The following is a 48,390-nucleotide window of genomic DNA, read 5'->3' on the forward strand; positions in this document are numbered from 1 at the left end:
GTTGACGGGCTGGCAATGGCAGAGGGAACTGCCGCTCTTTGCGGTGATCTTCGGCGGTGTGGCGCTGGGTCTGCTGGTGGGATTCGTGTGGGAATGGCTGCGCGAACATCGCCACCGCTCTGAAGCCGCCTCCAAAACCGCCGAAGCGCGCCGCCTGCAACGCGAACTGGCCCAGATGCAGGATGCCAAGGGCGTGGTGCAGGATGACGTTCTGGCCCTGCTGCAGAAGAAGCCCTGAGATGACCGATATCCGAGTGAAAATCTGCGGTCTGCGGACCGAAGCCGATGTCGCGGCGGTTGCGGCCGCTGGCGCCCATTATGCAGGCTTCGTCTTCTTCCCCAAAAGCCCGCGCCATGTGACGATCGCCGAGGCCCGCACCCTCGCCCTCGCCGCCCCGGTGGGGCTTGCCAAGGTGGCGCTGACCGTGGATGCCGATGATGCGCTGCTGGATGCCATCACCGAATCCGTGCCGCTGGACATGATGCAGCTTCACGGCTACGAAAGCCCCGACCGCGTGGCCGAAGTGCGCGCCCGCTACGGCTTGCCGGTAATGAAGGCGGTGGGCGTGGCCGATGAAGGCGATCTCGCCGCGATCTTCGATTATGCAACCGTCGCCGACCAGCTGCTGATCGATGCGAAACCCCCCCGTAATGCCGACCTGCCCGGCGGCAACGGCCTGTCCTTCGACTGGCGCCTCGTCGCCCAACGCCGCTGGCTGCGCCCCTGGATGCTCGCGGGTGGCCTGACACCGGACAACGTGGCCGAGGCCATCCGCCTGACCAATGCCCGCCAGGTCGATGTCTCCTCCGGCGTCGAATCTGCCCCTGGCCAGAAAGACCCGGCCCGTATCGCGGCCTTCACCCGCGCCGCACAACGCCCCTCCGGCTTCCGGATGCCCGGCTGACCCCTCACACAGAGGGGGCTGTCTGCCCCCTCTTGGGCCTGCGGCCCAATTCACCCCCGAGGATATTTTCAGACAGAAAATAGCAGGATGGGGGATATCATTTTCTGTCCTGCAAATATCCTCGGGGGGAATCGTGCAGAGCACGATGGGGGGCAGACAGCCCCCCTTTTCCCCGCGCGGCAAGAAGGCTACACCAAGGCAGCAAAGACAGGGGGATGCAATGGCCGAGGACGGGATCAACAGCTTCATGACGGGACCGGACGAACAGGGCCGGTTCGGCATTTTCGGAGGGCGCTTCGTATCCGAGACCCTCATGCCGCTTATCCTCGATCTCGAGGCGCAGTATGAGCATGCCAAGACCGACCCGACCTTCTGGGCCGAGATGGATGATCTGTGGAAGCATTATGTCGGCCGTCCGTCGCCGCTCTATTTTGCGCCGCGGCTGACCGAGGAGCTGGGCGGGGCAAAGATCTATCTCAAGCGGGATGAGCTGAACCATACGGGCGCTCACAAGATCAACAACGTGCTGGGGCAGATCATTCTGGCGCGGCGCATGGGCAAGACGCGCATCATCGCAGAAACCGGGGCGGGCCAGCATGGTGTGGCGACGGCGACAGTCTGTGCCAAGTTCGGGCTGAAATGCGTGGTCTACATGGGCGCGCATGATGTGGAGCGGCAGGCGCCGAACGTCTTCCGCATGCGGCTTTTGGGCGCTGAGGTGGTGCCGGTGACCAGCGGGCGCGGCACGCTCAAGGATGCGATGAACGATGCGCTGCGCGACTGGGTGACTAATGTGCGCGACACCTTCTATTGCATCGGCACCGTGGCGGGGCCGCATCCCTATCCGGCGATGGTGCGGGATTTTCAGTCGATCATCGGCAAGGAAGTGCGCTGGCAGTTGGCCGAGCAGGAAGGTGAGGGGCGTTTGCCCGACACCGTCGTGGCCGCAATCGGGGGGGGGTCAAACGCCATGGGCCTGTTCTATCCCTTCCTCGACGATCCCTCGGTGAACATCATCGGGGTTGAGGCTGGTGGCAAAGGTGTTGACGACCGGATGCAGCATTGCGCCAGCCTGACCGGCGGGCGCCCGGGGGTGCTGCACGGGAACCGCACCTATCTGCTGCAGGATGAGGACGGGCAGATCCTTGAGGGCTTCTCGATTTCCGCCGGGCTCGACTATCCCGGGATCGGGCCGGAACATGCCTGGCTGCATGACATTGGCCGCGCGCAATATGTGAGCATCACCGACGCCGAGGCGCTGGAGGCCTTCCAGCTGTGCTGCAAGCTGGAGGGGATCATCCCGGCGCTGGAGCCGAGCCATGCGCTGGCCCATGTGATCAAGATCGCGCCGACGCTGCCCAAGGACCATATCATCGTGATGAACATGTGTGGTCGCGGCGACAAGGACATCTTCACTGTGGCCAAGCACCTCAACTTCGACATGAAGATCTGATCTTTCGATCAGCGGACCATCCGGCCGGCGTGAAAAACGGCCCTAAACTCTTGTTTATGCCCCGGAAGCCGTCTTCCGGGGCATTGTTTTAAACGATCGCCACATGGACAGCGCCTGTCTTCGGGTGCTGACTTCGGCCTGCCGAGCGGGGGTTCCACCGGGACCCGAATCTCGGAGCAGATGAGTGAGCAGGTCATGCGTGACAGGAGCAAATAATGAAAATCGTGAATACGCGGAGTCTTTGGGTGGGGGTGGCGCTTTCGGCGCTTGTGGTCGGGCAGGCCGGGGCCTGGACGCATGTGGTTCCGACAGGGCAGGGAAGCGCCGCAGACGTGGTGCGGATTTCGGCCGAAGACGAGGCACAGGTCGATCTGACCGGCGGTGTCGAGGTTGATCCGGCGGAGCCGGAGGTGGTGATTGACGAGGTTCTGGTCGATCCCGCACCGGTGGATGATATTCCGGTCGATGAGGTCCTTGTGGACCCGGTGCCCGAGGATGACGATGGTGTGATGTGGATCGGCGGCTCGCCCGATTTCTGCGAAGCCTGCACCAGCACCGGCGTTGAGCCCGGGACCGAAGACGAGCCTGTGATGGCAGATGTGGTCGAGGGTGAAGGCATCGAGGTCGTGGTCGATGACCCGGTGATGATGGAAGATGGTGGCGCGTCGCCGGAAGAGATTCGGGATGTGATTTCGACGACCGGCATGCCGACCTCGGCCCCCGTCGCCGACGCGCAGCGCAGCACCAACGGGTCGTCCGGCCAGTGCGGTGGCGATCCGCGCAATATGTATTGCCCGGATTGACCGTGGTGTGCCCCGCTTGACCCGGTTCGGCGGGGCATGAGACGATGACGACAGGGCGCCATCCCCCGAAGCGGGGTGGCACCACCTGATCCCGATATGGGCCTGAAGGTCGGAGTGATGTGATGAGGACGTTTCTGCTTGCGGTGCTGCTGATCGCATCCGGTGCTTCTGTTTCGGCCGAGGATCTTGATGCTGCGCTGACGCGGCAACTCAAGGCGCAGGGCTATGGGGGGATCGAGGTTTCCTACACCCTGCTTGGCCGTTTGCGGATCGACGCCCACAAGGGCAGCACCCGGCGTGAGATCGTTCTGAACCCGGCGACAGGCGAAATCCTGCGGGATTATGTGACCCATGTGCCGCGCTATGCCTCGGACGGGCGGGAAAGCGAAGGCGACAGCGTGGCGTCAACCCCTGCCGCTGTGGGGGCGGTGGCAAATGGCGCGGCGCCCGAACTGATCGACCTTGGGGCGGCGGTCGAGGATGTGCGTCAGGATTCCGCCGAATGAGGTTGGCCTTCCGGGGAATGGCGGGGCGCATCCGACGTAGCCGCGGGGCCATCAGCATCGGTTTGCTGCTGACGGTGCAGCTGGTCTGCGCCGCCGTTTTCATCAGCGATATCCTGTCTTCGCTGATCGGGTTCCGGTCGATCCCGATCGCTTGGGAACTGCGCGAGGTGCTGGAGATTTGCGCGGCCTTCGGGCTGCTTCTTGGGCTGGGCCTTGGCGCCTTTGCGCTGTGGCGGGTGCTGCAGGAGCGCAATGACGCGCAAGAGCGTCTGCGCCGCGCCGCGGGCGCCTTTTCGGAACTGCTGGCGGAACGCTTTGCCGAATGGGGCCTGACCCCTGCCGAGCGGGATGTCGCGCTCTTTGCGATCAAGGGCCTGTCCACGGCTGAGATTGCCGCCTTGCGCGAAACCTCGGAGGGGACGGTGAAGGCGCAGACCAATGCGATCTATCGCAAGGCCGGTGTCAGCGGACGACCGCAGCTTCTGAGCCTGTTCATCGAGGAACTCATGCGCGACGATAGCCGCTTGCGCCCGGAAGGTGTGCCAAGCAAGGCCGAACGCAAGCTGGGTCAGGTGGCCTGAGGCGCATCATCCGCGTATTGGCGCAGGATCGACAGGGGCACCACGTCCAGCGTGCGGATATGGGTGGCGGCAAGGCGGATGCGGGGGGCCGCGCCCTCTTCATGCGCCTGCAGGAAGCGCGCGGCGCAGAGGCACCAGCTGTCCCCGGCCTTCAGCCCTGCAAAGCCGAATTCCGGACGGGGCGTTGACAGGTCATTGCCCAGATATTTCGACATCGCGAGGAATTCCTCGGTCATCACCGCGCAGACGGTGTGCCGCCCGACATCGGCGGGGCCGGTATCGCAACATCCGTTGCGCCAGAACCCGGTCATCGGCCGGGTCGAGCAGCTGTCAAGCGGCCCGCCCAAGACGTTCACGGATGCGTCCTTCTCAGCCATCCTGGGCCTCCAATGCGGCGGTAAGGGTGCGGAACATGCGGATATTCTGCGCCTCGACCCCCGGTTCGGTAAAGCCCCGGTCGGCAGAATTTACTGCAATCGTCACGCCTGCGCGGCGATTGACATAAAGGAACTGCCCGTAAACCCCTTGGGCCAGAAATTCGCCGGATTCGGCATTCTGCGGGATCCACCATTGATAGCCATAGCCCATCTTCCCGGGGGGCGTGTTGGCCTGCGGGCGGGTGGATTGGTCCACCCAATCGGCCGGCACGATCTGGCGGGTGCCGATGCGGCCATGCAGGCGGAACAGCTCTCCCAGCCGGGCATAATCGCGGGTTATCATGTTCAGCCCACCCAGCACGAAGGGTTCGCCCAGACCGTCGGTCAGGTAATAGGGTTCGCTTTCCAGACCCAGCGGCTGGACGATCCGTTCCGACATCAGGTCAACGATGCCGCGCCCGGTGGCCCCCCGGATCACCATGCCAAGGATATGGGTGTCGATGGACACATAGGTCCAGGTCGTGCCGGGGGCGGTGCTGCGGGCGGTCAGCCCGGCGGCAAAGTCATCCATTGATCCGCCAAGGGCCAGAACCCTGCCCATGCGGTTGATATCGCTTGAAAACTTGAGGTAATCCTCATCAAAGGCCACGCCCGAGGTCATATTGGCAACCTGCCGCACCGTGGCGCCTTCATAGGCCGATCCGCGCAGGGCAGGGACATAGGTTTCGACCGGCTGGTCCAGATCCAGTTGCCCATCGGCAATCAGGGTGCCCATCAGCGCGGACAGAAAGCTTTTCGCCACCGACCAGCTGATGCGCCGGTCCATCGGGCCCGTGCCAAGGCCATAGCTTTCGTGGCGGATTTCCCCGTTCCGAAGCACCACCAGCGCCCCGACGCTGCGCTGGCCGATCCAGTCCTGTGCCTCTGGCGGCAGGGTGAGGGGCTTTCCTGCGGGCAGGGGAAGCGCCGGCCCCTTGCCGCGCGGCACAGGGACCGAAAGGAAGGCCGCGTCCATATGGCTGAAGTTCTGCACGATGCGGTCCTGATCGAACAGCGTCAGCACGGCATGCAGCCGCAAGATATCCTCGCGCTTCCACAGCCCCAGCGCGAGGAGCAGGATCAGCACAACTCCGAGAGCTTTGAGCAGGCGGCGCATGGTCATCCTTCCGTCAGCGGAACTTGTCGGCGAGCTTTTGCAGCGCGCTGCGCGGGTCGGCGGGGGCATCGGCTTCGGGCTTGGCCGGGGCGGGTTTCGCCATGGGCTTTGCTTCGGGCGCCTTTGGGGCGGCCCCTTCCGGCCGCGCCGTCCCCGTCGAGGGGCGCGGGGGCGCGGTACGCAACGCCACGGCATTCAGAAAGCGCGCCGAATCGTCCGCCGCAAGATCGCCCGCCCCGTCCGAGATGCCGCGCAGCAGATCCTCCAGCCAGTCCTGATCGGCCTTGCCGAAATCATGCAGCACATAGGCCGCCACGGCATCCTTGTGGCCGGGGTGGCCGATGCCCAGACGCAGGCGGTGGTAAGCCTCGCCGATATGGGCGTGGATCGACCGCAGCCCGTTATGGCCCGCATGGCCGCCGCCTGTCTTGACCCGGATCTTGCCGGGGGCAAGGTCAAGCTCATCATGAAAAACGGTCACATCGGCGGGGGTCAGCTTGTGAAAGCGCAGCGCCTCGCCCACCGATTGCCCCGAGAGGTTCATGAAGGTTTCGGGCTTCAGCAGGATCACCTTTTCCGATCCGAAGCGGCCTTCCGACACCAGCCCCTGAAACCCCTTGCGCCAGGGGCCAAAGCCGTGGTCGGCAGCGATGCGGTCCAGCGCCATGAAGCCGATGTTGTGGCGGTTGCCGGCGTATTTTGGACCGGGGTTGCCCAGACCCACCCATAGTTTCATGCGGCACCTCTCTCGCGTCTTGACCTTGGTCCCTTCTGCCGCGATTTTGACCGCGATGCCAGACAGCACGCAAGCCTCCCGCGGACCATCCAGCCATCATCTCCCGGTTGACGGGGCGTCACACCCGGGACACTCTGGCCCGAAATCGCGGTTCTGGGGGGCAGGGTGCGCGCCACGGTTGTCTGTTCCATGCGTAACGAAGGCCCGTTCATCGTGGAATGGGTGGCATGGTATCGGATGCTGGGCTTCACCGATGTCCTCATCATCACCAATGATTGCACCGATCAGTCGCCGCAGCTTTTGGCTGCGCTGGCGGCGGCGGGCTGGGTCACGCATCTGGATTGCCCGGTTTTGCCGGGGGAAAAGGTGGTGGGGCCGAAGCTGCGGTTGGCGCGGGCGCATCCGCTGGTCAAACGCGCCGATTGGGTGCTGGTCTGTGATGTCGATGAATTTCTGGTGGTGCATCACGGGCAGGGGCGGCTGGCCGATCTGATCGCCGTGGCACCCGATGCGTTGGCGATTGCGGTGAACTGGCGGGTCTTCGGCACTTCCGGGCGGCAGCTGTGGGAGGACGGGCTGACCCATCGGCACTTCCTGCGGGCGGGGCCGACGCGGAACTGGATTTCGCGCTGGATCAAGGTGCTCCATCGCGCGCCCCGTGCCTTTCGTGCGCTGGGGGAACACGGGCCGCGGGGGCTTGACCCCGCAAAGGCCGCCCCGCCCCTGCATATGGTGAATGCCGATGGGGTGGTCGTGCCGGATTGGGGCGCCGATCAGCCCTATCTGCGGATGCTGCCGCCCGAGCTGGTCACCCATCAGGGCGCGCAGATGAACCATTACATGCTGCGGTCCGAGGAAAGCTGGGGCCTGAAACGCGGCACGCCTTCGGCCGTGCAGGGGGCGGATCGCTATAACGACAGTTATTACCGATCCACCAACCGCAATGAACAGCAGGACCTTTCGGCCCTTCGGCATGAGGCGGCGTTTGACGCCATCCATGCCCGCGCCATGGCCCTGCCGGGGGTGGCGCGTCTGCATCACCTGTGCTGTGCCGATTATGCGGCCCGTCTCGCCCAGGCTGCGGGGCGCACCGCGCAAGAAGATCCGCGCTGGCAGCATCATATGGCCCGTGCAGGCTAGGCCCATACGAAGGCAGATCCGCCCCCATCCGTTCAGGGCCTAACACCCCATCCCTGCCCGTCCGTTGGGACAGAGGCGCAGACCATGCCGTCGCAGCCTCAGGGACCCAGATGACCGATCACACCGACACCGCCCAAGCGGCTTCCGCCCGCACCGATGCCCAATCTCCGCCGCCGGGCGGCTTTGGCATCTCGCTCAAGACCAAGATCATCGGCGCGGCGATCCTTCTGAGTGTCATTCTCGTGGCCATGGGTCTGATCAGCTATGAACGTTTCGGGGAAATCCGCCAGAATACGCGCGCCATCGTTCAGCAGAACCTGCCCCGCATGGCCGAAGCCGCGCGCCTCGATCTGGCGCAGCAGGAAATCCAGACGCTGATCCGCGATTATGCACTGCGCCCCGACGCCACCACACGCAAGCCGGTGCAGAACCAGATCGATGACCTGCGCAAGGAACAGCAGATCCGCCTGACCCATGCGCGCGACGGCGCGACCGCCGCCTCGATGAAGCTGCTGGATGAATACGCGGCCAAGACGGCACAGATCAACGCGCTGATCGACGGGATCTTCGCCGCCGACAAGAACGCCACGGCAGCGGGCTCTGCCGCCACAGGCATCCTGCAAGAGGGCAAGCTGGCCGCGCTTGCGACCGAGATCAAGGACATTGCCACCCGTCTGGGCCAGGAAGAGCGTTTGCAGGCGCAGCGCATGGCCAAGGCATCGGAAACCATTTTCTGGCAGGTCATGGCACTGCTGCGCAATTTTGTCATCGCCGGTGTGGCAGGGGCCTTTGCGGCAGGGATCTGGATCATGGTCAGTCTGACGCGGGGTCTGCGCGCGACCGGGCAGCTCAGCGCCTCGGTCGCCGAGGGCAATCTGCTGGTGGCGCCCCGCCTGCGCGGGAATGATGAGATGACGGCATTGCTCGGCAACATGAACCGCATGGTCCTTGCGATGCGGAGCGTGGTGGCGGATGTGGCCCAGGGGGTCGGTTCGGTCACGGGCGGGGCCTCGGAAATGGCGCAGACCTCGACCGCGCTCAGCACGACCGCGCGGGTGCAGTCGGTGGCGATCGAGCGGGCCTCAAGCTCGATCGAGGAGATTGCGGCCAATATCTCTGAAACCGCGCGCAATGCCTCGGTCACGGAGGAAGCCGCCCATCGGGCTGTGGGCGTGGCGCAAGAGGCGGGCACCACCGTGGCCGCCGCCGCAACCGCCATGCAATCCATCGCCGAGAAGATCAGCTTCGTGCAGGAAATCGCGCGGCAGACCGACCTTCTGGCGCTGAATGCCGCGGTCGAGGCGGCACGCGCCGGGGAACATGGTCGGGGATTTGCCGTCGTCGCGGCCGAGGTGCGCAAGCTTTCCGAACGCAGCCAGGAGGCCGCCTCGGACATCGACCGGCTGTCGCGCGATACCGTCCGCACCGCGACCGGCGCGAATGACCTGCTGCGCCATGTCGTGACCGAAATCGAAACCACCGCCCGCCTTGTGGCCCAGATCACGCGCGCCAGTCACGAGATGGCGCAGGGCGTGGGCGAAATCACGCAGGTTGTGCATCAGATCGACCGCAGCGCGCAGGATAATTCGCGTGTCGCCCAACATCTGTCCGAAGCTGCGGCCCAGCTGGCCGACCAGGCCGGACGGTTGACGGGGGCGGTCAGCTTCTTCCGTCTGGAGGCCCAGCCCGAGCCCGCATCCGAAGCCGAGCTTGCGGGCGATGCCACACCTTCCATCGCGCAGGCGGCATGAGCCGCTGCCAATACAAAGAAAAACGCGGCGAGGTTGCCCCCGCCGCGTTTTCATCTGTCTGGTGACAGGATCACTCTTCCGCGACGATGCCCGACGGAGCCGTGATATTGGCGATCACGAAGTTCCGGTCGATGGTCGGCTTGGCGCCGTTCGGCAGGGTGACGTCATTGATGTGGATGACATCGCCGAAGGTCTTGCCGGTCAGGTCCACGACGATTTCGTTCGGGATGTCCGAAGCCAGCACTTCCAGTTCCACTTCCGGACGCACGACGGTCAGGGTGCCGCCACGCTTCAGGCCCGGAGCCGCATCATGGTTGATGAAGGTCACGTGGATGAACAGGTTGATGCGGCTGTCGTCATGCAGGCGCATGAAGTCGATGTGGGTCGGCAGGTCCTTGACCACATCGCGCTGAACGCCGCGGCACACGACGTGCACGTCCGGCTGGCCTTCAACCTTCAGGTTGAACAGGGTCGAGAGGAACCGGCCCTGACGCAGGCGCTTCAGCAGCGCGTTGTAGTTCATGTTGATGGCGACCGGCTCTTGCTTGTCCCCATAAACGATGCCCGGTACGTAGCCCGCACGGCGAGCTTGACGAGCGGCCCCCTTGCCCGTCCCCGTCCGCACCACGGCCTGAAGATCTTCGATCTCGCGTGCCATAGGTAATCTCCTTTTGTTGCACTGTCCGCCATCCTCCAAGGGTGCATGACGGATCGGGGGGCTATAGCGGGGATTCGGGGCCAGAGACAAGCAGAAACTGCCATAAAACACTGGAAAACCGGCCCGGTTTCGGGGCGGTTTCGGGGTGTCGGCCATGGCAAAGCCCGTGTCGGGGGCGGGCGGGCGCGGCAAGGCCGGGACGGCTAGCTATGCAGGGGATAAGGAGCCCCTCATGCTGTCGCCCCGTCTTGTCCTTCTGGCCCGTGCGCCCCTTGCCGCCTTTGCCGCAATGGGCATCTTGTGGGGAGGGTTTGCGGCCGTGCTGCCCGATCTGAAAGCGCAGCTGGGGGTGGCCGAGGCGCAGCTGGGCCTTCTGATGCTGATGACGCCGCTGGCCGCGGTCTTGGCCATGCTGGTGGCACCCGCGGTGGGGGCGGGGCTGGGGCGGCTGGCGCTGCCCGGTGCGGCCTTTGCCATGGCGCTGGCCTTTGCGGGGCCGGGGCAGGTGCACTGGCTCTGGCTCTTTCCGCCGATGATGATGCTCTGCGGGGCGGCGACGGGGCTGACCGATGTGCTGATGAATGCCCGCGTGGCGGCGCTGGAGGGGCGGCATGGCCTGCATCTGATGACGCTGTGCCACGCGGCCTATTCCTTCGGCTATGCGGCGGGCGCGCTTGGCACCGGGGCGATGCGCGATGCGGCCTGGCCCCCGGCGGCGGTGCTGGGGGGCGGGGCGCTGGTGGCCGGGGTGCTGGCAGCACTGACCTTTGAACGTGACGGCCGCATCGACGGCCTGGCCCGGCCTGAAAAGGGGGCGGGGGGCCTTGGTCTGGGGCCGGTGATTGGCGGGGCCATCATCCTTGTGGCCTTCCTGACTGAAAATGCCGCCGAAAACTGGTCGGCGCTGCATATCGAGAAGACGCTGGGCGGCAGCCCGGCCCAAGGTGCGGCAGGTCCGGCGGCGCTGGCGCTGACCATGGGGGTGGCGCGGCTGGTGGGGCAGGGGCTGGTGACCCGGCTTCGGCCCGCGCGGGTGCTGGCGGGCGGGGCGGTGCTTTCGGCCTGCGGGGCGCTGACCGCGGCGGCAGCAACCAGCCCCGGCATGGCGCAGATCGCCTTTGTGATCATGGGGTTGGGGTCATCGGTCATCGCCCCCACGGCTTTTTCGCTGGTGGGCGAACGCGCCGCGCCGGAGGCCCGCGCTCGCGCCGTGGCCCGTGCTACGCTTTACGGCTATTTCGGCTATTTCTTCGGCCCGCCCATGCTGGGCTTTCTTGCGGGGGCCTTCGGGCTCAGGGCGGCGTTCGTCTTTGCCGCCCTGCTGCTTGCGCTGGTGTCGGTGCTGGCGCCGCTGATGGTGCGGCGGCGCTGAAGGGTCAGGCCCACTCGCCTTCAAAATCTTTGGGCACCAAAAGGTTGTGCGCGCCAAGATTGGCAATGTCGCGTTCCCCGCACAGCGCCATGGTGATGTCGAGCTCTTTCTTCATCACCTCCAGCGCCTTGGTCACGCCCGCCTGTCCCATGGCGCCAAGCCCATAGATATAGGCCCGCCCGATCATCGCCGCGTCTGCCCCGAGCGCGAGCGCCTTGAGCACGTCCTGACCCGACCGGATGCCGCTGTCGATCCAGATTTCGGTCTGGCCCTTCACCGCCCGCACGATCGAGGGCAGGATGCGGATCGACGACAGCGCCCCATCCAGCTGCCGGCCCCCGTGGTTGCTGACCACGATCGCGTCGGCGCCGAAATCGGCGGCGCGGCGCGCATCTTCCGCATCCAGAATACCCTTCAGGATCAGCTTGCCGCCCCATTTCTCGCGGATGCGTTCGATCTTGGACCAGTCGAGCTTGGGGTCGAACTGTTCGTTGGTCCAGCTCGACAGGGATGACAGATCGCCCACGCCCTTGGCATGACCCACGATATTGCCAAAGGTATGGCGCTTGGTGCCCAGCATCCCGAGGCACCAGCGCGGCTTGGTCGCCATATTGACGATATTGGTCAGCGTCAGCCTGGGCGGTGCGGAAAGCCCGTTCTTCAGATCCTTGTGCCGCTGGCCAAGGATTTGCAGATCCAGCGTCAGCACCAGTGCCGAACAGCCTGCCCGCCGGGCGCGTTCGATGATGGCATCGACAAATTCCTCATCCTGCATGACGTAAAGCTGGAACCAGAAGGGCTTGGTCGTATGGGCGGCCACGTCCTCGATGGAACAGATCGACATGGTGGACAGGGTGAAGGGCACGCCGAAGGCCTCGGCCGCGCGGGCTGCCTTGATCTCGCCATCGGCGGATTGCATGCCGGTAAACCCCACGGGCGCCAGCGCGACCGGCATGGTCACGGGTTGCCCCAGCATCTTCCCCGCCACGACGCGATCCGACATATCGACCGCCACCTTTTGGCGAAGACGGATCTTGCTGAAATCGCTGACGTTTTCGCGGAAAGTCTGTTCGGTATAGCTGCCCGATTCCGCATAATCATAGAACATCCGCGGGACGCGGCGCGCGTGCAGCCGTTTCAGATCTTCAATGCAGGTGATGACGGTCATGGGCGGAAACCTCCAATTTGGTTTGAGTTTCTTACCAATATCGCGTGTTTTCTGCAATGCGGCCTTTCGCGTCCATGGAAAAAGCCCTCGCCGGGGGGGGCGGGGGCCTTGATCGGGGTCAGCCGGTGAAACGGGCCTTCATGGCCTGCCGTCGTTCCTGACTGGCTGGGGGCCAGAGGTCGCGCAGGCTGTAATAGCCCTCAAATTCTGGCACCCGCGGGTCGGGGGCGACCCAGGGCAGGCGGGTCGAGGTGAAGATATGCACATCCGGCGGGCAGGTTTCGGGATGGTCCAGGGTGCCCACCCGCACGAAAGCCGCAGCCCGCCCTGCGCCCGCGTAATGGCTGAAGACTGCCACTCGGCAAGTCGGGCAGCGCGCGATCTCTTGTCCCTGACCCGAGGCCGAGGGGAGGCGCACCATCTCGACCGGGCCGGTCACCTCCAGCCGGTCGCGTTCGATGATCGCATTCAGCGCGAAGGCCGATCCGGTTTCACGCTGGCACCAGCTGCAATGGCAGGCATGGACGAACATGGGCCGGTCCTGAAGGCGATAACGGATTGCGCCGCAGGTGCATCCTCCCTCCATGGTCATTCTCCTTTATCCGGGGCCGGGTCAGCCGATCAGGGCGCGGACCTTGGCGGTGAAATCCTCGCCGCGTTTCTCGAAATTGGGGTATTGGTCAAAGCTGGCGGCGGCCGGCGCCAGCAGCACGACCTCGCCCGGCTCGGCCTCGGCCGCGGCGCGGGCCACAGCGCGGTCCATCGTCTCACAGATCTCATGCGGGGTGTCGCCGATCTGAAGCGCGAAATCGCGGGCCGAAAAGCCGATGAGATAGGCCTTCACCACCGAACCGAGGAAGGGCTGCAGCGCTGCAATGCCGCCATCCTTGCCCATGCCGCCCACGATCCAGCGGATGCGGGGGAAAGCCTGCAGCGCCTTGGCGGCGCTGTCCACATTGGTGGCCTTGCTGTCATTGATGAACCGCACGCCGCCGCGTTCGCCGACAAGCTGGCTGCGGTGGGGCAGGCCCGCAAAGCTGAGCAGCGCGCTTTCGATCACGCGCGGCGCAATGCCAAGCGCCCGTGTCGCGGCATAGGCGGCGCAGGCATTCTGGTGGTTATGCGCGCCCGGCAGGCCGGGAATTTCACGCAGGTCGATGCTGGCCACCTGCTTGCCGCGTCGCCATTCGGCCAGGAACCCCTTGCGGGCAAAGACCGACCAGCCGAAATCATCCAGCTTCTGCCCCGAGGAGATGCGGATCACGCGATCATCCTCGCGTCCCTGTGCAAGCTGCCCGGCGAGGAACTGGCCCTCAAGCTCATCCACGCCGATGATGCAGCGATCGGGGCCGCCTTCGGCAAAGAGGCGGCGCTTGGCGGCGAAATAGCCGCCCATGCCCTGATGCCGGTCAAGGTGATCGGGTGAAAGGTTGGTGAAGACCGCGACATCCGGGGTGAGCGCGCGGGCCAGTTCGGTCTGGTAAGAGGAGAGTTCGAGGACCACCACCTCACCATCCTGCGGCGGGTCGATGTCCAGAACCCCGCGCCCGATGTTGCCCGCCATCTGCGTGGGCCGCCCCGCGACCGTGAGGATATGGTGGATCAGCGCGGTGGTGGTGGATTTGCCGTTCGACCCGGTCACGCAGACAACCTTGGGCGCGACCTCGAAATTGTCCCAGGCGGTGGTGGCGAAACTGCGGAAGAAAAGCCCGATGTCATTGTCCACCGGCACCCCGAGCGCGAGCGCGCGGGCGATGACCTTGTTGGGCTGGGGGTAGAGATGCGGGATCCCCGGCGAGGTGATGAGCGCGGCGACCCCGTCGAAGGCGCCGTTCCGCATGAGATCGGTGCAGGCGAAGCCCTCGGCCTCGGCCTTGGCGCGGGCCTCGGCGCTGTCGTCCCAGAGAAGCGGCTCTGCCCCCCCCGCCTTGAGCGCGCGTGCCGTGGCCAGGCCGGATCTGCCCAGCCCCAGCACCGCGATCTTTTGCCCCTGAACGCCCTGAACCGGAATCATGTCCGCACCCTTCCTGTCTGTTCCGGCGCAGAATGGGGAAGGGCGCTGCGGGGTGCAAGCCGATGCTCTGGCGGCGGGGGAGGCCGGGGGGCTGTCTGCCCCCCAACGGCCTGCGGCCGTGCCCCCCGAGGATATTTCAGGACAGAAAATGGCAGGCCGGCCGGTTCTTGCAAATGCGGGCGCGGCGGGGCTGACGGGGCCGTTTTCGCGCTGGCCTTGCGAATCGTTCGGCGCTAGTCTGCGGGCAAGAGGGCGGAGAATACCGTCCCCAGAGGCAAGCAGGCGAATTCAGGCGGTTCCCATGACAGAGATGGTCTATGGCTCCATGCCCGCACGGGTCACGGAGCCGGTTCTCCCCCGTTGGTGGCGCACCATCGACAAATGGTCGTTGACGGCGGTGGTGGTGCTGTTTGGCATCGGCATGTTGCTGGCGCTGGCGGCCTCGGTGCCGCTGGCCACGCGCAACGGGCTGGACCCCTACTACTATGTGCAGCGGCAGGCGTTTTTCGGGTCGCTGGCGCTGGTGGCGATGATCGGCACCTCGATGCTGCCGCCCGAGATGGTGCGGCGGCTGGGGATTCTTGGCTTTGCCTTTTCCTTTGTCGCGCTGATCCTGTTGCCGGTTTTCGGGACCGATTTCGGCAAGGGGGCGGTGCGGTGGTTTTCCTTCGGCTTTGCCTCGGTGCAGCCGTCAGAGTTTCTGAAACCCGGCTTCATCATCCTCTCGGCCTGGCTGATGGCGGCAGCGCAAGAGGTGGGCGGGCCGCCGGGGCGGCTGATTTCCTTCCTGATTGCGGTGGTGGTGGTCTTCTTCCTCGCGATCCAGCCGGATTTCGGGCAGTCGATGCTGGTCGTCTTTGGCTGGTGCGTGGTCTATTTCGTGGCGGGCGCCTCGATGGTGGTGATCCTGTCGATTGTCGGGGCCATCGGGGCGGTGGGCTTTGGGCTTTACGGCGTTTCCGAACACCTTGCGCGGCGGATTGACGGCTTTCTGGCGGCGGATGTCGATCCGCGGTCGCAGCTGGGCTATGCCACCAACGCGATTCAGGAGGGCGGGTTCTTTGGTGTGGGCGTGGGTGAGGGGCAGGTGAAATGGACGCTGCCCGATGCCCATACCGACTTCATCATCGCCGTGGCGGCCGAGGAATATGGCCTGATCCTGGTGCTGTGCATCCTTGCGCTATATGGCACGGTGGTGGTGCGGTCGATGTTTCGTCTGATGAAGGAGCGCGACCCGTTCGTGCGGCTGGCGGGGGCGGGGCTGGCCTGCATCTTCGGGGTGCAGGCGATGATCAACATGGGCGTTGCGGTGCGGCTCTTGCCCGCCAAGGGGATGACCCTTCCGTTTGTGAGCTATGGTGGATCTTCGGTGATTGCGGCGGGTCTGACGGTGGGCATGCTGCTGGCGCTGACGCGGTCGCGGCCGCAGGGCACGCTGGAAGACATTCTGTTCCGCCGGGGCCGCTGAGATGAGCGGGCCGCTGCTGCTGATCGCGGCCGGAGGGACGGGGGGGCATATGTTCCCGGCCCAGGCGCTGGCCGAGGCGATGATCGCGCGGGGATGGCGGGTGAAGCTGTCCACCGATGCGCGGGGTGCGCGTTATGCCGGGGGCTTTCCGGCCGAGGTGGTGATCGAGGAAATGGCCTCGGCCACCTTCGCGCGGGGGGGGCTGGCCGCAAAGGCGCTGGTGCCCTTCCGCATTGCCGGGGGGATCGGGGCGGCAGTGGCGGCGATGCTGCGCGACCGACCGGCGGCGGTGGTGGGGTTTGGCGGCTATCCGTCGATCCCGGCGCTGGCGGCGGCGACGCTGTTGCGGCTGCCGCGCATGATCCATGAACAGAATGGGGTGTTGGGCAAGGTCAACCAGATCTTCGCGCCGCGTGTCGGGCTGGTGGCCTGCGGGACCTGGCCCACGACCTTGCCGCAGGGCGTTGAGGGCACGCCGACCGGCAACCCCGTGCGGCAGGCGGTGCTGGAGCGTGCCGGGGCAGGCTACATTCCGCCGGGCGATTACCCGATGAGCCTTGTGGTCATCGGCGGCAGCCAGGGGGCGCGGATCCTGTCGGATGTGGTGCCCGCTGCCGTGGCCGCCCTGCCCGAAGCGATCCGCAAGAACCTTCGCGTGGCCCATCAGGCGCGGGCCGAAGATCTGGAGCGCGTGGTTGCGGCCTATGCCGGGGCGGGGATCGCGGCCGAGGTTGCACCCTTCTTCACCGATATTCCGCGCCGCCTCTCGGAGGCGCAGCTGGTTATCTCGCGCTCGGGCGCGTCGTCGATTGCCGATATCTCGATCATCGGGCGGCCGTCGATCCTGATCCCCTTTGCCGCGGCCACTGCGGACCACCAGACGGCCAATGCCCGCGGGCTGGTCGATGCTCAGGCGGCGGTGCTGATCCCGGAATCCGCCCTTGACCCCGCGACGCTCAGCGCCCAAATGGCCGCCGTGCTGTCGAACCCGCAGGCTGCGGCCCAGATGGCCGCGAATGCCCTTGCCCAGGGCCGCCCCGACGCGACCGCGCGTCTGGTCGAGCTGGTCCTGCGCCTTGCCGGAAAAGAGTGACCCATGAACGCTGCCGCCACCAAACTGCCCGGAGAACTGGGCCCCATCCATTTCGTCGGGATCGGCGGCATCGGCATGTCGGGCATTGCCGAGGTGCTGATCACGCTGGGCTATGTGGTGCAGGGGTCGGATGCGAAGGCCTCGAAGATCACGGACCGGCTGGTGCAGCTGGGGGCGACCTTCTTCGAGGGGCAACGTGCGGAAAACATCACGGAAGACGTGGGCGTGGTTGTGATTTCCTCGGCCATCAAGAAGGGCAACCCTGAACTGGAAGAGGCGCGGCGCCGCGGTCTGCCGGTGGTGCGCCGGGCCGAGATGCTGGCCGAGCTGATGCGCCTGCGGTCCAACATCGCCATTGCGGGCACGCATGGCAAGACCACGACCACCACCATGGTGGCGACGCTGCTGGACAAGGGCGGGTTCGACCCGACCGTGATCAACGGCGGCGTGATCCATGCCTATGGGTCGAACGCCCGCGCGGGCGCCGGGGAATGGATGGTGGTCGAGGCCGACGAATCCGACGGCAGCTTCAACCGCCTGCCCGCGACCATCGCCATCGTCACCAATATCGACCCCGAACATATGGAACACTGGGGCAGCTTTGATGCGCTGCGGAAGGGGTTCTATGATTTTGTGTCGAACATCCCCTTCTATGGCCTTGCCGTCTGCTGCACCGACCACCCCGAGGTTCAGGCCCTTGTCGGCCGCGTCACCGACCGGCGCATCGTCACTTTCGGTTTCAACGCCCAGGCCGATATCCGCGCCGTGAACCTGCGGTTTGAAGGCGGGATCGCGCATTTCGACATCCTGCTGCAGAATGAGGACGCCGGTTCGAAGATCGAGGGTTGCACCCTGCCGATGCCGGGGGACCACAATGTCTCGAACGCGCTGTCGGCCGTGGCGGTCGCGCGGCATCTGGGCATGAAGAAGGACGAAATCCGCGAGGCACTGGCCAATTTCGGCGGCGTGAACCGGCGCTTTACCAAAGTGGCCGAGGTTTCGGGCGTGACCATCATTGATGATTACGGCCACCACCCGGTTGAGATTGCCGCCGTGCTGAAGGCCGCGCGTCAGGCGATTGCCGGGCGCGACGGCGCGCGGGTGATCGCGATCCATCAGCCCCACCGCTATACCCGCCTGCACAGCCTGTTCGATGATTTCTGCACCTGCTTCAACGAGGCCGATGTCGTCGCCATCGCCGAGGTCTATGCCGCGGGCGAAGAGCCGATCGTGGGGGCAAGTCGGGATGATCTGGTGTCCGGCCTGATCGCCCATGGCCACCGCCATGCCCGCGCCATCATGGATGAGGCCGATCTGGCACGGCTCTTCCGCGAACAGGCGCGGCCGGGCGATATCTTCGTCTGCCTCGGCGCCGGGACGATCTCGGCCTGGGCCAACGGGCTTCCGGCAAAGCTGCAAGCCTCCGCCGCATGAGCGGGGCGCTGACGGCGGCCTGTCTCTGGGTGGTGGTGGCGGCCCTTGCGGCGATGATGCCGCGGCGCTTTCACTGGACAGCGGCGCATCTGCTGACAGTCAGCGGGATTGCGCTTCTGGGTTGGGTTACCTGGGCCGAGGGGCCGATCTGGGGCTTTGTCTGCCTTCTGGCGGGGGCAAGCGTGCTGCGCTGGCCCTTGCTGCGGCTTGCGCGACGGATCCGCGGCTAAGGTTCTGGCGACGCGCTGCTTGCGGATTTTCGATGGAAATCCGGGGCAGGGACGCTTGCGCCACGGGGCATCCTGCCGCACATAGGGGCATGACCCAAGCGATCCCTTCCCCCCTTCCGACGCCGCGTGGCACCCTGACCCCCCAGCGCCCTCTGGCCGATCTGACATGGCTGCGCGTGGGCGGGCCTGCGGACTGGTTGTTTCAGCCCGCGGATGAGGCCGATCTGGCCGATTTCCTGGCCCGGCTGGACCCGGATGTGGCGGTTTTTCCGATGGGCGTGGGGTCCAACCTCATCGTGCGCGATGGCGGGCTGCGCGCCGTGGTGATCCGGCTGGGGCGCGGTTTCAATGGGATCGAGGTCGACGGCGACCGTGTGACCGCCGGGGCCGCCGCGCTGGATGCCCATGTCGCGAAGAAGGCGGCCGAGGCGGGGCTGGATCTGACCTTCCTGCGCACCATCCCGGGATCAATCGGCGGTGCTGTGCGGATGAATGCAGGCTGCTATGGCCACTATGTTGCCGATTTTCTTGAGGAAATCCGGGTGATCCTGCGCGATGGTACGCTGCAGGTTCTGCCCGCCGCCGCGCTGAACCTGCGCTATCGCCAGTCGGACCTGCCGGAAGGCGCTGTGGTCGTCTCGGCCACCTTCCGCGCGCCGCAGGGCGATGCGGCGGCACTGGCCGCGCGGATGGAAGATCAGTTGGCCAAGCGGGACGCCAGCCAGCCCACCAAGGACCGCAGCGCCGGGTCGACCTTCCGCAATCCGTTGGGGCGCAGTTCCACCGGCCAGGCCGATGACAGCCATGAGCTGAAGGCCTGGAAGGTCATCGACGACGCAGGCATGCGCGGCGCCCGCATCGGAGGCGCACAGATGAGCGAGAAGCACTCCAACTTTCTGATCAATGCCGGGGGGGCCACGGCCGCCGATCTGGAAGAATTGGGCGAGGAAGTGCGAAAAAGGGTTTTCCAACACAGCGGGATCACGTTAGAGTGGGAAATCATGCGTGTCGGTGAACCGGCTGCAAAATAACAAGAATATCGGGGCATAGACCCTGAAGAGGCAGTAAATGGCGAGCAAGTCGGGCAAGACAGGCTCCCTGGTGGCGGTTTTGAAAGGTGGACTTTCCGCAGAGCGGGAGGTTTCTTTGGTATCCGGGCAGGAATGTGCCCGCGCCCTCAGGGATGCTGGATATGACGTGATCGAGGTCGATGCCGGCCCCGACCTGTCCGCGCGTCTTGTCGAAATCAAGCCTGATGTCGTCTTCAACGCCCTGCATGGCCGCTGGGGCGAAGATGGCTGCGTGCAGGGCCTGCTGGAATGGCTACGCATTCCTTATACCCATTCCGGGGTGCTGGCCTCGGCCCTTGCGATGGACAAGCAGCGCTCGAAAGAGGCCTATCGTGCGGCGGGGCTGCCAGTCGTGCAAAGCGTGATCGCCGCGCGTGATGAGGTGGGGCGTCGCCATGTCCTGCCGCCGCCCTATGTGGTGAAGCCCAATAACGAAGGCTCCTCCGTCGGGGTCTATATCGTGCAGGATGGCGCGAATACGCCGCCGCAACTGCCCGACACCATGCCCGCGCAGGTGATGGTCGAAACCTATGCCCCGGGGCGCGAACTGACGACTGCCGTCATGGGCGACCGGGCGCTGGGGGTGACGGATATCATCACCACCGGCTGGTATGATTATAACGCGAAATATTCGGTCGGCGGGTCGCGCCACGAAATTCCGGCCAATATCCCGGCGGATATTGCGGCCGCCTGCCATGATTACGCCCTGCGCGCGCATCGGGCGCTGGGGTGCCGTGGCCTGTCGCGCACTGATTTCCGCTGGGATGAAAGCCGCGGTCTGGCGGGGCTGATCCTGCTGGAAACCAATACCCAGCCGGGGATGACGCCCACCTCGCTTGCGCCCGAACAGGCCGCGCATTGCGGCATTTCCTTCCCCGAACTTTGCCGCTGGATCGTGGAGGATGCGTCATGCGACCGCTGATCGCGGACCGACGCTATCCCCCGGTGACGGCGCCGCAGCGCCCGCAGGCCGCGCGCCCGCGCACCGCCCCTGCGGCCCAGGCGCCGCAGTCGCATGTGCGGCGCGACCCTGCACCGACGCGCATGGCCTATCGGATGCAGCGCCTGTGGCTGACGCCGGTGTTCCGCATCTTCTTTCGCCTTGGGCTGCCCCTGCTGGTCATCGGGCTGGTGGGGTTGGTCTGGCTGGGCAATGATGCCCGCCGTGCCGCCCTGTTTGCCCAGATCGATGCGCTGCGCGAGGCGGTGGAAAGCCGCCCCGAGTTCCGCGTCTCGGTCCTGCGGGTGACGGGCGCCTCGCCGACGCTGGATGCCGCGATTCGTGAAAAGCTGGCGGTCCAGCTGCCGGCCTCGAGCTTCGATATCGACCTTGAGGCTGCGCAGGCGCGGATTTCGTCACTGGATGCGGTGGCCAAGGCCGAACTCAAGGTCGCGGGCGGCGGTGTGCTGGAAGTCAATGTGACCGAGCGCATGCCCGCGCTGATCTGGCGCCGGGGCGCCGAACTGGACCTGCTGGATGAAACCGGGCGCCGCGTGGCGCGGGTGCTGACGCGCGCCGATCGCCCCGACCTGCCGGTGATCGCGGGGGACGGGGCCAATATGAACGCGGCCGAGGCGCTGCAGATCGTGGCCGCCGCCGAACCGATCGTGCCGCGCCTGCGCGGCCTTGTGCGTGTGGGCGAACGCCGCTGGGACGTGGTGCTGGACCGCGGTCAGCGCATCCTGCTGCCCGCCAACAACCCCGTGCGTGCGCTGGAACGTCTGCTCGCGCTCGACAAGGCCGAAGACCTGCTGAACCGGGATGTGCTGACGGTGGACCTGCGGTCCCAGCAGCGCCCCACCCTGCGACTTGCCCCCAATGCCCTGCGCGCCCTGCGCCGGGCTCAGGGAATTGAGACTGTGGAGAACGACCTGTGACCGATCTCTATCAATCCCAACGTGCCATGCGGAACATGCGCCGCGCCGCCATGCAGCGGGGCGTTGTCGCCATTCTGGACATCGGCAGCAGCAAGATCGCCTGCCTTGTCCTGCGCTTTGATGGCCCCGAACGGCGGCGCGATGCCGATGGTGTGGGGTCGATGGCGGGGCAATCGCAATTCCGCATCATCGGCGCTGCGACCACGCGGTCGCGCGGCGTGCGCTTTGGCGAAATCCATGTGATGAGCGAAACGGAACGCGCCATCCGCACGGCCGTGCAGGCGGCGCAGAAGATGGCGAATGTGCGGGTTGACCACGTCATCGCCTGCTTCTCGGGCGCCGAGCCGCGCAGCTATGGTCTGGCCGGGGAAATCGAGCTGGCCGACAGTGTCGTCACCGAACAGGATGTGGCGCGGGTTTTGGCCTCTTGCGACATGCCCGACATCGGGCCGGGGCGCGAGGTGCTGCATGCCCAGCCGGTGAACTTTGCGCTGGATCACCGGTCGGGTCTGGGCGATCCGCGCGGGCAGATCGGCAACCGTCTGGCCTGCGACATGCACCTTCTGTCGGTCGAGGCCAGCGTGGTGCAGAACCTGTTCTACTGCATCAAGCGCTGTGACCTCGAACTGGCCGGGATTGCCTCCTCGGCCTATGTCTCGGGCGTCTCGAGCCTGGTGGAAGACGAACAGGAACTGGGCGCCGCCTGCATCGACATGGGCGGCGGTTCGACCGGCATTTCGATCTTCATCAAGAAGCACATGATCTATGCCGACAGCGTCCGCATGGGCGGGGATCACATCACCTCGGACATTGCCAAGGGGCTTCAGGTGCCGATGGCGGTGGCCGAGCGCATCAAGACCAAGCACGGCGATGTCCATGCCACGGGCAAGGACGACCGCGAGATGATCGACATCGGCGGCGACAGCGGTGATTGGGAAAAGGACCGCCGTCAGGTCAGCCGGACCGAGCTGATCGGCATCATGCGCCCGCGCGTGGAAGAAATCCTCGAAGAAGCGCGCGTCCGTCTGGATGCGGCCGGGTTCGAACATCTGCCCAGCCAGCAGATCGTGCTGACGGGCGGGGGCAGCCAGATCCCGGGTCTTGCCCATCTGGCGACCCGCATCCTCGGTCAGCGCGTCCGTCTGGGCCGCCCGCTGCGGATCCAGGGGCTGCCGCAGGCGGTGACCGGCCCGGCCTTTTCTTCGGCGGTGGGCCTGTGTCTCTTTGCGACCCATCCGCAGGATGAATGGTGGGACTTCGACATCCCGGCCGAGAAATACCCGGCCCGGTCCCTGAAGCGGGCCTTCAAGTGGTTCAAGGACAACTGGTAACCCCCACATTCAGCACATCTGGCGAAATCCCGCTTAAAGGGAGGCCCTTATCCCCCATATTTTGTGGGGATGAGCGTTTTTTTCGTGACCTTCCCCGCCACTGTGGATAGAATTGAGGATAATTCAGAGCGTCCGCGTCCGGGACAGATGCGCTCAATGCTCTGAAATTCAAAGAAAACACGGCGGCCCAAGTATAAACAGGCGGATTGGCGATGACCCTGAATCTGATGATGACTTCCCAGCGTGAAGAGCTGAAGCCCCGCATCACCGTGTTCGGTGTTGGCGGCGCGGGCGGCAACGCCGTGAACAACATGATCGAGAAACAGCTGGAAGGGGTCGAGTTCGTCGTCGCCAATACCGACGCGCAGGCGCTCCAGCAATCCAAGGCCACGGCCCGCATCCAGATGGGTCCGAAAGTGACCGAGGGTCTGGGGGCAGGGGCCCGTCCGTCGGTGGGCGCCGCCGCCGCCGAGGAAACCATCGAGGCCATCGTCGACCAGCTGGCCGGGGCGCATATGTGCTTCATCACCGCGGGTATGGGTGGTGGCACCGGCACCGGCGCAGCCCCGATCATCGCGCAGGCCGCGCGCGAGCTGGGCGTGCTGACCGTGGGCGTCGTGACCAAGCCCTTCCAGTTTGAGGGCAACAAGCGGATGCGTCAGGCCGATGAGGGCATCGAAGCCCTGCAGAAGGTCGTCGATACGCTGATCATCATTCCGAACCAGAACCTGTTCCGTCTGGCCAACGAACGCACCACCTTTACCGAAGCCTTCGCCATGGCCGACGACGTGCTGTATCAGGGCGTCAAGGGTGTGACCGATCTGATGGTGCGTCCGGGGCTGATCAACCTCGACTTCGCCGACGTGCGTTCGGTGATGGACGAGATGGGCAAGGCCATGATGGGCACCGGCGAGGCCAGCGGCGACGAACGCGCCCGCGAGGCGGCCGAGAAGGCCATCGCCAACCCGCTGCTGGACGAAATCAGCCTGAATGGCGCCAAGGGCGTGCTGATCAATATCACCGGCGGCTATGATCTGACCCTGTTCGAACTGGACGAGGCCGCGAATATCATTCGCGAAAAGGTCGATCCGGACGCCAATATCATCGTGGGCTCCACCCTCGATCCGAACATGGATGGCATGCTGCGTGTGTCGGTCGTGGCGACGGGGATTGATGCCTCGGCCTCGAACCGCGCCGAAACGCCGACCCGCCGCCCGATGGGCAGCGCTGCGCCGACCTTCGCCCCCGCGCCGGAACCCAAGCCCGAGCCGCGCGCCCCGATGATGGCGCAGCCCGCGCCCGCGCCGCAGTATCAGCCCGCGCCGCAGCAACCGGTGATGCAGCAGCAGCCCGTCATGCAGCAGCCCGTGCCGCCGCAGCAGCAGATGATGTTCGAACAGACTCCGGCGCCGCAGCAGTATGAATTCCAGCCGATGCACGAACAGCCCGAGGCGATGGATGACCTGCCGCCTCCGGCCTATCGTCCGCAGCCGGCGGCCCAGCCCGCGCCGCAGCGTGGCTATTCCGCCCATAACGATGATCCGGGCGTCTTTGTCGCCCCGCGTCCGCGCCCTGCTGGGCAACCCTCGCCCGAGGCGCTGGCCCGTCTGCAGGCGGCCGTGACCAAGAACCCCGCCACCGGGCAGCGTCCGCAGCCTGCTGCACAGCGCCCGGCCGCCCCTGCGGCCCCGGCACCTGCCGCCCGCCCGGCCGAGAAATCGCGCTTCGGGATCGGCTCGCTCATCAACCGTATGGCCGGTCACGGGGCCGAACCGGCCGCCGAGCGCGCGCCGCGCCAGCAGCCGCAAGTGACCGCCTATGATGAAGAGCCCGAGCTTTCGGCCGATCAGGAACGCATCGAAATTCCGGCCTTCCTGCGCCGTCAGGCCAACTGACAGACGCTACGTCAAGGTAACAAGTTTTCCGCAAAGGCCCGGGCGACCGGGCCTTTTTCTTTTTTATATTAAGGGGTTGGGTGTAGCTTGGCGGATTTTTGCAGTCTGTTTGGATCTCTGTTACATCCGGTTACAAAGAGTGAGTTGTTCCAGAACCCCCTCGGAATTACCTAAACTTCGCGGCGTTTCCCGTAAGGGCTGCGCTGCGGAATCGGACCATTCTGAGGGTTGAACGTGCAACATACCTTGAAATCCGCTGCGGTCTTTGACGGGCTCGGCCTGCATTCGGGGAAACCCGTGCGCATGGTGGTGCATCCCGCCGCGACCGATTCCGGGGTCTGGTTCAAACGCACCGATCTTGACACTGGCGATGTGCTGATCCCGGCGCGCTGGGATGCGGTGGTGCCGTCGAAACTCTGCACGCTGATCGCGAACCCTTCGGGGGTTTCGGTCTCGACCATCGAACATATCATGGCGGCGCTGGCGGGCTGCGCCATCCATAACGCGCTGATCGAAATCGACGGGCCGGAAGTGCCGATCCTTGACGGTTCGGCCGTGCCTTTCGTGGATCGCTTCCTTGCCGTGGGCATCGTGGCGCAGGATGCGCCGGTGCGCGCCATCCGCGTCCGCAAGGCCGTCGAAGTGCGCGACGGCGAGGCCGTGGCCCGGCTTGAGCCTTCCGACAACCTTGAGATCGATTTCCGCATCGACTTTGCCGAAACCGCGATCGGCCGTCAGGAACGCCATCTGAACATGGCCAACGGCGCCTTTGTGCGCGAACTGTGTGACAGCCGCACCTTCTGCCTGCAGGCCGATGTCGATTTCATGCGCGCCAATGGCCTGGCCTTGGGCGGCACACTGGAAAACGCGGTGGTGTTCGAGGATGGTGAAGTGCTGAGCCCCGGCGGCCTGCGTCACGCCGATGAACCTGTGCGCCACAAGATGCTGGATGCCGTCGGCGATCTTTCGCTTGCGGGCGGGCCGATCCTTGGCCGCTACACCGGCATCCGTGCGGGCCATGCGCTGACCAACCGGCTGCTGCGTGCGCTCTTTGCCCAGCCCGATGCCTGGTGCTTTGTCGAATGTGGCGCGAAAACCGAACGCAAGCTGCCCGGCATGGGTGTGCATCGCGGCGATCTGCCGGCGCATCACTGACCTGGGGCGCGGCGGCGAAAGGCGTTTTGCGCCGCCGATTTTTCTGTGCTAGGACAAGCCAAACGGGTCCGGCCTCCATCGGGTCGGAACAGGCTCTGGCTGGCTTTGGGTCCGCCGGGCGGGATTTGACGAGGCAGATGTGCGACAGATGACGGGCGGATCTTCGGGGGCGGGCATCCTTGGCGGGTTGCTGCTGACAGCATTCCTCGCAGCCTGCGGGGCAGGCGCGCCGAAAGAGGCCCCGCTGGACACGCTCAGCGCCGAACAGATCTACAAACGCGGCGAATTCCTGCTTGAGCAGGACAACGACCCCACAGAGGCTGTCCGCTATTTCACCGAGGTGGAACGCCTTTACCCCTATTCCGATTGGGCGCGCCGCGCGCTGATCATGCAGGCCTTCACCTATCACAAGAGCAAGGAATATGAGGACGCCCGTCAGGCGGCCCAGCGGTTCCTTGATTACTATCCGGGCGATGAGGATGCGGCCTATGCCAAATACCTCATGGCGCTGTCCTACTATGACCAGATCGACGAGGTGGGCCGCGATCAGGGGCTGACCTTCCAGGCGCTTCAGGCGCTGCGTGAGGTCATCGAGGAATATCCCGACAGCGAATATGCGCGTTCGGCCATTCTGAAGTTCGACCTCGCCTTCGACCATCTCGCCGGAAAAGAGATGGAGATCGGGCGCTTCTACCTCAAGCGCGGGCATTACACGGCGGCGATCAACCGTTTCCGCGTCGTGGTGCAGGATTTCCAGACCACGACCCACACGGCCGAGGCGCTGCATCGTCTGGTGGAATGCTATCTCGCGCTGGGGCTGACGGATGAGGCCCAGACCGCTGCCGCGATCCTTGGCCACAACTATCAATCCAGCCCGTTCTATCAGGACAGCTACAAGCTTTTGACCAGCCGCGGGTTGGAGCCCAAGGCCAAGGGCGACAGCTGGCTGGCCTCGGTCTATCGGCAGGTGATCCGGGGCGAATGGCTGTAAGGCAGGCGGGGGCAACCCTGACCGACGGGTAAGGCAATGCTGCGCTCTCTTGATATTCGTGACATGCTCATCATCGAGCGGCTCTCGCTGGCGTTCCAGCCGGGGCTGAACGTGCTGACCGGGGAAACCGGGGCGGGCAAGTCCATCCTGCTCGACAGTCTGGGCTTCGTGCTGGGCTGGCGGGGCCGCGCCGAGCTGGTGCGTGCAGGTGCCGAAAAGGGCGAGGTTGTCGCCGTCTTCGATCTGCCTGCCGATCACCCGGCGCTGGCGGTGCTGGCGGATTATGAGATCGAGGCCGAGGGCGAGCTGATCCTGCGCCGTGTGAACCACGCCGACGGGCGCAAGACCGCCTGGGCCAATGACCGCCGCGTCTCGGGCGAGGTGCTGCGCGCACTGTCGGAAACGCTGGTGGAACTGCATGGCCAGCATGACGACCGCGGGCTTCTGAACCCGCGCGGGCATCGGCAGATGCTGGATGCCTTTGCCGGGCTGGATCTGGCGCCGGTGCGGGCAGCCTGGGGCGCGCTGGGTCAGGCGCGCAAGGATCTTGCCAGTGCCGAAGGTGCGCTGGCGGCCGTGCGGGCGGAAGAGGAATTCCTGCGTCACGCCGTGGCCGAGCTGGACAAGCTGAACCCCGAACCGGGCGAAGAGGCCGTTCTGGATGCCCGCAGGCGCAGCATGCAGGCGTCCGAGAAGATCCGCGCCGACGTGGCCCGCGCGCATGCCGCGCTGTCTGAACAGGGCGCCGAAGCGATGCTGCTGGAGGCCCTGCGGCGGCTGGAAGGGGCGTCCGACCATGCTGAAGGCGCGCTGGAGGCGCCGATTGCCGCCCTGAACCGCGCCCTGACGGAACTGGGCGAGGCGCAATCCGGCGTCGAAAGCTGCCTCGATGCGCTGGATTTCAACCCGGCCGAGCTTGAGGCGCTGGAAGAGCGGCTTTTTGCCATCCGGGCGTTGGCGCGCAAACACTCGGTCCTGCCGGATGATCTCGGCACCTTCGCACAGGGGCTGCGGAAGCGGCTGGAGGCGCTGGATGGGGGCGAAAAGAATATTGCGGCGCTGCGCCGGGCGCTGACGCTGGCCGAAGATGCCTATCGGGCCGAGGCCGCGCGCCTGTCTGCCGCGCGCAAGACGGCCGCCGCACGTCTGGATGCCGCCATGGCCGCCGAACTGGCACCGTTGAAGATGGAGCGGGCGGTTTTCGCCACGCAGGTCACCCCCTGCGATGCCGGGCCGGAAGGGCAGGATGCCGTGGCCTTTACCGTGGCCACCAACCCCGGCGCGCCTGCGGGCCCGTTGAACAAGATCGCCTCGGGCGGCGAGCTTTCGCGCTTTCTTCTGGCGCTGAAGGTCTGTCTGACGGGCGATACCCCCGGCATGACGCTGATCTTTGATGAAATCGACCGCGGTGTCGGTGGGGCCACGGCCGATGCGGTGGGCCGCAGGCTCAAGGCGCTGTCCGACACGGCGCAGGTTCTGGTGGTGACGCATAGCCCGCAGGTCGCGGCGCTGGGGGCGCATCACTGGCGTGTGGAAAAGCGCGTGACGGGGGGGATGACCACCTCGACCGTGACGCCGCTTTCGGCGGCTGACCGGGTTGAGGAAATCGGCCGGATGCTTGCGGGCGATACCGTGTCGGATGCCGCGCGGGCTGCGGCGCGGGCGCTGCTCGACACCTGATGCTGCGTTGCAGCAAATGCATGGCGGCACGGCAGGATCGGGCGTTGTTGCGCCGGGGCAGGGGGCATAAATTCGTGGTCAGGGAGGGCAACCAGACAGAGGTTTGCCATGTTGACCGTCGTTTCCAAACTGATCCGTGCCCTGCACATTCCGACCGTTGCCGATCTTGAGCGTGACTATCTGAACGCCTCAGCCAATGCCTACGATCTGGAAATGCGCCAGCGCGAGATCGACAACGGCCGTTTCCGCCGCGCGCTGAACGGCTTCCACTGAAGGCTTGCGCGGGCGGCACCAGCTTGCCAGGGTTCAACATTCCCAGCGAGTTGATGGCTCGCTTGCCCGCAGCGCCAGAGCATGCCCGACAAATGAGCTAGGCCCGCAGCGGCATCTGCCGGGTATCGGCTGCGCGCACGACGCCGCCCTGGCAGCGGTCATGCGGTGGCGACCCGGGCCATCGCAGTGGCCAGATCCCCATAGCCGGTGAAGCGGCGTTCATAGGCGAGGCCCAGCCGTTCCGCCGCCGCCCGCGCCTTGGCATCCAGCGCCGGATCATCGGTCTGGGCCTGATAGACCAGCTTGGTGTAATTGCCGAACATCATCGGGATCAGTTCAGGGTGCTTGTCAAAGCCCATCGGGCGCCAGACGAAGGCGTCGAACTGGCGGCAGAGGAAATCGGTCAGATAGAAGGCCGTAATCTCTTCGTCGGCGATCCGGGCAAAGCGGTCGTTGCCTTCGAAGAAGGAATAGCAATGCGGCCCTTCCAGCATGGCGACCCCCAGCTCGCGGCAGCGCGCCTCAAGCAACCCGCCGGTGCCGCAATCGGCATAGAGGATGAAGATGTCGTCATAGCGCCCGCGTGCCGCCGCGACGGCGGCAGAGACCGCATCGGGGATGCGGTCGGGCCAGAGATGCAGGTTCGCGGGCAGGCATTGCAGGTCCAGATGATCCCAGCCGCCGCTGCGCTTGATGGCCAGCACCTCATGCGCCAGCGCGCCACAGGCGATCAGCAGCACCCGGCCCGCCGCCGCGGGGGCAAGGCCGGTTTCGGTCAACGTGGAATCATCGGGAAGCAGGGTCATGCCTTCAACCTTGTCAGAAGTGCGGCCAGCAGCGCAAGCTGGGCCACCATGGCGATGGGCAGGCCCAGCCATTGGACCAGCCAAAGGGTCAGCCCCGCATCGACAATGACCGCAAGGATCAAGAGCGCGAAGATCTTGGGCGGCATCTGGCCCTCCTTTCCCCTGCCGATATGGGGGTGGGGCGGGCGCGGGGGAAGGGCAGATGTGAAAAGACCCCGGCCTTGGCCGGGGTCCGATCAGGTCAGCTGCGGCCCGGATCAGGCGTTCGGCTGGTTGTGCTTGCGCGCCACGAAGGACTTTGCGGTTTCCACGGCGACGGCCGCGTCACGGCAATAGGCGTCGGCACCGATGGCCTTGCCGAATTCTTCGTTCAGGGGCGCGCCGCCCACCAGAACGATATAGTCTTCGCGCATGCCCTTTTCCTTGAGGGTGTCAATAACGACCTTCATGTAGGGCATGGTGGTGGTCAGCAGCGCCGACATACCAAGGATATCGGGCTTTTCGGTTTCCAGCGCCTCGAGGTATTTCTCGACCGGGTTGTTGATGCCCAGATCGACCACTTCGAAGCCAGCGCCTTCCATCATCATGCCGACAAGGTTCTTGCCGATGTCGTGGATGTCGCCCTTGACGGTGCCGATGACCATCTTGCCCATGCGCGGCGCGCCGGTTTCGGCCAGCAGCGGCTTGAGGATCGCCATGCCCGATTTCATGGCATTGGCGGCCAGCAGCACTTCCGGCACGAAAAGGATGCCGTCGCGGAAGTCGGCGCCGACGATGGTCATGCCGGCGACCAGCGCTTTGGTCAGCACGTCATAGGGGGCCCAGCCGCGCTCGATGAGGAGGTTCACGCCCTCTTCGATTTCTTCCTTCAGGCCGTCGTAGAGGTCATCGTGCATCTGCAGCACAAGTTCCTCGTCATTGAGTTCGGACAGGATGATATCGTCTTCGTCGGCCATTTGAGGGCTCCCTGGGGGAATGTGTCTTTGCCTGAATGCGGCTAATGCGGCTTCAGGACTTTTCACTTTGCGACATGGCCGCAGGCAAAGGCGACAGTCAAGGGGAAAGCAGTGTCGCAGGTGCGCGCGCAGTTGCGGAGTGTTCTTGTTGTGTTCTATTGTGGGGGCATGGAACGCGATCCGACTCTGCGACCGGAGCTGCGCCTGAAGGCGCGGGGCGCGCTTGGCAATGCGACCGGGCGGTATGAGGCCGTGCAGCGCGTGGCGTTGGATGATGGCTGGGATCTTCCCGAGGAGGAGCGCCTGCTGCAGACCGAGGTGCGGCTGGAGCGCCCACGATCGGCAATCAGCTGGAACCGTTCGCCTGATCTGCCGTTTGACCGGAGCGTGAACCCCTATCGCGGCTGCGAACATGGCTGCGTTTATTGTTTTGCCCGGCCCAGCCATGCTTGGCTGAACCTTTCACCGGGGCTGGATTTCGAAACCCGGCTGATTGCGCGGCCCGGCATCGACGCGGTGCTGGAGCGCGAAATTGCGCGGAAATCCTATGCCGTGGCACCGATTGCGCTGGGGACGAATACCGACCCTTACCAACCGTGTGAGGTGGAGCATCGCCTGATGCGCGGGGTATTGGAGGTGCTGGCCCGCTGGCAGCACCCGGTGGCGATCACCACCAAGGGCACGCTGGTCGAACGCGATCTCGATCTGCTGGCGCCAATGGCGCGTGACGGGCTGGTGCGGGTGGGGATTTCCGTCACCACGCTCGACCCCGCCCTGTCACGCAGCATGGAGCCGCGGGCGCCCTTGCCCGCGCGGCGTCTGCAGGTGATCCGGCGGCTGGCCGAGGCGGGGGTGCCGGTGCGGGTGATGGTGGCGCCGGTGGTGCCGGGGCTGACTGACCCCGAACTCGACGCGATCCTTGCCGCGGCGAAAGAGGCGGGGGCGGTGGCGGCCAGCTGGATCATGCTGCGCCTGCCGCTGGAGGTGGCCCCCCTGATGCAGCAATGGCTGCAGGCGCGGGTGCCGGGGCGGGCCGCCAAGGTCATGGCCCGCATCCGCGAGGTGCATGGCGGGCGCGACTATGACCCGGCCTGGGGCCGTCGCATGCGGGGTGAGGGGATCTGGGCCGAGCTGATTGCCCGCCGGTTTGACGCGGCGGTGGCGCGTCTGGGGCTGGCAGTGGCGCAACCCCCGCTGCGCTGCGATCTGTTCGCACCGCCGCCGCGCGCGGGCGATCAGCTGACGCTGTTCTGAAGGCAAAAAGGCCCGCGCGTGATGCGCGGGCCTGTGTCGTGTTCAGCGCGACCGGCGGCGTTCACGGCGGGGGGCGCCGTGGTCGTGGCCGCAGCCGCCCGTGCCGTCCGAGGCCGACGAGAATGCACCCAGCTTGCTACTGATGTCTTCCAGCGTGGGACGCGGGCCTTTCGGGCGGCTTTCCAGCGCGGCGCGCATGGCGCGCAGATGTTCCGGCATGGTGCCGCAGCACCCGCCGATGATCCGCACCCCGGCGTCACGGGCCAGCACGGCATATTCGGCCATCAGCTCGGGCGTGCCATCATAATGGATCGCGCCATCCTGATAGCGCGGGATGCCCGCATTGCCCTTGGCAATCACCGGGCGTTCCGACCCTTGCGCGAAGAAGCCCAACACCGTCCGCATCAGATCGGACGCGCCGACGCCGCAGTTGGCGCCATAGGCGATCGGCGGGTTCGGCAGCTTTTCGACGAGCTGCGCCAGATCGGCCGAGGTCACGCCCATCATGGTGCGCCCGGCGGTGTCAAAGCTCATGGTGCCGCACCAGGGCATCCCGGCCAGCGCGGCCGCCTCGGCGGCTGCGCGGAATTCCTCGGGCGCCGAGATGGTTTCGATCCACAGCACATCGGCCCCGCCTTCCTTCAGACCCTCGGCCTGTTCATGGAAGATCTCGACCGCAAGCTCATGCGTCAGGCTGCCCATCGGGGCCATGATCTCGCCCGTCGGGCCGACGGACCCCGCGACCACCACAGTGCGCCCCGAGGCATCGGCGATCTCGCGCCCCAGCGCGGCACCGATGCGGTTCAGTTCGCGGACGCGCCCCTGGGCGTTGTGCAGCTTCAGACGCGCGGCATTGCCCCCGAAGGTATTGGTCAGGAAAATATCCGACCCCGCCTCGACCGCGCCGCGATAGAGGGTGCGGATATTGTCGGGCTTGTCGGTGTTCCAGAATTCGGGCGGCTCACCCGATTCCAGCCCCATGTTGAACAGGTTGGTGCCGGTGGCCCCATCGGCCATCAGCCAATCGCGGGTGGAAAGCAGCTTGGAAAGAGCGTCGGTCATGTCGCCTCGCGGAAGAAAGCGCCGCACGTGGGCCGCACGGCTGATCGTTTGTTCAACCTCTGCCACGCGGCTGCGGGTGAGGCAAATTCATAATCTTCATGATGATGGTGAAATAGGCGCGGGTTTGCCCCCCCCCCCGCAAATGAAAAGGCCGCCCCGGCAGGGCGGCCCTCCGGTCCGGTCCCGCGGGGGATCAGATCTCGGTCATCAGCTGGGCCTTGGCGACCGGCAGCAGTTCCGACAGCTTGGCGCGGATTTCCTCGGCGCTGGCCTTGTCGCCCAGATCGGCGGCCAGTTTGCGGACCACGTCTTCCACGCCCGCTTCCTCGAAATCGGCCTGCACCACGGTCAGGGCGTATTCTGCGGCGGCATCGCCCGATTTGCCCAGCAGCCCTGCGGCCCAAAGACCGGCCAGCTTGTTGCGGCGGGCTTCGGCCTTGAACTGCATCTCTGCATCATGGGCAAACTTGGTCTCGAACGCCTTTTCGCGGTCGTCGAAGGTGGTCATGGGAAGGCCCCCCTGAATTGGTTCGGCAATGGTATGTCCCCCTTCATATGCCCGCCCGCGCCTTGCGCCGCAAGGCCCGTCTGGCCCCGGTTGGCGCTAAACCTTGCGGGCGGGCGGGGGTTGGACTATAGCCCGGCCCAGAAAGGACGCGTGCGCCCGCCGCCGTGTCCCTTATCCGATTCGGGAAAGTTCATGGCACGTCGCAAGAAGGTCTACGAGGGCAAGGCGAAGATCCTGTATGAGGGTCCGGAGCCGGGAACCCTGATCCAGTACTTCAAGGACGATGCTGTCGCGGGCGTCAATGCCGTCAATCAGGCCCCCGCCGCGGTTGAAGGCAAGGGCGTGCTGAACAACCGCCTGAGCGAATTCTTCATGTCGGGCCTGAATTCCATCGGGGTGCCGACGCATTTCATCCGCCGCATCAACATGCGCGAACAGCTGGTCCGCATGTGCGAGATCATTCCGCTCGAAGTGGTCGTCCGCAATTTCGCCGCCGGTGGCATCACCAGCCGTCTGGGCATCCCGGAAGGCGTGGCCCTGCCGCGCCCGATCGTGGAATATTATTACAAGGACGACAAGCTGGGGAACCCGCTGGTGTCCGAGGAACATATCATCGCCTTCGGCTGGGCCAACCAGCAGGACCTGGATGACATGGTGGCACTGGCGCTGCGCGTGAATGACTTCATGTCGGGCGTGATGATGGGCGTGGGCGTCCGTCTGATGGATTTCCGCATCGAGGTGGGCCGCATCTGGGAAGGCGATTTCATGCGCCTGATCGTGGCCGATGAAATCAGCCCCGACAGCTGCCGCCTATGGGATATGCGCGGTCTGGACGCCCCCGACCGCGAAGGCCAGATCCGCGAACCCGGCCCCCTGGCCGATGTCTATACCGAGCTGGCGCGCCGTCTGGGCGTGCTGCCCTCGAACGTCACCCATACCACCAAGCCGACCCTCATCAACTGAAAGGCCCCCCGACCATGAAAGCGCGTGTGACCGTGATGCTGAAGACCGGAGTTCTCGACGTGCAGGGCGAGGCTGTGCGCCGCGCGCTTGGCACGCTGGGCTTCGAAGGGGTTGAGGCCGTGCGCCAGGGCAAGGTGATCGAGCTGGATCTGGCCGCAACTGACCGCGCCGCCGCCGAGGCCGAGGTGAAGGCCATGTGCGAAAAGCTGCTGGCCAATACCGTGATCGAGAAATACTCGGTCGAGATCGCCTGAGATCCGGCCCGACCGGACAGGATGAACGCCGCCGCGCCCCGCAGGCCCGGCGGCGTTTTCTTATGCGGGGCAGCGGGCAGCGGGCAGGAAATCGCGTCACGCGCGCCCGAAGGGGCTGGAAGCAGCGCAGCCTTTGCGCTAAGGGCAAGCGCATCCCCGACCGCCTGAAAGGACGCCCCCATGAAAGCCGCCGTCGTCACCTTCCCCGGTTCCAACTGCGACCGCGATCTGGCGGTGGCCTTTGAAAAGGCGGGGGCCGAGGTTGTGCGCGTCTGGCACAAGGACAGCGAACTGCCGGCCGGTGTGGATGTCGTGGGCGTGCCCGGCGGGTTTTCTTTCGGTGATTACCTGCGCTGCGGCGCCATTGCCGCGCAATCGCCCATCGCCGCTGCCGTCAAGGCTCATGCCGATCGTGGTGGCTATGTCATCGGGATCTGCAACGGCTTTCAGGTGCTGACCGAGATGCACCTGCTGCCCGGCGCGTTGATGCGGAATGCGGGGCTCAAGTTCATCTGCAAACCGGTGCAGCTGATCGTGGGCACCACCGACTCGGCCTTCACCGCGGGCTATGCCAAGGGGCAGGCGATCACCGTGCCGGTGGCGCACCATGACGGCAATTATACCGCCGATGCCGAAACCATCGCCCGTCTGAAAGGCGAAGACCGGATCGCCTTCCGCTATGGCGCGAACCCGAACGGGTCGATGGAAGATATCGCAGGCATCCTGTCGGACAACCGCCGCGTGCTGGGCATGATGCCCCACCCCGAGCGTGTGGTCGATGCCGAACACGGCGGCACCGATGGCGCGGCCGTCTTTGCGGGCCTGATCGGCAAGATGGCGCTGGCCTGATATGACCGGGTCTTGAGGCCGCCCCCCGGCGCGGCCTAGACTGCGCCCCATGCTGGACGCAAGCCCTTCACCTGACACCGAAAGCCACGCGCCGGGCATTTCCTGGCGCGTAAAGCTTGTGGTGGCGCTGCTGGTGGTGCTGGCCGCCGGGGTCGTGCTGTTCACCAACCGCTGGCTTTCGGAACGCTTTACCGAGGTGACGCGCAACAGCGCCGAACTGCGGCTGGCCTTTTATTCCGGCAACGTGATTTCCGAATTGCAGCGCAACTCGGTCGTCCCGCTTTTGCTGGCGCGCGACCCCGAACTGATCGGCGCGCTGGAGCGGAAGGACTATTCCACGACCTCAGCGCGGCTGATCTCGTTCCAGGCCGAAATCGGTGCGGCCTCGATCATCCTGCTGGATGGTGAAGGTCGTGTGGTGGGGGCGACGAACCGCAACCAGCTGGGCGAGACCTATCGCAACGCCGCCCAGTTCATTGATGCCCAGCGTGTGCGCGACACGATCTTTACTGTGGCCCCCCGGCAGACAAACGGGTTCGATTTTACCTATTCCCGCGCGATCCGCGTCGAAAATCAGGTGCTTGGGGTGATTCTGGTCGCCGTGGACCTGATGAAATATGAACGCGCCTGGGCCGGGCTGCAGGATGCGGTGCTGGTGACGGACAGCGAAGGTGTCGTCCTTCTGGCAACCGAGCCGCGCTGGCGTGGCCTGCCGCTGGACCGGGCGCTTGAGGCGCGGGATGCGCCTTCGGCTATCCGCCGGGCGCTGCAGGGCGCGGCCGACTGGGCGCAGGAACCGCCCGATGCCTATGTCTCGGGCGAGGCGGTGATGAAGACCGAAACGCGCGTGGCTTTTCGCGGCTGGCGCATGATCACCTTCACCGCCTATGATTCCGTCCGCGAACGCGTGAACGGCGTGCTGGCGCTGGAGATCATGGGCTTTGCCATCCTGCTTGCCGTGACCTTCTACATGCTCTCGCGCCGGGCCTGGTCGCAAAGCGTGACCTTTCAGCGCGAAAGCGCTGAACTGCGGATGCTGAACGCGCGCCTTCAGCGCGAGATCGCGGAACGCGAGAAGGTGCAGAAAACCCTTGAGGTGGCTGAACTTACGCTGGCGCAATCGTCGAAATTGGCGGCGCTGGGGGAAATGTCTGCCGCCGTCAGCCATGAGCTGAACCAGCCGCTGGCCGCGATGAAGACCTATCTCGCGGGCGCGCGGCTTTTGCTTCAGCGCAAGCGCCCGGATGAGGCGCTGTCCTCCTTCCAGCGCATCGATGACCTGATCGACCGCATGGGCGCGATCACCCGGCAGCTGAAATCCTATGCCCGCAAGGGCGGCGAGGCCTTTGAGCCTGTGGACATGCGTCAGTCGCTGTCTTCGGCCCTGTCGATGATGGAGCCGCAGTTGAAGGCCCGGGTGGTGCGGATCACCCGCACCCTGCCGCGCAGCCCCGTCATGGTCATGGCCGACCGCGTGCGGCTGGAGCAGGTGATCATCAACCTGCTGCGAAACGCGCTGGATGCCACCAAGGAAACCCGAAATCCGCAGATCGACCTGATCCTCTCGGCGGGCGAGACTGCGACTCTGACCGTGCGCGACAACGGGCACGGCATCAAGGATCTCGATAACCTGTTCGAGCCTTTCTACACCACAAAGAAACCCGGTGAGGGGGTGGGGCTTGGCCTTGCCATCTCTTCGGGGATCGTCACCGATCTTGGCGGCCGCCTGACCGCGCGCAATGCGGAAGGTGGGGGGGCTGTATTTGAAGTCCAGCTCCCCATATTGGGCAAGGACGCCAAGGCAGCAGAATGAGGATCACATGGCACGTGCTATGAAAGTCGCCATCGTCGATGACGAGGCGGATATGCGCCAGTCGATCAGCCAATGGCTGGCCCTGTCGGGCTTTGATACCGAAACCTATGGCAGTGCCGAAGAGGCGCTGGCCGCGATCGGCCCCGATTTCGCGGGGGCCGTGGTCAGCGACATCCGCATGCCCGGCATGGATGGCATGGCGTTTCTGAAACGCCTGATGGGCATGGACAGCTCGCTTCCGGTGATCATGATCACCGGCCATGGCGATGTGCCGATGGCGGTTGAAGCGATGCGTCTGGGGGCCTTCGATTTTCTGGAAAAGCCCTTCAACCCCGACCGGATGACCGATCTGGCCAAGCGCGCCACCCAGTCGCGCCGTATGACGCTGGACAATCGCGCGCTCCGCAAAGAGCTGTCGGATGGCACGACGATCATGAAAAAGCTGATCGGCAGCAGCCCGGTGATGGAGCGTCTGCGCGAGGATATCCTCGATCTGGGGCAGGCCGACAGCCATGTGCTGATCGACGGCGAAACCGGCACCGGCAAGACGCTGGTCGCCCATGCGCTGCATGCGGTGGGGCCGCGGGCGTCCAAGAAATTCGTCACCGTTTCCTGCGCGGCCTGGTCGGAAGATCAGCTGGCCGCCAAGCTTTTCGGCCCCACCGAAGACGGCGTGCCGCTGATCGAAGAGGCGCGGGGCGGCACCCTGTGCCTTGAGGACATCGAGGCGCTGAGCCATGCCCTGCAATCGCGGCTGCTGACGGTGATCAACGAACAAGGGACCCCGCCCGAAACGCGCATCATCGCCATCTGCAACGAACATGCGCCCGACAAGACGCTTGAAGACATCCTGCGCCCCGATCTGTTCTATCGCCTGGGTGCGATGACCATCGTCCTGCCGCCGCTGCGCGCGCGGGGTGAGGATATCCTGTCGCTGTTCACCCGCCTGTCGGAACAGTTCGCCGAGGAATATGGCTGCGACGCCCCCGGTCTGACCGCGCAAGAGGCCGCGCAGCTTCTGCAGGCGCCCTGGCCGGGCAATGTGCGGCAGCTGGTGAACATCGCCGAACGTGCAGTGCTGCAGAACCGCCGCGGGTCTGGGTCGATCGCCTCGCTTCTGATGGCGGATAACGAGGCCTCGGGGCCGGCGCTGACGACCGAGGGCAAGCCGCTGAAGGAATATGTCGATGCGTTTGAGCGTATGCTGATCGACAATACGATGCGCCGCCACAAGGGCAGCATCGTCGCGGTGATGGAAGAACTGTGCCTGCCGCGGCGGACGCTGAATGAAAAGATGGCCAAATACGGGCTGCAGCGGTCAGATTACACCTGACCGCCCGCGGTCTCTTGCGGGCGCATGGGCTCGGCATAGGCCGGGTCCAGCCAGTCGGACAGGCCAAGCCCGGTCAATGCGGCGGTTTCGATGATATCGGCCGCGAAGCGGCGATCCAGATCCCGCCGCAATGGCTCCGGCATCTCCCCCAGATCCCGCGCAAGGACAGGGACGGTATAGACCGTTGCCCGCTCAAGCATCGCCGCCGTCGGGGCTGCGACCCCGAGGAAGTCGCAGATCTGGCCCAAGGTCGGGGCGGGGCGCAGCCAAAGCGCGTCGGTGCGCAGGAACAGCAGGTTTTCGCGCGGAAAATGCGCCAGCAACCGGCGCACCTGCCCGGCGTAGAAACCGCGCGCAACATAGCTGTGCTGGCGCAGCTGGCTCTCGGAGATCAGCGGCACCGGGGCGATGGCTTCGACAAAGGCCCGTGTCTCGACACCCTTTCGGAACTGCATCCGCCATTGCGAATGGGCGCGCAGGGTGGGGTGGCGCAACAGCATGATCAGCCGCGCCCCCGGATTGTGGGCAGCGATCCGTTCGATGGCCCGGGGCCAGAAGGTGTAGATCGGCGTGGCCTCGCCCCGCAGGCGGCCGGGGGCGGGAAAATGGGGCGAAAGATCGGGCAGGGCAGCGCCCCAATCCCTTGATTCATCGTCGAAAAGATGCAGTTCCTTGGGCGATGACAGGCTCAGCTCCGGGTGCTGGCTCAGAATGCCGTGCAGGGCGGTTGTGGCGCCCTTCTGAACGCCCGCAACAAAGAAATCGATCTGCATGACGGCCACCTTTGATTGCGCGGTTCGGGCGGAACCACAGCCCGCCTTTCCGGCTGCGGATATTTGTCATTGCAAAGCGCGGGGGTAAACCCTTAAACTTGACCTGAGGGCCAATGTCCGGATGCCGCGACATTCGCCCACAAGTTTCACTGCCGGTGGCACACGTCTGACCAAGGGTCTTTCCTGCCTCCATCCGCAGCATTCACTGGCCGCAAGGCCGCAAGTTTGCCGGCTCTCCCTCGGGATTGCAGGCTTTTAGATGGGTGCCCCGCATGGGGTGCCGGGATAAAGAACCGCGATGAGCCGCGTGCAAAAAGCGATGACGATCGACAGGGGGCTTTCGGCTCGCCCTGCGCCATCCGCACCGCACGGCCACGCCCGAACAAGCCGCCATCTGCTGGATCGAACCTTTGCCGGGAATACACCCGGCGGGGGCCGCGATGCGCCATGGCGCAATGGAACACTATGGCTAAGAAAATGCTCATCGACGCCACGCACCCGGAGGAAACCCGGGTTGTCGTGGTGGACGGAAACAAGGTCGAAGAGTTCGACTTTGAAACGGTAAACAAGCGTCAGCTGCAAGGAAACATCTACCTTGCCAAGGTGACGCGGGTCGAACCCTCGCTGCAGGCGGCCTTTGTGGATTACGGCGGGAACCGTCACGGCTTCCTCGCTTTTGCGGAAATCCACCCGGATTATTACCAGATCCCCGTCGCGGATCGCAAAGCCCTGCTCGAGGAGGAGCGGGCGTTGGCCCGTGCCGAAGAGGAAGAGGAAAGCCGTCCGCGCCGCAGCAACCACAAGTCGCGCGCCAAGCCCGCGCAGGCCGAAGCCGTTGCCGCCGACGCGGTGGTCGTTTCGGATGAGGCCGCGCCCGTGGCCGATGTCGCCGAAACCCCGGTGGCGATTTCCGGCATGGATGTGATCGACCTGGGCGAGGAGGGGGCCGAGGACGACCTGCTCGTTTCGCGCAATGCCGACCGGGCCTCGGTGGCCTCGGAACGCACCGAGGATGACGGCCATTACGAGGCGCTCGACCACGCTGCCGATATCGATGACGAAATCGAATCGGTCGCCGAAGAGGACGTGTCGGAAGAAATCCGTGCGCCCCGCAAGCCGCGTGCCCGCCGCTACAAGATCCAGGAAGTGATCAAGGTGCGCCAGATCATGCTGGTGCAGGTGGTCAAGGAAGAGCGGGGCAACAAGGGTGCGGCGCTGACAACCTATCTGTCGCTGGCCGGTCGCTACTGCGTTCTCATGCCGAACACGGCGCGGGGCGGCGGTATCAGCCGCAAGATCACCAATGCCGCCGACCGCAAGAAGCTCAAGGATATCGCGTCCGAGCTGGAGGTGCCGGAAGGCGCCGGCCTGATCGTGCGGACTGCGGGCGCCAAGCGCACCCCGCAGGAAATCCGCCGCGATTACGAATATCTGATGCGTCTGTGGGAAGAGATCCGCGAACTGACGCTGAAATCGGTCGCACCCGCGCCGATCTATGAAGAGGGCAACCTCATCAAGCGGTCGATCCGCGATCTCTATAACCGCGAGATCGAGGAAATCCTGGTTGAAGGCGAAACGGGCTACCGCACTGCCAAAGATTTCATGCGGATGATCATGCCCAACCACGCCCGCGTGGTGCAGCGCTATGCCGACCAGATGCCGCTGTTCGCGCGCTATCAGGTGGAAAGCTACCTTTCGGGCATGTTCAACCCGGTCGTGCAGCTGAAATCGGGTGGTTATATCGTGATCGGCGTCACCGAGGCGCTGGTGGCGATCGACGTGAACTCGGGCCGGGCCACCAAGGAAGGCTCGATCGAGGAGACCGCGCTCAAGACCAACCTCGAGGCCGCCGATGAGGTTGCGCGCCAATTGCGCCTGCGCGATCTGGCTGGTCTGATCGTCATCGACTTCATCGACATGGAAGAGCGTCGCAACAACGCCGCCGTTGAGAAGCGCCTGAAGGAAAAGCTGAAGACGGACCGCGCGCGCATTCAGGTGGGCCGCATCTCGGGCTTTGGCCTGATGGAGATGAGCCGCCAGCGCCTGCGCCCCGGCATGCTTGAATCCACCACGCAGCCTTGCGCGCATTGCCACGGCACCGGCCTGATCCGCTCGGACGACAGCCTTGCCCTGACGATCCTGCGCGCGCTGGAGGAAGAGGGCACGCGGAAACGCTCGCGCGAGGTGCTGCTGAAGGCTCCGGTCGCGGTGATCAACTACCTCATCAACTCGAAGCGCGAACATATCGCCCTGATCGAGGCACGCTATGGCATGTCGGTCCGGCTTGAGGCTGACCCGCATCTCGTGTCGCCCGATTATTCGATCGAGAAGTTCAAGACGGCCATCCGCGCCGTGCCCGAAGCGGGCACCGTGATCTCCGGCAATGCCGCCCTGATGGGTGCGCCCGTCGAGGAGGAGGATGATCCGGAACTGCCGATCGAAGAAGATGAAATCGAGGCAGAGGTCGAGGCCGTCGAAGAGGAAGGCCGGGCCGAGGCCGCTGAGGGCGATGGCAATGGCGGGTCCAAGAAGAAGCGTCGTCGCCGTCCGCGTCGTCGGGGGGGCAAGGGCAAGGATGCCGCTGGCCGTCCGCAAGAGGACGGGGCCGAGGAAGGCGATGCAGAGGGCGATGATGCCGCCGAGACTGAGGCGCCCGAGCCCGTCGTCGAAGTGGCCGCCGCTGTCGAGACCGTCGTTCTCGCCGAGGTCGTAAGCGAAGCACCGGCCGAGGCTGTTGTCGCCGACGCTCCGGTTGCCGAAGTTGCCACCGAAGAGCCGGTCGCCGAGGCGCCCAAAAAGACCACCCGCAGCCGATCGCGCAGCACCAAAGCCAAAGCCAAGCCTGCCGATGCCCCGGCAGAGATTGCTGCCGAAGCGGTGGCCGAGGCCGTGGTCGAAGAAGTGACCAAGCCCAAGGCCAAGACCACCCGGACGCGCAGCACCAAATCCAAGGCCAAAGCGGCCGAGGCCCCCGCGACGGAAGCTCCCGTGACAGAGGCCCTGGTGGCCGAGGTTGCGGTGGAAGCTGCGCCCGTCGTTGATGCGTCGGTCGCCGAACAGCCCGCGCCGGTTGACCTGCCGCCGCTGCAGGCGGACCCCGGTTTGGCCGTGGCGGAAGCCGTGGTTGCTGACCCGGCAGAGGCTGCCGCCACCGGGGACGCAAGCGAAGGCAAGTCCAAGCGCCGGGGTTGGTGGTCGGTGAACCGCTGATCCGCGAAACAGAAAAACGCCGGGCCTTAGCCCGGCGTTTTTTCTATCTGCCCCACCTTGATGAAATGGGCGGTGGCCGCGCCCAAGGGTTCCGACCCCAGATAGACATGCCCGGTCTGGCCGCAAAAATGCGGCAGGTCCACCGCCGCCATCCGGTCGGTCGCGCGCACCCGCAAAACCTGACCCGCCGGAAGCCCCAAAAGCCGTTTGCGCGCGCGCAGGACGGGCAGGGGGCAGAGCAGCCCCTCGCAATCCAGATCGGTGTCAAATTCCATCGGCCTGCCCCTTTCCCTTGTGTCGCAGCCATACACCGCCGTGCGGCCAAAGTCAGCCGCGGCTGCGGCCACGCGCATGTGACGCCGCGCCGCGTGACGGGCGGGCGGGATTGCGGTATCACCACCGGGAAGGAACGGAGGCAAGATGTTCGGGATCGACCTTTTCGACGCGGGGCTGGCGCCCGCAATGCTGGTGGCGCTGGTCGCCGGGGTGCTGTCGTTCCTCAGCCCCTGCGTGCTGCCGATCGTGCCCCCTTATCTGGCCTATATGGGCGGGATCTCGATGCCCGAACTGCGCGAAGGCGACCGGGCCGCGCGGCGGCGCATCCTGTTGCCTGCGCTGTTCTTCGTCCTGGGCCTTTCGACGGTCTTTCTGTTTCTGGGGTTCACCGCCTCGGCTTTCGGCGCGTTCTTCCTCAAGAATCAGGAGCTGTTTGCCCGCATCTCGGGTGCGATGGTCATCGTGCTGGGCCTGCATTTCCTGGGCGTGTTCCGCATCCCGATGCTCGACCGCGAGGCGCGGCTGAATGCTGGCGATCAGGGCGGATCGGCGCTTGGCGCCTATCTGCTGGGGCTGGCCTTCGCCTTTGGCTGGACGCCTTGCATCGGGCCGCAGCTGGGCGCGATCCTGTCGCTGGCGGCGAATGAGGCCAGCCTGACGCGGGGGACGCTGCTTCTGGCCGTTTATGCGCTGGGGCTGGGGGTGCCGTTCCTGCTGGCGGCGCTGTTCATCGAACGGGCGATGGGGGTGATGACCCGGCTCAAGCGGCACATGAGGCTGATCGAGCGGTCGATGGGCCTGCTGCTGTTGCTGGTCGGGGTGGCGCTGGTCACCGGGGCGCTGTCGGATATGTCCTTCTGGTTGCTCGACACCTTCCCGTTTCTGGCGACCCTTGGCTGATCGGGCGGGGCGCTTTACCCTGCCCATGCTGTTGATCGGGCCGGAGTAACGATGTGATGGATGACGCCGCCAAGCCTGTGCCTGACCCCGTTCGCCGGCGGCGCGTTTTCTATATTCCCGGCTATGACCCCATCCACCCCCGCCGCTACCGCGAGCTTTACCGGCGCGAGGGGGCGGAGCAGGCGGCCCTGTCGGGCTATCGGCTGGATCTGCGGGGCAAGCATGTGCAGGGCCCCTATGGCTGGCATGTCACGGCCGAGATCGACGGGCAGACGGTGGAGACCGATGTCGAGGTGCTGGTCTGGTCCGATATCGTCCGCGGATCCATGAGCCAGTCGATCCCCGGCACCTATCTGGAGTTGATCCGCACCGCCTGGGCCTATCTCGGGTCCGGGGCGCTGTTCCGGCTGATGCGCCTGCGGAAGGGGCCGATTGTGGCGGCGCTCTATCCGATTGCGGTGCTTTTGGCGCAGCTTTTGGTGGCGCTGATCGTCTGGGGGGCGGTCTGGGGCCTGTTGTCCTTGCTGCCGCTGACGGGGGCGGGCTGGGCTGGGGCGGCGCTTGGGGCGGGGGCGGCGGTCTGGGTGCTGCGCTGGTTCAAGGCCCGCGATTCGCGCTTTTACGCCTATTATCTGATGCATGATTACGCCTATTCCGCACAGGCAGGCGGGGCCAACCCGCCCGAGCTTGAGGCCCGCATGACGGCTTTTCGTCAGACCATCGCCGCGGCCCTGACCGGCGATTATGATGAGGTGCTGGTCGTCGGCCATTCCTCCGGCGCGCATCTGGCGGTGTCGATCTTGGCCGATCTGATCCGCGAGGGTCGGGCGGGGCGGGGGCCTGCGCTGTCTTTCCTGTCCTTGGGGCAGGTGGTGCCGATGGTCAGCTATCTGCCCAAGGCCCACCGCCTGCGCCGCGACCTGCAGGATCTGTCGCGCAGCCCGGCGCTGACCTGGGTCGACGTGACGGCACCGGGCGATGGCTGTGCCTTCGCGCTCTGCGATCCGGTGCGCGTGACCGGTGTCGCGCCCGAGGATCAGCTATGGCCGCTGATCTATTCCGCCGCCTTCAGCCAGACCCTGCGTCCCTCTACCTGGGCGCAGGTGAAGCGGCGCTATTTCCGGCTGCATTTCCAATACCTTTGTGCCTTTGACAACCTGCCCGGCCAGCCCTGGGATTATGACTATTTCCGCATCACCGCCGGGCCGCGCCGTCTGGCCGACCATTTCGCCGGTCGTCCGCAATCGAAAAGCCGCATCACGCTGGCGGCCAACCGCTTTACGGGCCTGTCATGATCCCGCCCAAACCCGTCTCGCGCCCGGATAAGGTCTCGCTCTGGCGGTATTTCCGCCTGTTCCGGCAAGATATCCTCTCGGCCCAGCCCGCGCGGCTGTATCGGGCCTGGATGGCCGAATTCCGCACGCCGTTCTTTCGCAGCTATCTGTGCAACGATCCGGCGCTGGTCGATCTGGTGCTGAAGGGGCGTCCGCGCGACTTTCCGAAATCCGACCGCATCCGCGAGGGGCTGCGCCCGCTTCTCGGCAATTCGGTGTTCGTGACGAATGGCGACACGTGGGAACGTCAGCGCCGCATCATCGACCCGGCCTTTGAAGGCGGGCGCTTGCGCGATACCTTTGGCGCGATGTGGGATGCCGGTCAGGCCATGGTCGCGCGGCTGCAGCACCGGGCCGATGGCCAACCGGTCGAGATCGAATTCGAAACGAGCCACGCCGCCGCGGATGTGATCTTCCGCACGCTCTTTTCCATCCCCATTGATCATGCGGTGGCAGGGGCGGTGTTTCACGAATTCCGCGCCCATCAGACCGCGCAGCCCGTGGTCAATCTGGGGGCGCTGCTGCCGTTGCCGCGCTGGTTCCCGCGCTTTCACAGCCGTCAGACCCGTGCCACCGCGACGCGCATCCGTAAGCTGATCGCCGGCCTGACGGCAGACCGGGCCGCCGCCATTGCCGCTGGCACTGCGCCCGATGATCTTGCCACCAAGATCATGACCTTCCCCGACCCGCAGACCGGCGCCTGCTTTGACACCGAGGAAATGGTCGATCAGGTGGCGATCTTCTTTCTCGCGGGACATGAAACCTCGGCCTCGGCCCTGGGGTGGGCGCTTTACTTGCTGGCCACCCATCCCGACTGGCAGGATCGCGTCGCCGCCGAAGCGCAGGCCGAGCTGGCTGATGCGGGCTACCTGTCGGTGGTGAATCGCCTGCGTCAGGCCCGCGCGGTCTTCCGCGAGGCGATGCGCCTTTACCCGCCGGTGCCGATGATGGTGCGTGAAAACCGCTGCCCGGTGCAGCTGCGCGGGCGGGCGGTTGCGCCGGGCGCGCAGATTGTCCTGTCGCCCTGGCATCTGCACCGCCACGAACGGATCTGGGATAACCCCGACCAGTTTGACCCCGCGCGGTTTGATACCGAAAACGGCCGTGCCGGGTTGCGCGATGCCTATATGCCGTTTTCCGCAGGGCCGCGCGTCTGCCCCGGTGCGGGCTTTGCCATGGCGGAGGGGCCGCTGCTGCTTGCCATGCTCTTGCGCGCCTTCCGTCTTGAACCCATCGCAGGCCGTGTGCCTGTGCCCGTCGCCCATCTGACCGTGCGTGCCAAGGATGGGATCTGGCTGCGCCTGACGCCCCGAACGCCGCCCATACCGCAAGGTCAGCCATGATTTGGCCCGATCCTTGCTTGCAGCACCGACCGTCGGCCGCGTGCCGCCGCGACTTGACAGAAAGGCCCCAAGATGGACGCTGCCGCTGACCGGATTGCCACCCTGCGCGCAGGGATGGAGGAAGACCCCGGCCGTCTCGACCGGTTCGGCCATCCGCATTTCCGCAAAGAGCTGATGCGCCTTCTCCTCTCGCAGGGTCGCTGGGCCGAGGCCGAGGCGCTGATTCCCAGCGGGGTTGAGGCCGCCGGCTGGCACCACATCCTCTTTGCCCGCGCGCTGGACGGCGCAGGCCGGGCCGAGGACGCGCGCACCCATTGGCAGGCCTTCGCCGCCCATCACCCCGGCCACCCCGAGGCGCAAAAGGCGCTGGGAATGCCGAGGGCGCTGCGCCAGATCCGTTCCCGTGTGCCGGATCAGCGGTTCGAGATGATCTTCGATGTGGGCGCCAATCGCGGCCAATCCTGCCTGCATTACGCCGTGGCCTTCCCCGAGGCCCGCATCCACGCCTTTGAACCCGCCCCGGCCGCCTTTGCCGAATTGACCCGCGCAAGCGCTGCCCATGGCGGGATCAGCTGCCATAACCTCGCGCTGTCACAATCCGAAGGCACGCTTCGCATGGCGCTGGATGGCTCCTCGACCATGAACCGCGTGCTTGATCCGGCAACGCCCGAGGGCACGCCCATTCCCGCCCGGCGTCTTGACCGGGTCTGCGCCGATCTGGGCATCGATCATATCGATTTTCTGAAGATCGACACCGAAGGCCATGACCTGGCCGTGCTGCGCGGTGCGGGCGCCATGCTTGACCAGATCGATTTCATCCAGTGCGAAACCAGCGCCAACCGCTACAACCGCTTGCATGTGGCCTTTGGTGAGGTCTTCGATCTGCTCACGGACGCGGGCTTTTACCTCTTCCACATCGATGGGCAAACCTATGAATGGGGCAATGGTGGCTATCCCGTCCTGCGCCGCTTCGACCCGATCTTCATCAACGCACGCCGCGTCGGTCCCATTCGGGGGGTGCGTGACCGGTGACTGCAGAAAAACCATAAGTGTGCTCAGCCCCGTGTTTGGCTGTACCCCGGAAAGCAAAAAGCCCGCCAAGGCGGGCTTTCAGATTTCGTTCTCCTGGTGTTTTCATGGCTCAGCGCTGGGTCATGAGCCTCAAGATTTCAGCCGGAGAGAGTGCTTCCTCATAGTCATCCACTGAAAATGGGGAAAATCCAAAAGGGACTCTGGTCTTTTGGGCAAACGCCTTTTCGCAGTAGGAGATATCAATTTCAGAACGACCGGCCAGCTTGCAGAGGGTCAATGCTCTGATGAGCATTTCGATTACCAAGTCCCAGCGATGCCCGTTCGCAAATGCATGCCGGTCATAGAAATCTTCAATGGCCAATGGCTCGAAGTTAATATTAACCGCGTCGGCGAAAGCGAAGCAGAGACTATTCATCTCCGGCGTATCATCTGGAATTCTGATTAGGCTCCAGACTCATTGATTTTCACAGCCAGAACATGACGGTGGCCGCGAGAGCGACGGCGGAGAGGAAGGTTTTGGCGCATCTGTCATAGCGGGTTGCGACCCTGACTTCCGGACTTCGACAGTTATTCCCTGTTTTTTGGTTTTTCGGGTGTCGGCGTTTC

48 protein-coding genes (1 of these 48 only partly in view) are annotated in these 48,390 nt (G+C 65.3%); 33 read left to right on the forward strand and 15 right to left on the reverse strand.

The genetic code is table 11. The annotated features are described in order from the left end of the window. From IE101_RS08130 to IE101_RS08155, 6 genes are all read left to right on the forward strand, one after another. Positions 1 to 238: the 3' portion of a lipopolysaccharide assembly protein LapA domain-containing protein gene (locus IE101_RS08130; protein ID WP_308429866.1), read on the forward strand. 116 nt of this gene lie to the left of the window's left edge; 238 of the gene's 354 nt are visible here — the last part of the coding sequence; the start codon falls outside the window, past its left edge; its stop codon occupies positions 236 to 238. A gap of 1 nt (position 239) precedes the next feature. Continuing rightward, positions 240 to 905: a phosphoribosylanthranilate isomerase gene (locus tag IE101_RS08135; protein ID WP_189633324.1), complete on the forward strand. Its 666-nt coding sequence runs from the start codon at positions 240 to 242 to the stop codon at positions 903 to 905. A gap of 220 nt (positions 906 to 1,125) precedes the next feature. Continuing rightward, positions 1,126 to 2,358, forward strand: a complete 1,233-nt coding sequence (gene trpB / locus IE101_RS08140; protein WP_189633325.1) for a tryptophan synthase subunit beta — start codon at positions 1,126 to 1,128, stop codon at positions 2,356 to 2,358. A gap of 215 nt (positions 2,359 to 2,573) precedes the next feature. After that, positions 2,574 to 3,161: a hypothetical protein gene (locus IE101_RS08145; protein WP_189633326.1), complete on the forward strand. Its 588-nt coding sequence runs from the start codon at positions 2,574 to 2,576 to the stop codon at positions 3,159 to 3,161. Between the two features lie 122 nt (positions 3,162 to 3,283). Further along, a complete protein-coding gene (locus tag IE101_RS08150) occupies positions 3,284 to 3,667 on the forward strand; it encodes a hypothetical protein (protein WP_189633327.1) in 384 nt (127 codons plus the stop codon). Further along, the gene (locus IE101_RS08155; RefSeq protein WP_229804060.1) at positions 3,664 to 4,248 is read left to right on the forward strand and encodes a helix-turn-helix transcriptional regulator; all 585 of its coding nucleotides are present in this window, start codon (positions 3,664 to 3,666) and stop codon (positions 4,246 to 4,248) included. Before IE101_RS08150 ends, IE101_RS08155 begins: the two co-directional genes overlap by 4 nt. On the opposite strand, the gene IE101_RS08160 is transcribed toward IE101_RS08155, so the two are convergent. The 3 genes from IE101_RS08160 to pth are packed head-to-tail and all read right to left on the reverse strand — an operon-like array spanning position 4,236 to position 6,517. Then, positions 4,236 to 4,625: a DUF2237 family protein gene (locus tag IE101_RS08160; protein ID WP_189633328.1), complete on the reverse strand. Its 390-nt coding sequence runs from the start codon at positions 4,623 to 4,625 to the stop codon at positions 4,236 to 4,238. The two genes, IE101_RS08155 and IE101_RS08160, sit on opposite strands and share 13 nt — an antisense overlap. Next, positions 4,618 to 5,781 (reverse strand): serine hydrolase domain-containing protein, encoded by a 1,164-nt coding sequence (locus tag IE101_RS08165; protein ID WP_189633382.1) that lies wholly within the window; start codon positions 5,779 to 5,781, stop codon positions 4,618 to 4,620. The genes IE101_RS08160 and IE101_RS08165 overlap by 8 nt, the downstream gene beginning before the upstream one ends. A gap of 13 nt (positions 5,782 to 5,794) precedes the next feature. Continuing rightward, complete coding sequence (pth, locus tag IE101_RS08170) at positions 5,795 to 6,517, reverse strand: aminoacyl-tRNA hydrolase (RefSeq protein WP_189633329.1); 723 nt, start codon at positions 6,515 to 6,517, stop codon at positions 5,795 to 5,797. Positions 6,518 to 6,682: 165 nt separating this feature from the next. Here pth and IE101_RS08175 point away from each other — a divergent pair, with 165 nt between their 5' ends. Both IE101_RS08175 and IE101_RS08180 read left to right on the forward strand, forming a co-directional pair. Further along, positions 6,683 to 7,657 carry a glycosyltransferase family 2 protein gene (locus IE101_RS08175; RefSeq protein ID WP_229804061.1) on the forward strand — a complete coding sequence of 325 codons (975 nt, stop codon included), beginning with the start codon at positions 6,683 to 6,685 and terminating at the stop codon, positions 7,655 to 7,657. A gap of 110 nt (positions 7,658 to 7,767) precedes the next feature. Continuing rightward, positions 7,768 to 9,408, forward strand: coding sequence for a methyl-accepting chemotaxis protein (locus IE101_RS08180; protein WP_189633330.1), 1,641 nt, complete (start codon positions 7,768 to 7,770; stop codon positions 9,406 to 9,408). Between the two features lie 70 nt (positions 9,409 to 9,478). On the opposite strand, the gene IE101_RS08185 is transcribed toward IE101_RS08180, so the two are convergent. Then, a complete protein-coding gene (locus IE101_RS08185) occupies positions 9,479 to 10,066 on the reverse strand; it encodes a 50S ribosomal protein L25/general stress protein Ctc (RefSeq protein ID WP_189633331.1) in 588 nt (195 codons plus the stop codon). A gap of 232 nt (positions 10,067 to 10,298) precedes the next feature. Here IE101_RS08185 and IE101_RS08190 point away from each other — a divergent pair, with 232 nt between their 5' ends. Further along, positions 10,299 to 11,438: an MFS transporter gene (locus tag IE101_RS08190; RefSeq protein ID WP_189633332.1), complete on the forward strand. Its 1,140-nt coding sequence runs from the start codon at positions 10,299 to 10,301 to the stop codon at positions 11,436 to 11,438. A 4-nt stretch (positions 11,439 to 11,442) separates the two neighbouring features. Here IE101_RS08190 and IE101_RS08195 read toward each other — a convergent pair whose 3' ends face one another. The 3 genes from IE101_RS08195 to murD all read right to left on the reverse strand — a co-directional run bounded on the left by IE101_RS08195 (position 11,443) and on the right by murD (position 14,620). After that, positions 11,443 to 12,606 (reverse strand): alpha-hydroxy acid oxidase, encoded by a 1,164-nt coding sequence (locus tag IE101_RS08195; RefSeq protein ID WP_189633333.1) that lies wholly within the window; start codon positions 12,604 to 12,606, stop codon positions 11,443 to 11,445. Between the two features lie 118 nt (positions 12,607 to 12,724). Further along, positions 12,725 to 13,192, reverse strand: coding sequence for a GFA family protein (locus tag IE101_RS08200; protein WP_189633334.1), 468 nt, complete (start codon positions 13,190 to 13,192; stop codon positions 12,725 to 12,727). A 27-nt stretch (positions 13,193 to 13,219) separates the two neighbouring features. Further along, positions 13,220 to 14,620, reverse strand: a complete 1,401-nt coding sequence (gene murD / locus IE101_RS08205) for a UDP-N-acetylmuramoyl-L-alanine--D-glutamate ligase (protein ID WP_189633335.1) — start codon at positions 14,618 to 14,620, stop codon at positions 13,220 to 13,222. 301 nt (positions 14,621 to 14,921) lie between these two features. Between murD and IE101_RS08210 the strand changes: the two genes are divergently transcribed. The 13 genes from IE101_RS08210 to IE101_RS08270 all read left to right on the forward strand — a co-directional run bounded on the left by IE101_RS08210 (position 14,922) and on the right by IE101_RS08270 (position 29,118). Beyond that, on the forward strand, positions 14,922 to 16,088 hold the full coding sequence (locus tag IE101_RS08210) for a peptidoglycan glycosyltransferase FtsW (protein WP_189633336.1): 1,167 nt from the start codon (positions 14,922 to 14,924) through the stop codon (positions 16,086 to 16,088). Between the two features lies 1 nt (position 16,089). After that, complete coding sequence (locus tag IE101_RS08215; protein WP_189633337.1) at positions 16,090 to 17,181, forward strand: UDP-N-acetylglucosamine--N-acetylmuramyl-(pentapeptide) pyrophosphoryl-undecaprenol N-acetylglucosamine transferase; 1,092 nt, start codon at positions 16,090 to 16,092, stop codon at positions 17,179 to 17,181. Positions 17,182 to 17,184: 3 nt separating this feature from the next. Then, entirely contained in the window at positions 17,185 to 18,615 is a 1,431-nt protein-coding gene (gene murC / locus IE101_RS08220) for a UDP-N-acetylmuramate--L-alanine ligase (protein WP_189633338.1), read from the forward strand. Then, on the forward strand, positions 18,612 to 18,845 hold the full coding sequence (locus IE101_RS08225) for a DUF2484 family protein (protein ID WP_189633339.1): 234 nt from the start codon (positions 18,612 to 18,614) through the stop codon (positions 18,843 to 18,845). The genes murC and IE101_RS08225 overlap by 4 nt, the downstream gene beginning before the upstream one ends. Before the next feature lie 89 nt (positions 18,846 to 18,934). Continuing rightward, positions 18,935 to 19,876 (forward strand): UDP-N-acetylmuramate dehydrogenase, encoded by a 942-nt coding sequence (gene murB, locus IE101_RS08230; protein ID WP_189633340.1) that lies wholly within the window; start codon positions 18,935 to 18,937, stop codon positions 19,874 to 19,876. A gap of 37 nt (positions 19,877 to 19,913) precedes the next feature. Continuing rightward, positions 19,914 to 20,837 carry a D-alanine--D-alanine ligase gene (locus IE101_RS08235; protein WP_189633341.1) on the forward strand — a complete coding sequence of 308 codons (924 nt, stop codon included), beginning with the start codon at positions 19,914 to 19,916 and terminating at the stop codon, positions 20,835 to 20,837. Then, the gene (locus IE101_RS08240; RefSeq protein WP_189633342.1) at positions 20,825 to 21,793 is read left to right on the forward strand and encodes a cell division protein FtsQ/DivIB; all 969 of its coding nucleotides are present in this window, start codon (positions 20,825 to 20,827) and stop codon (positions 21,791 to 21,793) included. The genes IE101_RS08235 and IE101_RS08240 overlap by 13 nt, the downstream gene beginning before the upstream one ends. After that, positions 21,790 to 23,124 (forward strand): cell division protein FtsA, encoded by a 1,335-nt coding sequence (gene ftsA, locus IE101_RS08245; RefSeq protein ID WP_189633343.1) that lies wholly within the window; start codon positions 21,790 to 21,792, stop codon positions 23,122 to 23,124. Before IE101_RS08240 ends, ftsA begins: the two co-directional genes overlap by 4 nt. Positions 23,125 to 23,336: 212 nt before the next feature. Beyond that, positions 23,337 to 25,019 carry a cell division protein FtsZ gene (gene ftsZ, locus IE101_RS08250; protein WP_189633344.1) on the forward strand — a complete coding sequence of 561 codons (1,683 nt, stop codon included), beginning with the start codon at positions 23,337 to 23,339 and terminating at the stop codon, positions 25,017 to 25,019. Between the two features lie 234 nt (positions 25,020 to 25,253). Continuing rightward, positions 25,254 to 26,174 (forward strand): UDP-3-O-acyl-N-acetylglucosamine deacetylase, encoded by a 921-nt coding sequence (lpxC, locus tag IE101_RS08255; protein ID WP_189633345.1) that lies wholly within the window; start codon positions 25,254 to 25,256, stop codon positions 26,172 to 26,174. A gap of 148 nt (positions 26,175 to 26,322) precedes the next feature. Then, a complete protein-coding gene (locus tag IE101_RS08260) occupies positions 26,323 to 27,165 on the forward strand; it encodes an outer membrane protein assembly factor BamD (RefSeq protein ID WP_189633346.1) in 843 nt (280 codons plus the stop codon). Between the two features lie 36 nt (positions 27,166 to 27,201). Continuing rightward, positions 27,202 to 28,845, forward strand: coding sequence for a DNA repair protein RecN (gene recN, locus IE101_RS08265; protein ID WP_189633347.1), 1,644 nt, complete (start codon positions 27,202 to 27,204; stop codon positions 28,843 to 28,845). A 108-nt stretch (positions 28,846 to 28,953) separates the two neighbouring features. Beyond that, on the forward strand, positions 28,954 to 29,118 hold the full coding sequence (locus tag IE101_RS08270; RefSeq protein WP_189633348.1) for a DUF3563 domain-containing protein: 165 nt from the start codon (positions 28,954 to 28,956) through the stop codon (positions 29,116 to 29,118). Positions 29,119 to 29,276: 158 nt separating this feature from the next. Here IE101_RS08270 and IE101_RS08275 read toward each other — a convergent pair whose 3' ends face one another. From IE101_RS08275 to IE101_RS08285, 3 genes are all read right to left on the reverse strand, one after another. Next, complete coding sequence (locus IE101_RS08275) at positions 29,277 to 29,924, reverse strand: DUF1638 domain-containing protein (protein WP_373296089.1); 648 nt, start codon at positions 29,922 to 29,924, stop codon at positions 29,277 to 29,279. Further along, positions 29,921 to 30,070: a hypothetical protein gene (locus IE101_RS08280; RefSeq protein ID WP_189633349.1), complete on the reverse strand. Its 150-nt coding sequence runs from the start codon at positions 30,068 to 30,070 to the stop codon at positions 29,921 to 29,923. Before IE101_RS08280 ends, IE101_RS08275 begins: the two co-directional genes overlap by 4 nt. A gap of 111 nt (positions 30,071 to 30,181) precedes the next feature. Beyond that, the gene (locus IE101_RS08285; RefSeq protein WP_189633350.1) at positions 30,182 to 30,880 is read right to left on the reverse strand and encodes a cobalamin B12-binding domain-containing protein; all 699 of its coding nucleotides are present in this window, start codon (positions 30,878 to 30,880) and stop codon (positions 30,182 to 30,184) included. Positions 30,881 to 31,048: 168 nt separating this feature from the next. On the opposite strand from IE101_RS08285, the gene IE101_RS08290 reads away from it, so the two are divergent. After that, entirely contained in the window at positions 31,049 to 32,134 is a 1,086-nt protein-coding gene (locus IE101_RS08290; RefSeq protein ID WP_189633351.1) for a PA0069 family radical SAM protein, read from the forward strand. 42 nt (positions 32,135 to 32,176) lie between these two features. On the opposite strand, the gene bmt is transcribed toward IE101_RS08290, so the two are convergent. Then, on the reverse strand, positions 32,177 to 33,196 hold the full coding sequence (gene bmt, locus IE101_RS08295; protein WP_189633352.1) for a betaine--homocysteine S-methyltransferase: 1,020 nt from the start codon (positions 33,194 to 33,196) through the stop codon (positions 32,177 to 32,179). Positions 33,197 to 33,389: 193 nt separating this feature from the next. Continuing rightward, positions 33,390 to 33,704 (reverse strand): DUF1476 domain-containing protein, encoded by a 315-nt coding sequence (locus tag IE101_RS08300; RefSeq protein ID WP_189633353.1) that lies wholly within the window; start codon positions 33,702 to 33,704, stop codon positions 33,390 to 33,392. 192 nt (positions 33,705 to 33,896) lie between these two features. Between IE101_RS08300 and IE101_RS08305 the strand changes: the two genes are divergently transcribed. From IE101_RS08305 to IE101_RS08325, 5 genes are all read left to right on the forward strand, one after another. Further along, positions 33,897 to 34,667, forward strand: coding sequence for a phosphoribosylaminoimidazolesuccinocarboxamide synthase (locus IE101_RS08305; RefSeq protein ID WP_189633354.1), 771 nt, complete (start codon positions 33,897 to 33,899; stop codon positions 34,665 to 34,667). 14 nt (positions 34,668 to 34,681) lie between these two features. After that, positions 34,682 to 34,921 carry a phosphoribosylformylglycinamidine synthase subunit PurS gene (purS, locus tag IE101_RS08310; RefSeq protein ID WP_149140813.1) on the forward strand — a complete coding sequence of 80 codons (240 nt, stop codon included), beginning with the start codon at positions 34,682 to 34,684 and terminating at the stop codon, positions 34,919 to 34,921. 180 nt (positions 34,922 to 35,101) lie between these two features. Beyond that, complete coding sequence (gene purQ, locus IE101_RS08315; RefSeq protein ID WP_189633355.1) at positions 35,102 to 35,770, forward strand: phosphoribosylformylglycinamidine synthase subunit PurQ; 669 nt, start codon at positions 35,102 to 35,104, stop codon at positions 35,768 to 35,770. A 49-nt stretch (positions 35,771 to 35,819) separates the two neighbouring features. Next, a complete protein-coding gene (locus tag IE101_RS08320; RefSeq protein WP_189633356.1) occupies positions 35,820 to 37,583 on the forward strand; it encodes a sensor histidine kinase in 1,764 nt (587 codons plus the stop codon). A 7-nt stretch (positions 37,584 to 37,590) separates the two neighbouring features. Continuing rightward, positions 37,591 to 38,916: a sigma-54-dependent transcriptional regulator gene (locus IE101_RS08325; protein WP_189633357.1), complete on the forward strand. Its 1,326-nt coding sequence runs from the start codon at positions 37,591 to 37,593 to the stop codon at positions 38,914 to 38,916. On the opposite strand, the gene IE101_RS08330 is transcribed toward IE101_RS08325, so the two are convergent. After that, positions 38,907 to 39,689 carry a sulfotransferase family protein gene (locus IE101_RS08330; protein WP_189633358.1) on the reverse strand — a complete coding sequence of 261 codons (783 nt, stop codon included), beginning with the start codon at positions 39,687 to 39,689 and terminating at the stop codon, positions 38,907 to 38,909. The genes IE101_RS08325 and IE101_RS08330 overlap by 10 nt on opposite strands. Before the next feature lie 465 nt (positions 39,690 to 40,154). Between IE101_RS08330 and IE101_RS08335 the strand changes: the two genes are divergently transcribed. Then, positions 40,155 to 42,899: an Rne/Rng family ribonuclease gene (locus tag IE101_RS08335; RefSeq protein ID WP_189633359.1), complete on the forward strand. Its 2,745-nt coding sequence runs from the start codon at positions 40,155 to 40,157 to the stop codon at positions 42,897 to 42,899. A 26-nt stretch (positions 42,900 to 42,925) separates the two neighbouring features. Here the strand turns inward: IE101_RS08335 and IE101_RS08340 are convergent, their stop codons facing one another. Then, the gene (locus IE101_RS08340; RefSeq protein ID WP_189633360.1) at positions 42,926 to 43,174 is read right to left on the reverse strand and encodes a sulfurtransferase TusA family protein; all 249 of its coding nucleotides are present in this window, start codon (positions 43,172 to 43,174) and stop codon (positions 42,926 to 42,928) included. A gap of 145 nt (positions 43,175 to 43,319) precedes the next feature. Here IE101_RS08340 and IE101_RS08345 point away from each other — a divergent pair, with 145 nt between their 5' ends. The 4 genes from IE101_RS08345 to IE101_RS08360 all read left to right on the forward strand — a co-directional run bounded on the left by IE101_RS08345 (position 43,320) and on the right by IE101_RS08360 (position 47,784). After that, on the forward strand, positions 43,320 to 44,075 hold the full coding sequence (locus tag IE101_RS08345) for a cytochrome c biogenesis CcdA family protein (protein WP_189633361.1): 756 nt from the start codon (positions 43,320 to 43,322) through the stop codon (positions 44,073 to 44,075). A gap of 56 nt (positions 44,076 to 44,131) precedes the next feature. After that, complete coding sequence (locus IE101_RS08350) at positions 44,132 to 45,370, forward strand: hypothetical protein (RefSeq protein WP_189633362.1); 1,239 nt, start codon at positions 44,132 to 44,134, stop codon at positions 45,368 to 45,370. Then, the gene (locus tag IE101_RS08355; RefSeq protein WP_189633363.1) at positions 45,367 to 46,752 is read left to right on the forward strand and encodes a cytochrome P450; all 1,386 of its coding nucleotides are present in this window, start codon (positions 45,367 to 45,369) and stop codon (positions 46,750 to 46,752) included. Before IE101_RS08350 ends, IE101_RS08355 begins: the two co-directional genes overlap by 4 nt. A gap of 72 nt (positions 46,753 to 46,824) precedes the next feature. Beyond that, a complete protein-coding gene (locus IE101_RS08360; protein WP_189633364.1) occupies positions 46,825 to 47,784 on the forward strand; it encodes an FkbM family methyltransferase in 960 nt (319 codons plus the stop codon). Between the two features lie 109 nt (positions 47,785 to 47,893). On the opposite strand, the gene IE101_RS08365 is transcribed toward IE101_RS08360, so the two are convergent. Then, a complete protein-coding gene (locus IE101_RS08365; protein ID WP_189633365.1) occupies positions 47,894 to 48,199 on the reverse strand; it encodes a hypothetical protein in 306 nt (101 codons plus the stop codon). Positions 48,200 to 48,390: the final 191 nt, after the last annotated feature.

Source organism: Gemmobacter lanyuensis (assembly GCF_014652355.1).
Lineage (GTDB): Bacteria > Pseudomonadota > Alphaproteobacteria > Rhodobacterales > Rhodobacteraceae > Gemmobacter > Gemmobacter lanyuensis.

Excerpts from the sequence above, each read along its gene's own strand:
- IE101_RS08335 (WP_189633359.1), top strand. The coding sequence starts at position 40,155 with ATGGCTAAGAAAATGCTCATCGACGCCACGCACCCGGAGGAAACCCGG.
- IE101_RS08210 (WP_189633336.1), top strand. The coding sequence starts at position 14,922 with ATGACAGAGATGGTCTATGGCTCCATGCCCGCACGGGTCACGGAGCCG.
- trpB (WP_189633325.1), top strand. The coding sequence starts at position 1,126 with ATGGCCGAGGACGGGATCAACAGCTTCATGACGGGACCGGACGAACAG.
- murC (WP_189633338.1), top strand. The coding sequence starts at position 17,185 with ATGAACGCTGCCGCCACCAAACTGCCCGGAGAACTGGGCCCCATCCAT.
- IE101_RS08135 (WP_189633324.1), top strand. The coding sequence starts at position 240 with ATGACCGATATCCGAGTGAAAATCTGCGGTCTGCGGACCGAAGCCGAT.
- murD (WP_189633335.1), bottom strand. The coding sequence starts at position 14,620 with ATGATTCCGGTTCAGGGCGTTCAGGGGCAAAAGATCGCGGTGCTGGGG.
- IE101_RS08275 (WP_373296089.1), bottom strand. The coding sequence starts at position 29,924 with ATGACCCTGCTTCCCGATGATTCCACGTTGACCGAAACCGGCCTTGCC.
- bmt (WP_189633352.1), bottom strand. The coding sequence starts at position 33,196 with ATGACCGACGCTCTTTCCAAGCTGCTTTCCACCCGCGATTGGCTGATG.
- IE101_RS08325 (WP_189633357.1), top strand. The coding sequence starts at position 37,591 with ATGGCACGTGCTATGAAAGTCGCCATCGTCGATGACGAGGCGGATATG.
- IE101_RS08270 (WP_189633348.1), top strand. The coding sequence starts at position 28,954 with ATGTTGACCGTCGTTTCCAAACTGATCCGTGCCCTGCACATTCCGACC.
- IE101_RS08355 (WP_189633363.1), top strand. The coding sequence starts at position 45,367 with ATGATCCCGCCCAAACCCGTCTCGCGCCCGGATAAGGTCTCGCTCTGG.
- IE101_RS08330 (WP_189633358.1), bottom strand. The coding sequence starts at position 39,689 with ATGCAGATCGATTTCTTTGTTGCGGGCGTTCAGAAGGGCGCCACAACC.
- IE101_RS08350 (WP_189633362.1), top strand. The coding sequence starts at position 44,132 with ATGGATGACGCCGCCAAGCCTGTGCCTGACCCCGTTCGCCGGCGGCGC.
- IE101_RS08345 (WP_189633361.1), top strand. The coding sequence starts at position 43,320 with ATGTTCGGGATCGACCTTTTCGACGCGGGGCTGGCGCCCGCAATGCTG.
- IE101_RS08190 (WP_189633332.1), top strand. The coding sequence starts at position 10,299 with ATGCTGTCGCCCCGTCTTGTCCTTCTGGCCCGTGCGCCCCTTGCCGCC.
- IE101_RS08305 (WP_189633354.1), top strand. The coding sequence starts at position 33,897 with ATGGCACGTCGCAAGAAGGTCTACGAGGGCAAGGCGAAGATCCTGTAT.
- IE101_RS08185 (WP_189633331.1), bottom strand. The coding sequence starts at position 10,066 with ATGGCACGCGAGATCGAAGATCTTCAGGCCGTGGTGCGGACGGGGACG.
- murB (WP_189633340.1), top strand. The coding sequence starts at position 18,935 with ATGACCCAAGCGATCCCTTCCCCCCTTCCGACGCCGCGTGGCACCCTG.
- IE101_RS08365 (WP_189633365.1), bottom strand. The coding sequence starts at position 48,199 with ATGAATAGTCTCTGCTTCGCTTTCGCCGACGCGGTTAATATTAACTTC.
- pth (WP_189633329.1), bottom strand. The coding sequence starts at position 6,517 with ATGAAACTATGGGTGGGTCTGGGCAACCCCGGTCCAAAATACGCCGGC.
- IE101_RS08280 (WP_189633349.1), bottom strand. The coding sequence starts at position 30,070 with ATGCCGCCCAAGATCTTCGCGCTCTTGATCCTTGCGGTCATTGTCGAT.
- IE101_RS08240 (WP_189633342.1), top strand. The coding sequence starts at position 20,825 with ATGCGACCGCTGATCGCGGACCGACGCTATCCCCCGGTGACGGCGCCG.
- IE101_RS08155 (WP_229804060.1), top strand. The coding sequence starts at position 3,664 with ATGAGGTTGGCCTTCCGGGGAATGGCGGGGCGCATCCGACGTAGCCGC.
- IE101_RS08200 (WP_189633334.1), bottom strand. The coding sequence starts at position 13,192 with ATGGAGGGAGGATGCACCTGCGGCGCAATCCGTTATCGCCTTCAGGAC.
- ftsZ (WP_189633344.1), top strand. The coding sequence starts at position 23,337 with ATGACCCTGAATCTGATGATGACTTCCCAGCGTGAAGAGCTGAAGCCC.
- IE101_RS08145 (WP_189633326.1), top strand. The coding sequence starts at position 2,574 with ATGAAAATCGTGAATACGCGGAGTCTTTGGGTGGGGGTGGCGCTTTCG.
- recN (WP_189633347.1), top strand. The coding sequence starts at position 27,202 with ATGCTGCGCTCTCTTGATATTCGTGACATGCTCATCATCGAGCGGCTC.
- IE101_RS08260 (WP_189633346.1), top strand. The coding sequence starts at position 26,323 with ATGACGGGCGGATCTTCGGGGGCGGGCATCCTTGGCGGGTTGCTGCTG.
- IE101_RS08225 (WP_189633339.1), top strand. The coding sequence starts at position 18,612 with ATGAGCGGGGCGCTGACGGCGGCCTGTCTCTGGGTGGTGGTGGCGGCC.
- IE101_RS08360 (WP_189633364.1), top strand. The coding sequence starts at position 46,825 with ATGGACGCTGCCGCTGACCGGATTGCCACCCTGCGCGCAGGGATGGAG.
- IE101_RS08235 (WP_189633341.1), top strand. The coding sequence starts at position 19,914 with ATGGCGAGCAAGTCGGGCAAGACAGGCTCCCTGGTGGCGGTTTTGAAA.
- purQ (WP_189633355.1), top strand. The coding sequence starts at position 35,102 with ATGAAAGCCGCCGTCGTCACCTTCCCCGGTTCCAACTGCGACCGCGAT.
- IE101_RS08160 (WP_189633328.1), bottom strand. The coding sequence starts at position 4,625 with ATGGCTGAGAAGGACGCATCCGTGAACGTCTTGGGCGGGCCGCTTGAC.
- IE101_RS08290 (WP_189633351.1), top strand. The coding sequence starts at position 31,049 with ATGGAACGCGATCCGACTCTGCGACCGGAGCTGCGCCTGAAGGCGCGG.
- IE101_RS08215 (WP_189633337.1), top strand. The coding sequence starts at position 16,090 with ATGAGCGGGCCGCTGCTGCTGATCGCGGCCGGAGGGACGGGGGGGCAT.
- IE101_RS08150 (WP_189633327.1), top strand. The coding sequence starts at position 3,284 with ATGAGGACGTTTCTGCTTGCGGTGCTGCTGATCGCATCCGGTGCTTCT.
- IE101_RS08340 (WP_189633360.1), bottom strand. The coding sequence starts at position 43,174 with ATGGAATTTGACACCGATCTGGATTGCGAGGGGCTGCTCTGCCCCCTG.
- IE101_RS08165 (WP_189633382.1), bottom strand. The coding sequence starts at position 5,781 with ATGCGCCGCCTGCTCAAAGCTCTCGGAGTTGTGCTGATCCTGCTCCTC.
- IE101_RS08320 (WP_189633356.1), top strand. The coding sequence starts at position 35,820 with ATGCTGGACGCAAGCCCTTCACCTGACACCGAAAGCCACGCGCCGGGC.
- IE101_RS08180 (WP_189633330.1), top strand. The coding sequence starts at position 7,768 with ATGACCGATCACACCGACACCGCCCAAGCGGCTTCCGCCCGCACCGAT.
- IE101_RS08300 (WP_189633353.1), bottom strand. The coding sequence starts at position 33,704 with ATGACCACCTTCGACGACCGCGAAAAGGCGTTCGAGACCAAGTTTGCC.
- purS (WP_149140813.1), top strand. The coding sequence starts at position 34,682 with ATGAAAGCGCGTGTGACCGTGATGCTGAAGACCGGAGTTCTCGACGTG.
- IE101_RS08285 (WP_189633350.1), bottom strand. The coding sequence starts at position 30,880 with ATGGCCGACGAAGACGATATCATCCTGTCCGAACTCAATGACGAGGAA.
- IE101_RS08195 (WP_189633333.1), bottom strand. The coding sequence starts at position 12,606 with ATGACCGTCATCACCTGCATTGAAGATCTGAAACGGCTGCACGCGCGC.